This is a genomic window from Bacteroides sp. (genome assembly GCF_019417265.1).
GTDB lineage: Bacteria > Bacteroidota > Bacteroidia > Bacteroidales > Bacteroidaceae > Phocaeicola.
In genome coordinates this window covers 1-57671 of record NZ_DXVR01000001.1, presented here as the reverse complement: position 1 = coordinate 57671, position 57671 = coordinate 1, and the positions used below count along the sequence as shown (strand labels likewise).

Below are 57671 nucleotides of genomic sequence, written 5' to 3'. Positions count from 1 at the left end.
AGAAGAGCAGCGAAACAGGTGCTATATCTACAGAACCGGAAAACCATCATCTGATGACAAAACTCCGTGCAGAGAAGGTAGCCAAGATAGCCGATACACTGCCATTGCTCGAAGTGGAAGGAGAAGAGGATGCAGACCTTCTGATAGTAGGTTTCGGCGGTACATACGGACATCTTCATTCAGCCATGGATATACTCAATGCCAATGGCAAGAAAGCTGCCCTTGCACACTTCCGTTTCATCAATCCGCTTCCTAAGAACACTGAGGCAGTGCTTCGCAAGTACAAGAAGATTGTCGTTGCGGAACAGAACATGGGACAGTTTGCAGGCTATCTGCGCATGAAGATAGAAGGATTGCATTTACATCAGTTTAATCAGGTAAAGGGTCAGCCTTTCGTAGTACAGGAACTGGTTGACGCTTTCACTAAAATAATGGAGGAATAATCTATGAGCGAAACAAAATATACAGCAGCCGATTATAAAGCAGGACAGCCTCGCTGGTGTCCGGGATGTGGCGACCATGCTTTCTTGAATTCATTCCATAAAGCATTGGCAGAAATAGGAACAGTTCCTAAGGATATAGCCGTAATATCAGGTATCGGATGTTCGTCACGTCTGCCTTATTATATGAACACATACGGTATGCACACCATTCACGGACGTGCTGCAGCAATAGCGACAGGTGTGAAAGTAGCCAACCCTCAGCTGACAGTATGGCAAATCTCCGGTGATGGCGACGGTCTTGCCATCGGTGGTAACCACTTCATCCATGCCATCCGCCGTAATGTGGATATCAATATCATACTTCTGAACAACCGTATCTACGGATTGACTAAAGGACAATACTCACCTACATCGGAAAGAGGATTTGTCAGCAAGTCATCTCCATACGGAACAGTGGAAGACCCGTTCCGTCCGGCAGAACTTTGTTTCGGGGCACGTGGACGCTTCTTTGCACGTTGTGCTGCAGTAGACGGCAATCCGTCTGTGGAAGTGCTTAAAGCGGCCGAAAAGCATAAAGGAACGTCTGTAGTAGAGGTGCTGCAGAACTGTGTAATCTTCAATGACGGAACTCACAACTCTATAGCCAAGAAAGAGGACCGTGAACGCAACGCTATCTATCTGGAACATGGCAAACCAATGCTGTTCGGTCTTGACAAAGAGTTCGGACTTATGCAGGAAGGCTTTGGCCTGAAGGTAGTGAAACTTGGTGAGAACGGTATTACTGAAAAAGATATCCTTGTTCACGATGCACACTGTATGGACAATACATTGCAACTCAAACTTGCTCTTATGGAAGGCCCTGACTTCCCTATAGCTTTAGGAGTAATTCGTGATGTTGAGGCCCCTACATATGAACAGGCAGTTGAAGACCAGATAAAGGAAGTGTCAGAAAAGAAGAAATATCATAATTTTGCCGAACTTCTCGACACTAACGATACTTGGGAAATTTAATAATCAGAATCATCCGGATAGTATCTCCGGTATGAACGAAAACGGAATGCACCACAGCGGATGCATTCCGTTTTTTTATAGTTTTTCATAGACCTTTACCCAGTCTATCATCATCTTGACGGGCAGTTCCTCTATATTTGCCTTGCCCACCCATGCACCTTCTATCTGCATGTCTATCAGAATGTAGTATGGCGTTCCGAAAGGGAATTGTCCCTCCTTGTCGGTCTCAATTTTCGGATAAGTGTGTGTTACTTTTCCGTTCACCGAGAATACTATCTTGTCCTGCAAAATCTCCACACCATAAACATTGTATCCGTCCGGATTGATTTCCGCTTTTCCCGAATGCTGCGGATTGCTTTTCTCTTTCAGAATGTGAGTGTAATAGGTGTGTACAGTCTGATACACGAAATCATCGTGGTTAAGCCTTTCCAGTATATCTATTTCTCCCGCATTCGGCCATTTACCTTTTTCCGGCAACATCCATATGGCAGGCCATGCTCCCTGTGCGGCTTCCAGTTTGGCTCTGACTTCCACTTTTCCATGTCGCATAGTGAACTTACCTTTGGTAAATACTCCTCCTGTAAGGAATCTTGCAGTGTCGCTCGGTTCTATACCGTCGTTCAGAACTCCGTGTAATACCAGTTTTCCATTTTTAATCTCGTATAGTGATTCATGCGATGACATGTATCTGTTCCAGTCCGATTTTCCTCTTGGTATTTTGGACCATTTATCATTATCAATAGATTTTCCCTTGAAATCCTCTTTCCATATCATCCTGTAACTGTCCTTTTCCTTCCATGCGTTAGCATTGTGGATGGGAAGTAGGCAAACAAATATAAGCAATAATGCGTTTATTCTGTTCATAATAATTTGTTCTTTATTTGAAAACGAATAGGAAAAGAAACCGTAACACGTTCGTGTTCCGCCCGCGTCACGTTCGTGTTTCGCGCGTTACACGTTCGTGTTTCACGCGTTACACGTACGTGTTACGGTTTCTGCGTCGAAGAATTTTTATAAAAGTTTATTTTCGTTCTTTTAAATGTTTTCGCAAATGTAAAATTAATATTCGATGTGTCCGTATGAAACATTCTTTATTTCACCTTTGAAGCCCATATACTTGTCGCCAATAGTTTCCAATGGGAATATTAAAGTTTCAAGATACCAGAAACGGTCTTTCCTGTTATGTCTGAAGTTATAGACTTCGCGTGTGCGGCCTTCAAGTCTTTCCGCTTTCTTTCCGTTTACGAATAGGGTAGTACCTTTCACATCGCCCTCTATGCGTATCTTTGTCCATTCTCCGGCAGGCATACGGTAGTCGTGGAACACGAACTCATATCCGTCGCGGCGGAAAGCAAACTTACCGGTGTTATGCCAGTTGGCTATAAATTCAGAATGTGGACCTTTGAACAGGATGGCATCTATGGCAGGAACACTGTCTGTACGGAGTTCAAATTCCACTGCATACGGATAGCCTATTTCCTTGACACTGTTTGTTACAGTTTCGTTACCGTTCAGCGACAGGACTTTTCCGTCATTGACAAGTTTGCCCGGTTTCTCGACTTTTGCCATCAGATTTACTCCCGGAGCTTCCGGAGTAGTGCTGCATAGAGCTTCGAAATCCTTGAAAGGTACAGCCTTCTGTTTTTCGCCTTTCCAAAGTTTGTCAGACAATAACTGTATTGCAGGGAAGCAGCGTATGTGTACATCCTGCTGGCTCACTCCGTTGCTTACACGGTCGTTCCATACGGCAAGCATAGCACCGAGGAAGTTTGGATTTCCTGTTTCTATTTTCTCCTCTTTTCTCATCATTTCCGGTTTCCAGTTGTTGTACAGCCATTCATATTCCAGGAAATCGTGGTAATAGTTCACGTGAGGTACTATGTAGAGGAACCAGTCGCAGAGATTCACCACCTTGGCTCCTGTAGCGAGCGATGTTTTAACATCCATCCAGTTTGCGTTCCATGCGCTGACAACGCAGCCGTCAAGATTAACCTCTGTTTCGCCTTTCATCTTGCTAAGGCTACCCCAAAGACGCGGAGTCTTGCCGTATTTCTTTATCAGACTGATGTAGTGGTTTGTGAAACGGCGGAACTGCTCTGCCTCTTTCAGGTTATATTCGTCTGTACCGATATGTACTTCAGGGCCTATGAAAACCGGGTTCTCTCCTGAAATATATTCGTCAAAGAGGGAGTCGGCAAAGTCATAAACCTCCTTTTTGTAGAGATCCAGATGGTCTGCACCGTATTCCTTGTTGTCGGCAGCCAGTTTCGGATTATAGTGAGTGAACGCCAAAGAATGTGCCGGAACGTCTATTTCCGGAATGATGTTTATTCCGTACTGTTGAGCCATAATCTGCAGTTCGCGGAACTCCTCTTTGGTGTACGAGCCGTCTTTTGCAGTCAGTCCAGGAAATTTGTCGCTCTCCAGACGGAAAGCCGAATACGCTTTGTTCCAGTCATTGTCTGCAAATTCAAGAAATCCGTTGTCGTTCAGATGGATTTGCAGCTCGTTCATCTTGTAGAACGAAAGAATCTTCACATAGTCTTTCAGAAAGTCTAAGGTAAAGAACTTTCTTGCCACGTCTATCATGAATCCGCGGTTAGGATATTTCGGAAAGTCTGTGGCTTTTCCCTTTTGAAGACCGTCGGGCTGGTTATATATCATCTGCAGCAGAGTTCTGGTACCCCAAAAAACACCTTTAGTGGTTTCAGCCTCTATTTCTATTTTCGTACCTATTGAACATTCATAACCTTCACTGCCCAACTGGTCTTTTTTCTTGTTCAATGATAAAGAAATATCACCTTTCTTAGCTTTTCCGGTTATGGATACAGTGTATTCGTATCCGAACATTTCTTTCATGTCGTCGGCTAAGATTGCAGCCGTTTGCATGAGCAGACTGGAATCTTTCTTGCTTATAACAATAGTTCCGGTCTTCTCAGGCACAAACTTTCCGCTCTGTCCTTTCCAGCTTTGTAGAGCGGGGATAACTTTTGGTACATTGTTTCTGGCGAAAGATGAAATGCCGAAAATGCATGTGATAATTAGTGTGAGTGTTTTCTTTATCATGATGATTTTTTTATTGGGTTTAGGCCTAATGAGTTATAGTCTTGTTTGTGAAAGATATGAAAGTGAAATAGAGTATGTTTTTATCGTTTTTATATTAACTTCCTAAGCAGTACTTTTGCTTAGGAAGTTTTTCTTGAGTTTATTTTATTATCAGAAATTGGTTATTGTTTTTTCTGGATAATCAGAGGTTCGTCATTGTTTGCTCCGATTGCAAATTCGTAGTTATCCCAGTTTAGGTTGTTGAATATACCTAGTTTGCCTTTTAGATCATTAGCAGTAGCAGATTCAACATTTGTTATAGGTGTGGATTGAGAACCTTTAATAAAATAACAATTTGTGGCTTTTACAGCGTTGCTTGATGAACTGAATGCATGGTCTGTTTTTGGATTAAATTCTATTGATGTATAGCAGTTTGTTAAAGTCTTTGTTCCTCCTCCGCCTAAACTTCCTGTAAAACCACCATAAGTTTGTTTTTCCCTAAATGTAAGGCTTCCTGTAGTATAGCATCCTTCGATAGTCGTTGTTCCCCCATAGAAAGCATCACCAATAAATCCTGCTATTTTTAATGTTACATCAGGTTCATTTGTGATAATATTAATATTTGTACTGCATCCTTTAATTGTTCCTCCTTTATTACGTCCGATTAGTCCGCCTATGTTAGCTTCAGCTTCTGTTGATGTGTATGTGATATTAGTTGCTGATTTTACAAAAGAAAACTCAATATTTCCAGTGAAATTGTAGCCAACAAGTCCACCAGCATAGCACTTCTTTGAACCACTTATGGATAGATCAGATGCGTTAACAGTACATTCTGATATTGTTTTTCCTGTGTTGTTTGTTCCGACTAATAACCCTATACCAATGTCAGTCCCAATTGACGTAAGGCTTGCACTTAATTCTGAACTGTTTATAATACAGTTAGAGATTTTATTATTGTTGACACCTACAAGAATACCTGTTCCCCCATTATTATCTAAACTACCATTTTTTGTTACTGTAGCATCAGTTATATTCAAGTTCTTAATAGTACCATTGTTTACAGTAAAAATACCTCCGTTGCCATCTCCTACAGTGAAAGTCAAGTTTGAAATAGTTTTTCCATTACCGTCTAAAGTACCGTTAAATGTAGGAATTGGAGTAAATGCTATATTTGTAAAATCAAGATCTCTTGATAACTGATAGTATATGCCTGAAGCATTGTTTAATCCTTTAAGCTTTTCTACATTGTCAATAATGTATGGTGATACTTCAGTTCCTTCTCCTGCTGAAGTATTATCAATGGCAAGATTTAGTTCTGGTGTATAATAGAATTTGTTTTCTATTATAGGAGAACTTACTTTAAGATTATATGAATAAGTATAATCTCCGGAAGCTTTACTTTCTATCGCTTTTATGTTGAACTTACTTGCAGCGGAAATCTCAGTAGTGCGCAGCAGACAATATGCGCTGAACTCTGCTCCTGAACCTTTACCATCACCAAGTTTCACTTTAAGGCTGTTTACCGGAGAACCGAAAGTTTTTGTTCCGTCTGTATTAAAAGTAACATTGCTGTAGAAACCCAGTTCTTGATTGCCTGGAAAGCTTATTGTAAGTTCGTCAAACTTTTCTACGTTGCTTACTGCTCCAACATTTAGTTTGAAAACTGCATTCTCATGATTGAATGCAAGGGATATCTTTTGTGTTTCATCAGTTGATAATTCGGCTGAAGCAGTCATCAACTCATATTTTTCGATGTCGTTCAGTGTATTGATACTCTGACTCTGAGTTTCAAAGTTAAGTTTTACTCCTTCCTTGTTGACTTTTATATAGTTTGCATCTCCATAGAACGCAAGAATTTTTGTTGTATTCTGTGCTACAGCTACTGTCCCCTCGAAAGAAGCAGTCTTCTTGTCTTCACTTAAGGATTTAATGGTAAACTTAGTAAACCCGGAGTTCTCAGCATCAATATCTACTTCTTCAGTCAATCCGGTATTAGGTGAACCTACATATATAAAATCGTCTTCAGACCAGAAAGCCTTTATGGTATTTCCTGTTTCTTCGTACGAAGTGCGTGTAGCCGTACCGTTGGCAGATGCAGTTATAACGAGAGTTTTATATACAATCTCTGTTTTGTCTTTGTCTGTATTCTCAGTTTCCTGTTCTGTATCTTCAGGAGTATTTACTATTTCCATTTCATCGTTGCATGATGAGAATAATATAGAACCAAAGGCTAATAGTAAAAGGAATTTGTTGTACTTAGTAATCATAGTTTAAATCTTTTTTAAGTAATAATCATTAATCTACCCAAGGTTCACCCCATGGACCGTTACTGTCTCCGTAGTCGCTTGTAGTTCCTCCTGTTTGACTACCGGTCATGATGCAGCCTTCTATTTCAATATCGATTACTGTAGTTTGTGGAGCCTCATACATAGGCTTCTGTTCTTTGATTGTTTTCTTCATTTTTTTAGGTATTTAGGTCTATAATTAGTTTAAAGTCAATTCTATAATGCAGTCTGTAGACGGTTTAAGTTCTGAAGTATGCAGTACTACACCGCCTTTTATTCTCTCCATATTCACTTTGTCTTGTGAATCAAAAAGTATGGCCTTCTTTACTTTCTGTTTCAGTGGTAGAGTGACGAACTGTGGCATTTTATCAGCTATAATGTGTACATACAGTTTGTCACCTTTTCGTGTTGTCGTACCCCATTCTTCTGTCATAATATCGCCGGCAGTTGTACCATATATTGTTTCTCCATATTTCCTAAGCCATTCGCCCATGCCTTTCAGCCTGTCGAGTGCCAATTCCGGTATTTCTCCGTTTGGTTGTGGGCCGATGTTTATAAGCAAGTTTGCACCTTTACCTGCAGTCTTCACTAATAGTCGGATAAGCTCTTTTGAGGATTTATAGTTCTGGTCTTTTATCTTATATCCCCACATTCCGTTCATGGTCTGGCATGTTTCCAATGGCAGGTTGCCTATTTTTGAGTCTGCGGAAAATCCGGCTGTATTTTCTCCTGGAAGGTCACGCTCGAACATCTGGAAATCTTCTCCCGGCTTAGGAGCCTTATGGTGATTGTTACCGATAAGACAAGCCGGTTGGAGCTTGTGAATCAGAGCATATTGCTCTTCCAAACGCCAGTCGAAATTCTCTGGTTGGTCCCACATTCCGTCGAACCATATTGCGCCAATAGGACCATAGTTTGTAAGTAGTTCTGTCAGCTGATTGTTCATGAAAGAATAGTAAGTGTCCCATTTCCCGTGCGACTTTCTACCTGTCTTATGTCCTGTTTTACCAAGAGGGTAATAGTCTTCCCTTGTCCAGTCTAAGTGAGAGTAGTAGAGGTGTAGCTTCATATCCTGTCGTGCGCATTCGTCTGCAAGCTCTTTTACTATATCTCTCTTGAAAGGAGTTGCATCAATGATGTCATAATCAGAATATTGAGTGTCAAACATTGAGAATCCGTCGTGATGTCTGGTCGTGAAGCAGATGTATTTTGCACCTGCATCTTTGAATGCTGATATCCATTTTTCAGCATCGAACCTTGAAGGATAGAATCCTGAAGCTGCCTTTGCGTATTCATGGCAGTCCAATCCTCCTGTCTGTAAGTACCATTCGCCTTGTCCGAACATACTGTATATACCCCAATGGAGGAATATGCCGAACTTGCTGTCGCTGAATTCCTGCCTTGCTTTCAGGTTCTCCTGAGTGGGGACATAGCTTTCAGGTTGTGAAGCTTGTACGTGTGTGGTTGATAATAGTGCAAGGCTGATAATGGAGTAGAAAAGCTTCTTCATGCGTGTATAAATTATTAAGGTTTAAAGCATAAAGGTAGTGTAAGCTAATATAATATATAAGTTTACACTACCCGTATTTTGTATTAAAGTTTATGAATTATTTTTTTGTTATTATTAATGGTTCTGCATCTGTACCGGCTACGAATTGGTAGTCTGACCAGTCAAGAGTTGAATTGAATGAGGCTGCCATACCTTTAAGGTCTGCTGCTGACTTTTGTACAATAGATAGATTTTCTTCTTTTCCCGAAGGTATGGTTTGTGTACCATTAACATAATAACATTCTGTAGTTGTAACTTTATGGATTGTCTTTATAAATGCTGAGCCATTAAATTTAGTATCTGCATCTGTCAAAATTACACTGGTATAGCAATTACTTATAACTTGGGTTCCGTTACCACTTCCATTATTTGAAGTCGTACAGTTTCCAATAAATCCAGCATTTGTACTTGCTACCAACTTAGAAGTTACTGTTCCCGAAGCATAGCAACCTTTGATTGTAACTGTACCACGTCCTATCCATGTTGTTCCAATAAAACCAGCAATAGTAATGGCTTTGCCAGTACCTATTGTTTGGGCGTCAGAAATTTGAGCATTACTACTGCATCCTTCAATAGTTCCGTTACCATAGCCTAAGAAACCGCCTATATTGCTACCTTGGTTTGTTAAATCACAATTATGTTCTATTAATATATTATCGGCAGAAGAGAATTTAACTGATCCTAAACTTTTTCCTGCAAAACCTCCAACATTTGTTCTTTTTGTAGTTGTTTCAGAAATGGTTATAGAACTATCGCTAACTTTACATTCTTTGATAGCTCCAACACCTTTGTTGAATCCCACTAATAATCCTACATTTCCTTGACTGTCGCTTGTTCCTGCGGTTACTGTAGCAGTTATAGATGAATTATTTATTACAGAACAGTTATATATGTTTTTAGTATTAGTTCCAACTAATACACCTATTCCTTTATCGTTTGCTACTGAACCTTCTTGTTTTATTATCACTTTGCTTGCAGTTAGATTCTTGATAGTACCGCTATTCTCAGCGAATATACCTCCGTTATCATTTGTAGTACTAAATGTAATATTTGAAATAGTCATTCCATTACCATCAAATGTTCCGGCAAATGTAGCAATTGGAGTAAATGTTATATCTGTAAAGTCCAAGTCTCTTGATAACTGATAGAATTTATCTGTAGTTTCAGTCATCCCCATGAACTTATCCACATTATCAATGATATAAGGACTTGCTTCTGTCCCTTCACCTGATAAATTATTATCAGCGTTTTCAGCTTTTATTTCTACATCATAATTGCTCGATGAAGAAATCTCTTTTGTTGCTTTATAAGTATAATCACCTGACTCTTTAGTTGCCTTAAGAGAAATATTCATTGTTGCAGGAGTTTCTGATACTGTAGGAATAAAACTGATTGTATATTCATCGTCTTCTCCAGCAGTTAGAGCCGCGGTTATGCTTTTCTGCATAGTATATGTGCCAACTCCCTCAGCGGTAAATTCTTTCGAACTGGTGAATCCCATTGTAGAACTTTCATCAAAACTCAATGTGGCTTCTGTCAGACCTGAAACGTCTGTTGTCTGTATTTTAAGTTCAGCACTTGCATTCTCTACACTGAAAGTTGCATTAATGCTTTCTTCTCCTGTATAGTCAGCTGTTGCACTCATCAATGTGCCGTTTTGTGAGGCGAGGTCTAAAGTGACCTTCGAAGTTGCTACTTTCATGTCTGCTGCATTGCCATAGAATACTAAAAGTTTCTTTCCTGAAAGATTTGCCGGTATTTTACCCTCGAATGAAGCAGATGTCGCACCTTCACCTATTTTGCTTACGGTGAATTTGGTAAAACCAGAACTCTGATTGTCAATTGTTACTTCGTTTTCTGCAGCTGAAGGACTTCCTACATAAATAACATCTTCCACTACCCATTTCTTTCCTGTGGCAGTTGCATTGATGATAAGATTTTTTGTTTCAGTGGTAGTTGTACTTCCGTCCCCCTGTTCTGTTCCGTCAGGTTTAACGGTAAAGTCTTTTATCTCGTCAGAGCATGATGAAAAAATTGTTAGGCCGACAAAGGCAGCATAAACTGTGCTTTTAAAAAAAGTATTCATGATTTCTTGTTTTATGGAATTAAAAAAATGTATTCGGAATTATAGTTGCATACCATGTACAATGTCTATGGAACTGGCGGTAAAAAATAGGAAGGATATATTAATCCCTAATTACTTTTCTCAAAATACAGTTGGATTTAAAATACTTTATAGACGGGCATAAAGAACTGCCCTATAGATTATAAGGTTTATTGAGGCGGTTACATCCTTATTTGGGGGGATTGATGTAACTTTCGTCCGCAAATATAACAATATTTGTTATTAATAACGAACAGATGAATAGTTTTCTCTCTTTCTTTTAATGTTTTTTATTATTTAGGAATTCCAATATATGTTCGTTCCGTGTTCACCGGGTGTTCAGCGAACGTTCTGTGAATACGGAATGAACATGAAATGAACTGTCAGTGAACAGCGGTTTGTCGCTGTTCTATTCCTTGTCTTCGTTGTTTTGACTTTTGAACTGTGTAGGTGTAAGTCCGGTATATTGCTTGAATGCAGTACTGAAATATCTCGGAGTATTGAAACCTACCATTGCTGCTATTTCATTTACGCTGTATTGTCCTGAAGATATTAGTGTGATGGCTTTTTCCATTCTGAGTTTGTTTATGTATTCATTTCCACCCATATCTGTAAGGACTTTCAGTTTCGTATATAGTGATGTCCTGCTCATGGCCATTTCGCTACATATCAGGTTGATGTCAAGAGCCGGATTGTCAATATTGTCGAATATTACTTTATTAAGTTTCTTCAGGAAGTTTTCGTCAGCCAAACTGAATGTTTCGTTGGTCGGTTCCGGCATTATCCCAAAATTTTGATAATGCTCCTTGGCTTTCTTCCTGTTGTATATTATACTGTTTATAACCGATTTAAGCTCTTCTGTGCGGAAAGGTTTTGACATGTATGCGTCTGCGCCTACCTTATATCCATAGCTTTTGCTTTGCTCGTCTTCCATAGCAGTAAGCAGGATTACCGGTATATGGCTGATGGTTATATCTTGTTTTACAGCCTTACATAGCTCAAATCCGTTCATGTCCGGCATCATGACATCACTTATTATAATGTCAGGATTAATGGACTGGATTTTATCAAGAATCTCTTTACCGCTGTTGGCTGTGATTATTTCCTTGTAATAATGTTTCATTTCTTCAGCCATAAATTCTGTAAGTTGCCTGTTGTCGTCAATAAACAGAATTTTTTTGTCTTCAATTTCTTCGTTGCCGTTATCGAATACTATGTTGTCTGTATTGTCATTGCCTAAGATTTCGTTTATGTATTCTTTAGGTTTACATGCGAGTGTTTCTTCATTACCCCTAAGTATTGGTATTTCAAAAAAGAATGATGCACCTTTATCACTGTTCTGATAGGCTCCAATTGTTCCTCCGTGTTGTTCAACTATTGCCTTGACGTAGGATAAACCGATTCCGCTACCGCCGCTTTCGTTCTTGCCTTGGTAGAATCTTTCAAATAGTCTGTTTATCTCTTCGTCTTTAATTCCTGTTCCTTGGTCTGAAACGGTTACTTTAACTGTGTTTCTTTCCTTGTTCAGTTGGGAAGTTACAGTGATTGATGTGTTTTCCGGACTATGCTTTAAAGCATTTGATAACAGATTGGTTATTACAATAGTGCATTTGTTTTTGTCAAAAGACAACTTTCCTATTTCGTTATCTGTATTTACAGTCAGAGTTATATTTTTTATAGAACATTCATCATTAAAATCAGTGCATACATCCTGCAACCATGAATTGAAGTCTTGTTCTTTTAGAACAAGTGCATTATAGCCTGTTTCCATTCTTCTCATGTCAAGGACCATATTTATTATTTCCTTCATCCTGTTTGTCTGTTTGTATATTTTCAGGAGTGATTCGTATATCGGGGAATCCTTTTCAAGGCTTTTTAATATTCTGTTTAATGGCGCATGTATAAGAGTCAGCGGTGTTCGCAACTCGTGACTTATGTTGATAAGAAATCTTACTTTATCTTCATATATCTTTTGCTCGTGTTCTTTCATTATCCATTTCATTCTGTTCTCTTTCTTACGGATGAAATACATGAAAGAACCTACTATGACAGCTAACGAAAATATTATACATAATGACAGGAACCACCAGGTTTTGTACCATGGTGGTAATACAATTAAAGTCAGAAGCGGATAGTCCTTGATATAATTCCCGTCTTTAAAATCGCAAGTAAGTTTGATATGGTATGTTCCCGGGTTAAGTACCGGAACATACATTTCAGGGTTGAAACTTTCTCTTATAATACCGTTTATATTATATGTATATAGTTTGTTGCTTAATATGTCTCCGTCACTAACGGTTACTCTAAGACGTATATTCTTACTGTTCCATGGGATACTGATTTTACCGTTTTTTATATTATATTTTTTATTCTCTCCATTGATAATGAAGTCTGTTATATATATATTGTGATTGGATTCATGTATTTGTGTTTTGTTTATAACATCAGTGTTTAAATAAAGAAGTCCGTTTGTACCTCCTATAAACATCTTGTGTCCTGAAATATGAGCACATGCTATCCTTGAATATTCGTTTGGCAGTACACCGTCAGACTCGTCAAACATTATAATTTTATCTCTTATAGGTTGATATACGAATAGTCTCTTTTCTGCACCTACCCACACATTTCCCAAAGTGTCACATATTACAGTATTGACTTTTGTGAACAATGGTGTGTTTTTGTGTGACATTTCTTTTTGTCCTTCTATCCATGAATGAAGTCCGTTATTCGTTCCAATCCAGAATGTTCCGTTTTTGTCTCTGTCAACGGACTGGAATTTTATTTTGAACGGGACAGATAAGATTCTGTATAATTTGTCATCATCTTTTTTAAGCTTGTATATCGAGTGTTGGTCATTAATATATAGGTTTCTGTCATCTTCCGAGAAACAGTAAAGGCTTTCATTGTTACGTGTGCCTCCTTCGTATTGTATAGTGTCGATTTTTTGTGTATCAATATTATATTTGTATAAGTCTTTACTTAACAGGAGAATGCTGTTTTTGTATTTACGAAGCAATACTGATTTTCCGCTATTGAATAATGAATTATTCAGTTTCTCATCTTCTATAATTAATGGCGTTTTTTTACCGCTTGATTTATCTAAGTAGTATATACCTTTTGAGAATACCGATGCAAGTATTTTATCGTCTGAAATATCACATATAGATGATACTTGATCTCCCCAAGTAGTTTCGTAGTGCCTGAATGTTTCATCGGAAATATTGAACGAGTTTATTCCTCCACCGTCTGTTCCTATCCATAAGAGTCTTCCATTATTATATGATAATGTCAATACGGATTTGTGGCTAAGTGCTTTGTCGTGACCTAATACAGTTTCACCATAATGTACCATTTTTACTTTTTTTATGTATATCAGTCCTCCTCTGGTACTTCCAGCCCATATATTGCCATATCCGTTTCCGGATAAGCATGTTATAGTGTTTACCGGTGATGAATGGACATCGCCTGAGATATGTTGCATTACTTTTATTTCTCCGGTTTCTGGATTAAGTATATTTATGCCTCCTCCATCTGTACCTAACCATATATTGTTGTTAATTTCTTTTATATCAAGAATTATATTATTGCTTAATTCTGAATTATTTACGGTATAGTGATGTATTAATTTGCCTTTGGTGTCGAAGCATTTCAGACCTTGATTGAAGTCAGATAACCATAGCCTTTCTTTTGAGTCTTTAATGAAAGCCATCGGGTGTGTGGAAAAGTTGTCGAAGTCTGATTTGACTTGTAACCCTGTATTTAGATCAATCATAATGAGTCCATACCATTTGCTGGCACACAGAATCTTACCATTGCCGAGATTGATAATGGAATTGAACATTAGATTACTTTTAGTCTCTAATTTGCATACTTCTTCAAAGTTTCTTGTATCGTAACTGTATTTGTAAATCCGATTGTTCCCCCCGAACAATATGCCGTTTTCTATCAAACATGCAGAATAAGCTGTTATATTTTTATTGTCTATTTGGGGAATTGTGAAATTATCGTATTCTGCTGAGTATTTGGCAATACCTCCAGATGTAAGAACCCACATAGTATTATTTTTGTCCTCTATTATTTTTGTGACGTTTTCTCCGGGTATTGAACTTTGATTGTTGTTGACGTGTGAGTATCTTTTTCTTAGTTTCCCATCGAATCTAACTAAACCTTCTGGTGTGGCAATCCATAATATCCCATTTTCTGTATTTATGTGAATCTGGTTGATGAATGAAGTCATGTCATCAAACAATTGTATTTGTTTGAAGTAATAGTGCTCTTCATTATTATCCGCTAAAACTATATTATGAGTTAATAGTATAAAAGCTATTATCAGTAGTTTCAGAAGTCTCATATTATATTTATGGTACATATTAAAATATTCGATTAACAAAAACAAAGATAATATTAAATCTCAAAAAATACGTTTTAAAACTCCAGAAATCTTCAATTGTTTAATTTTGGACTATAGTTTGACTGTTTTTGAACCATATATTTAACACGAAAATCTAACTTTGTGATGTCAAAAAATAGTTTAATTTAATATTAATGTTATGCAAAAACACAAAACGTACAGTTTTCTATGCATGCTATTAATAATGTGCATGCTGCTCCCTGCAAAAGTGTTTGCCCAGTCCGGAACTATTACCGGAACGGTGGTCGATGAAACCGGTATGACCGTAATTGGTGCTACTGTCATGGTTAAAGGAACTAATGATGGTACCATTACAGATATGGACGGTAACTTCTCTTTACAAGGAAAGGTTGGAACCACCTTGGTAGTTAGTTATGTGGGCTATGGTACTCTTGAAGTAAAAATCAGTAAACTTACTGGTAATAATCTCGTCTTGAAAGAAGATAGCGAGGTTTTGGAAGAAGTTGTTGTGGTAGGTATGGGTACACAGAAGCGTAATACTATTACAGCAGCTGTGGCTACGGTCAATCAGGATGCCATCGTGAACCGTCCTGTAACAGACCTTACAAGTGCGCTTCAAGGTAATGTTGCCGGTTTGAACTTTGCGTCAGATGCTGCGGCAGACGGAGTCGGTGGTGAAATGGGTGCTGAGATTAAGTTCAACATCCGTGGTATCGGTTCTATCAACGGTGGTGAACCATACGTGCTTGTTGATGGTGTGGAACAGAGTATGCAGAATGTTAATCCGGCAGATATCGAAAGTATCTCTGTCTTGAAAGATGCTTCTGCAGCGGCTGTGTATGGCGCTCGTGCTGCTTATGGTGTGGTATTGGTTACAACTAAAAGCGGTAAGAGTGGTAAGGCTCGTGTCACTTATCGTGGAACGGTTGGTTATAGTTCTCCGATAAATGTTCCAGCAAGTATGAATTCTTTGGAGTTTGCAAATTATGTAAATGAGATGAGAACCAATACAGGTCAGACAGCCTTATTCTCTGCTCAAGCAATAGAACGTCTTAAAGGGTTTATGAACAATCCATATTCAGCAGAGTTTCCAGGTATAGATGCTAATCAGGCTGGTGACGGATGGGCATCAACATATTATAGTCAATATGCTAATACTGATTGGTTTGATTATTATTTTAAAGATAAAGCTCTTCGCCATTCTCATAATTTGAATATATCAGGTGGCTCTGATAAGATTACTTATTATATAGGACTTGGATATACTTACCAGGACGGTTTGATGGATCACGTGGAAGATAATATCAGTAAGTATAGCGTAAATACCAAATTGCAGTTTAATGCAAACGATTGGTTAAAGTTTAATTTCAATAATAACCTGTCGCTTAATATGATTAAGCGTCCTATGGCAAATCAAACAATCTTCTATGGAACAATTGCTGACAGATACCCAACCCAGGTGACAAAACTTCCTGTTGAAAATTATAATACGCCTGAGTGGAATGAAATGCTGTATATGCAGAACACCAAGTATAATCAGAATAGAATCTCTGATGCTATGTCTATGTCGGCAACTATAACTCCTCTTAAAGGATGGGATATTATTGGTGAAATGAAAATCCGTATGGATGTTGAAAATAATGATTTTGTGATGGGATTCCCTAAAACTTCTTTGTATAATGGTACTGTAAAGACTATTACCGGAGGTAAGCAGGGATATCAGTATCCAGGTATGACATGGAAGAATTCTCAGTTTGGTTCATATACAAAAGGTAATCTGTTTAATTATTATTTATCTCCAAGTATATCTTCTTCTTATACAAATCAGTGGGGTGACCATTTCTTTAAAGCAATGGCCGGTTACCAGATGGAACTTCAGGAAAATTCAAATGGATTTACTTATAAGGACGGAATGTTGAGTGAAGATATTTTCTCATTTAATAATGCAAATGGAGTTCTTTATGCTGGTGATACACGTAATCACTGGTCTACAATGGGATTCTTTACACGTTTGAACTGGAATTACCAGAATGTTTATTTCCTTGAATTCAGTGGACGTTATGATGGCTCTTCAAGATTTGCACCCGGACATAGATGGGGATTCTTCCCTTCATTCTCAGGAGGTTACGATATCGCACGTACAGAATATTTCCAGAAACTTAATACTCCTATTTCGCAGTTGAAAGTACGTTTGTCATATGGTCGACTTGGTAATCAGAATGGTGCCGGTTTCTATGATTATCTTGGAACAATGATCCTTAACTCTGCACATCAGGATGCATGGCTTTTGCCTGGAACTTCAGATGGCTCAATCTCAAAAGGAACCGTTGCCCTTACTCCAAAAATGATTAGTCCATACATTACTTGGGAAAAGGTTGACAATGCCAATCTCGGAGTCGACTTGACGATGTTTGACAGTAGACTTACTATTACAGCTGATATTTATCAGCGTATGACACGTGATATGATTGGTCCGGCTGAGGCTATACCATCAATAAGTGGTATTATCCCTGAGGACCGTGCAAAGGTAAACAATGCAACTCTGCGTAACCGTGGATGGGAACTTTCTGTAAACTGGCAGGATGAATTGAAATGCGGATTCAGATATGGTATCGGTTTCAATTTGTTCGACTACAAGGCTGTAATTACAGAATATAATAATCCAGAAGGTATTATCTACAATAATCACACAGGTCTTGACCGTAATAAAGGTTATTATGAAGGAATGGATATAGGTGATATTTGGGGTTATGTAGCTGACGATTTGTTTATGTCAAATCAGGAGATAGATAACTATCTAAAAGATACTGACCTTTCATTCTTTAAACCTGCTTCACAGTGGCAGCCAGGTGATGTTAAGTATGTAGATGTCAATGGTGACGGTAAGGTTAACCCGGGAAATGGAACTTTGGCGGATCATGGAGACTTGAGAATTATTGGTAATACTACTCCAAGATACTCATTTGGTATCAATCTAAATGTAGGTTATAAAGGTTTTGAAGTATCAACTCTTTTACAAGGTGTAGCAAAACGTGATTTCCCAATGGCTGGAAGTACATACTTATATGGAGGTAGAAACTACTTCAAAGATCATTTGGATCATTTCACTTATACAACACCGAATGGTTATCTGCCACGATTGACAGATGCAACTACAGGTGGTGGAGATACAGACTGGTTGGTAAATACCGGATATAATACAACAAGATACTTGATGAATGCTGCTTACATGCGTATGAAGAATCTTATGGTATCATATACATTCCAGAAGAATGTTGCTAAGACATTAGGACTTGAGAATCTGAAAGTATATTTCACTTGTGATAACTTGTTCACAATAGACAATCTGCCAGATGCATTTGACCCTGAAACAATCAATCAGGTTAATACATGGGCAGGTGGTAGTAACGAATCTGCTCCAGGTCTGACTACTCCTCTTAAGCAGAACGGTAATGCTAAGGTATATCCTATGAACCGTAATTTTGTATTTGGTATTGATTTAACTTTCTAAATAACTGACAATATGAAAAAAACAATATTTATGATGTTGATGGTAGCCGGAACGCTTGCTACGTCATGTTCGGATTTTCTGGACCGTATGCCATTAACTGAACCAAATAACGAAACCTATCTTTCTACAGAGAATCAGGTTCGCAGCTATATCAATGGTATGTATATAGCTCTTCCTTCTTATACACAATATGGAATTGGAGTTAGAGGCGAAGATAAAAACAGTGATAATATTTTGTCTGAGAAATATGATACAAGACTTAATGGTGAATACACAGCATTTAGTGGTTCAACAGAATGGTCAACAGGTTATCAGAATTTGCGTGACATTAATTATTTCTTTAATTATTATGTAATAGATGAGGCTGATGAGAATGATAATATACGTTCTTTGAAAGGTGAGGCCCATTTTATTAGAGCATATTGGCACTTCTATTTGTTGAAGCGTTTCGGTAATATTCCTATTATGGATTCATTTTGGGATGGTAATGCAACTGTAGAAGGACTCCAGATAGAACAGAAACCACGTAATGAGGTAGCAAGATTTATACTTAAAGATTTGGAAGATGCAAAAAATCTTCTTCATTCACGCTCTGTTTACAGTGGCCTGAGAATAAATAAAGAGGCTGCTATGGTATTAGCAATGAATGTAGCTCTATATGAAGGTAGTTGGGAGAAGTATCATGCTAACGATGCTTTTGCTTCTGAAACTAATGAGTCAAAATACTTTTTTCAGCAGGTAATTGCATGGGGTGATGAACTGTTTAAAGCAGGGATTGAACTTAATACAAAAGATAATGATCCTTTTGGTGCTGAGTCTGGTGCTGATGCTTTTGCAAATCTTTTTAACAAGCAGGATTATTCAAAAGTTCCTGAAGTCCTTTTCTGGAGAAAATATTCTGTAGCAGAAGGTGTTTATCACAGTGTGACTACATTGTTGGCTTCAGGTGTGGTTGACAACAACGGTGCTGCCGGCTTGTCTCAGTCGCTTGTCGATAACTATTTGAATGCTAATGGAACTTTTATAAATCCGAACGATACTAAATATAAGGATTTCAATGAAACATTCAAGAATCGCGATCCTCGTCTTACAGAAACAGTGATGAGTACAGGTCATAAGTTCAGGTCGGCTACTATTACAAGACCAATGTGTGTAAAAGAATATCAGACAGGAGAGTCAGACGAGATAAAGAAGTCAAATTCAGAGATTCTTTCTCCATATCTGACAGGAGATGGTAATGCGAGAAATATTACAGGTTATCACACAACTTTGGGAGTTGATACTACTTATACAAATTCATCTTTCTGGGATACTGGATTACCGATTATAAGATATTCAGAGGCATTACTTGCTTATGCAGAAGCAGCAGAAGAACTTGAACAATGTAAAGATGATGTACTTAATAAAACTATAAAGGCATTAAGAGAAAGAGCAGGAGTGACTTACATTAAACCATCTGAAATGGGAAAAGATCCTAATTTCTCAGATTTTGGATATGAAATATCTGCAAACCTTCAGGAAATCAGACGTGAACGTCGTTCAGAGTTAGCTTTGCAGGGATTTAGATTTGATGACCTGATGCGTTGGGGAGCACATAAACTTATTGTTAATAAAAGAGGAAAAGGTGCTTATTTGGGTGAAGATGGCGTTTTGTATAAATCATTTAATACAAGTGTACAGGAAACAGCTGATGCCCTAAAGCGTGTGTTGGTAGACAATAACAAATGGATGGACCCATTACAAGCTCTTTTACCTAATGGTTATCAGTTTAATCCGGGAAGAGATTATCTGTTGCCAATTTCACCGGATGAATTGGCTTTGAATAAGAAACTAAAACAAAATCCAGGTTGGGAATAATAAATAAAAGATTATAAGTTTTATTGAGGTGATTATTTGAAGAGACATGCTGGGGGGCTTAAGTCTCTTCAATATAAAACAAACTTAAAAAGATTGAACGATGAAAACATGTATTAAACAAATATGGAGTTTCTCTGCTATTGTTATGGCTGGTCTTATGGTTGGCTGTAAAGATGATGCTACAGTAGGAGCATTACCAGAACCTGTTGACTTGACCATGACTATTGCCAATAGTAATCTGGTAATGGGAGATAACTTGGATATTACTTTTTCTGTAACAGATGAAAAAAGTGAGATATCAAATGAGGATTTCAATATAGAACTTAGCTTGCAGAGTTCAGATATTGAAAAACCTGCTGTTCTATTTGAGAATTTTCCTTCTAATGTGACCTTTAGTAAAGGTGAAAAAACAAAAACAGTGTCTGTACCTGTTATAAAGGAAGGTATCTCTTCTCAACATTTTGTTACATTGAGTGCTTTTGTTCGCAGTTATAAATTGAATAATCCGTCACAAACATTTACAGTTTCTGATTATCATTATATAACATTGGCAATTAAGAATAGTTCTGATAATACAGTGCGTGAAGGAAGAACTTTTGTTCTAACTGCCACCATAGACACACCTTCAGCTGAAGATTTGACTATTAGTATATCTCCAAAAGATGGAGAAAGAGATAGATATAATAATCTGCCAGAGGAAATGATTATTCCAGCAGGAGAAACTTCTGTGGAAAGTGAGGTAATAACAATGGTAAGTGATAAAAATACTACTGAAGATGAGGTTTTGACATTGATACTTAATTGTGCATCAGAGAAATATCCGTTAGCTACTTCTCAGTTTAAGATTAATAGACCGGATGCGCATAAAGGTCTTGATTCTTATGAAGTTCGTGATGAACGTTATCTGTATGAAGATCCTGATCAAATGTTCGTTTCTGAGAAAAATGAAAAGGCAGTACAGACATGGGGACAAACTTATTACAAGATAATGAAGGAAGGTGACCCTCATCCAAACAGCGGAAATGTGTTGCCGGAAGGTAAATGGAAATTTTATAGAGCTTATGAGTTTCATTGTATCCCTTCATGTATAACAAAAAAGACAGGACAAATGGGTTATACAAGTGATAGGTATCCAATGTGTTTCGCAGATCAAACAACAGAAGCCATACAGACTGCCGGTGGCTGTGATAATTCAAAATATGGATGGGTAACTGATGAAGGATATTTAAGGATGATAACTCTTAAAGAGCAGACAAAGATTCAAGGAACCAGTAATCATGGAAAAGTAAAAAACTTTGGAACTTCTGCTTTTTATGCCAATAAGCATAAAGAAGGTAATCCAACAGCATCACAATGGGCACCGCAAAATGTAAGAATATATCCTGGTATGCGTATTGAAACGAGAGCAAGAATTAGAGGATGTAAAAATACAGGAATGCTTCCTGGTATTTGGTTACAAGGTAATAAACAGGTATCTAATGATGCTACTTGGAACCAGTGGCCTGATTTTGGAGAGATTGATGTTATGGAGAATAACTCAAGGAAATTACCTAATAATGTAGAGATGACATATCATGTTGGACATCAAAGTCCAGGACAGGGTGATGCATATAATCCTACTACGCCAAATGGAGTCCCGAATTTTGAAAATAAATTAGAGGAATTCAATATTTATTGGATGGAATGGATTGATAATTCTACAGTTACAATGGGTATTAATGGAAAAGAAGTTCTTAGATTAACAGAAGAGGAGTGTAGCCAGAAAGGAACAAGATGGCCATTCTCAGATCAGGTTAATACTGAAGGACTATATTATATTTTGTCAATGATGTTCTTGAATAAGGTAGAACCTGACGCATCAACTTTCCAACATCTGACTACAGATCTTGTACGTGCTGATAATTATAATTGGTCTAACTCACCTGTTCCTCGTATGGAAATTGACTGGATACGTTTCTATATAGATAATACATATAGCGATCATGGAATGCCATATAATAAATCAATATTCTATTAATCAATAACAGTTTGGCGGAGGCCGTGATATCCATATATCAGGTGCCCCGCCTTTCTTTATAAATTGTATAATACGTTTAGTTTAAACGCTATTTAAAGACTGTTTAAATACCATTTAAACGGTAGTTAAATCAGATAAAACGAAATATTCATATACGCTTCATTTAGCGTTCACGGAGTGTTCATTTGCCGTTCACTGAAACCGACGTATATACAAACTTTCGGAATAGGAATAAAGAAAGTAAGATATTAAAATTTAACTATAAATGAAACTGAATAATATACTATACTCATTGGCTATATCATCGCTGATTCTTCCATTTTCATCGTGTGCGACTCAGGAAGAATACTACACAAAGCATCTAAAGTTCCCGGAAGGTATAACTTTTGATCAGAAAATTGATATGGCCTCTCGCCTGGTGCCGACTCCACAGCAGTTTGAATGGCAGAAGATGGAGCTTACAGCTTTTCTGCATTTCGGTATTAATACATTTACCGGACGCGAATGGGGTGATGGTAAGGAAGATCCGGCTCTGTTCAATCCTACAGAACTGGATGCAGAACAGTGGGTGCGCACTCTTAAGGATGCGGGCTTCAAGATGGTTATTATAACAGCCAAACATCATGATGGATTCTGCCTTTGGCCAACAAAGACTACTAAACATTCCGTGGAGTCTTCTCCTTGGAAAGACGGTAAGGGGGATGTGGTGAAGGAATTGCGTCAGGCCTGCGATAAATACGGCATGAAGTTTGGAGTATATCTTTCACCATGGGACAGAAATGCTGAATGCTATGGCGACTCACCTGCATATAATAAATTCTTCATAGAACAGCTTACAGAACTTCTTACCAACTATGGTGAAGTGCATGAGGTATGGTTCGATGGTGCAAATGGTGAAGGACCAAACGGTAAGAAACAGGTTTATGACTGGGATGCTTTCTATTCTACTATCCGTACTCTCCAGCCTAAGGCTGTTACTGCAATTATGGGGGATGATGTGCGTTGGGTAGGTAATGAAAAAGGTATTGGTCGTGAAACAGAATGGAGTGCTACGGTTCTAACACCTGGAGTGTATGCACGTGCAGCCGAGAATAACAAGGCTCTTGGTGTATATGGTAAGGCTGAAGACCTTGGGGGTAGAGATATTCTTGCTAAAGCAAAGGAATTGTTCTGGTATCCTTCGGAAGTGGATGTGTCTATCCGTCCGGGATGGTTCTATCATAAGAATCAGGACAGTAAAGTGAAATCCCTGAAGCATCTTACTGATATTTATTTCCAGTCTGTAGGTTATAACTCTGTGTTGCTTCTGAATATTCCTCCTGACACAAGAGGACTTATAAATGAAGCAGATGTGAGCAGGCTAAAAGATTTCAGGGCTTATCTTGATGAGGCCTTTGCTGATAATAAGGTGATTGATGGTAATAAGCTTTGGAAAGCAGCTCAGGGACAGCAGAAAGAATATGTGATAAAAGATAATTCCGAAATTAATGTGGTAATGCTCCAGGAGGATATCTCTAAGGGACAGAGAGTAGAGGAGGTTGATGTGGAAGTATTCACTGACGGAGCATGGAAGACTGTTGCACAGGGAACTACTATAGGTTATAAGAGAATGTTCAGATTCCCGGCTGTTAAGGCTGAGAAAATGCGTGTCACTATTAAGGCTTCAAGAAATATTGCCAATATATGCAATGTAGCAGCTTATTATGCAAATCCGCTTTCAGATGATGCAGCAAATCAGGAATGGAACAATTTGCCGCGTGAAAGTTGGAAGGTAGTTTCTAATTCACCGCTTGTAATCGACCTCGGAAAGAAGGTTTCACTTTCTGCATTTACTTATGCCCCGGCCAAGGCGGAAGCAAAACCTGATATGGCTTTCAAATATTCTTTCTCTGTAAGTTCTGATGGCAAAAACTGGAAGACATTGAAGAAAGACAGTGAATTCAGTAATATAATGAATAATCCTATTCCTCAGACTGTATCTATAGAAGGAGCGGACGGTATTAAATTTATACGCTTGGATGCCGTTTCTGTAAATGGAACTCCTTCTGTAGTAAATATAAATGAGATAGGTGTAAGCGTTAAAAAATAAACATACGAAAACTATCACCCAATAATGATTGTGATGAAAAAAATAGGTTATGCTATAGCTCTCGCCATAGTTTCCTCTTTAGGGGGAGCTATGGCGCAGAACGTTAATATATTGCCTGCGCCTGAACAGTTGGTGACAGATAATGGTTCATATACCCTGAATAGTGGAGCCGGAATCTATGTAGATAATAAGTTACAGAGGAATGTAGCTGAAACTTTTATATCCGATTATAGAGGCTTCAGTGGTGTCAATTTGGAAATGACCGGAAAGAAAGGTGCGTCAATACGCCTTGTTACAGACAAGACAATGGAGCCTGAAGCATATAGGCTGAAGGTTGATTCCGATGGTATAACTATTGTTGCAGGTGCGGAAAACGGATTCTTTTATGCCTTACAGTCTTTACGTTTGGCTGCAGGTGTGGAGCATAAGGACGAAATACCTTTTATGGAAATATCTGACAGTCCTCGTTTTGAATATCGTGGACTGATGCTTGATGTTTCAAGGTTTTTTATGCCTAAAGAGGACGTGATGAAGGTGATAGACTGTATGTCTATGCTGAAACTCAATAAGTTGCATCTACATCTTACGGATGACAACGGATGGAGACTTGAGATAAAGAAATATCCTAAACTGACTGAAGTTGGTGCATGGAGGGTTAATAGAAAGCAGGAATTGTTTTGTGACAGAAGGAATCCTTTGCCAGGCGAGCCTACTCCAATAGGAGGATTTTACACCCAGGAAGATATGAAAGAGATAATTGCTCATGCGCAAAAGAGATGTGTTGAAATAATTCCGGAGATAGATATGCCTGCTCATTCAAATGCCGCATTGGCTGCTTATCCTCATTTGGCCTGTCCTACTGTTGATAAGTTTATAGGTGTATTGCCGGGGCTCGGCGGGGCTAATGCAGACATTATTTATTGTGCCGGAAATGAAGAAGTGTTTTCTTTCCTTCAGGGTATTGTTGACGAGGTAGCAGAACTGTTCCCGTCAAAGTATATTCATCTTGGTGGTGATGAGGCTTGGAAAACACATTGGGAAAAGTGTCCTAAGTGTCAGGCAAGAATGAAGGAAGAAGGAATAACCCATGTAGAAGAACTGCAAGGCTATTTTATGGCAAGAATGAGTAAGTACGTGCAGAGTAAAGGTAAGACGGTAATGGGATGGGACGAACTTACTAATAGTACTATTCCTGAAGGGGCTATTATTTATGGATGGCAGGGAATGGGAAATGCCGCCCTTAAAGCTGCAAAACTGGGACATAAGTTTATAATGACACCGGCACGCTTGCTTTATCTGATACGTTATCAGGGACCACAGTGGTTTGAACCTACTACATATTTCGGTAACAATACATTGAAAGATATTTATATGTATGAGCCGGTTCAGAGTTCTTGGGAGGAAGGTTATGAAAATCTCCTTATGGGAATTCAAGGCTCTATGTGGACAGAATTCTGTAATTCTACTCAGGATGTTACATATCAGATATTCCCACGTCTTGCGGCCGTAGCTGATGTGGCCTGGACAACCAAAGGTAAGAAGGATTGGGTCGGTTTTGTGAAATCGCTTGATAAATATCTTTATCATCTTGATGCCAAGGGTGTAATATATTCAGAAGCAATGTATAATATACAGCATAAGTGTTCAGCTGAGAATGGTGTACTTAATCTGCAACTTGAATGTGAACGCCCGGATGTTGTTGTCAGATATACTATTGATGGAACAGAACCTGACTCAAATTCAGAAATCTATAGTGATTTTCTTACTGTGAAGAATGAATGTACGGTGAAAAGTGCTACATTTGTCAATAACAGAAAAATGGGTAAAACTCTTACGCTCGATTTGGGATGGAATAAAGCTACTGCCAAGAAAGTTATATCAAAGAATATAACAGACAAATTGCTTACAAATGGTGTCAGAGGTAGTCTTAAACAGTCTGATTTTGAGTGGACAGAATGGTACACAAAGGATGAATCATCATTTGTTGTAGACTTGGAAGAGGCCAATACTATTGATAAGGTTGTTATCGGATGCCTTACAAACTATGGAATGGGAGTACATAAACCTTCATCAATAAGTATTGATTTGTCAGAAGATGGAAAAAATTACACTTGTGTGGCTGAACGTAAATTCTCTAAAGATGAAATCTTCAAGGAGGGTAATTATATTGAGAATATAACATTCGACTTTGAGAAATGTGATAAAGTGAGATATATCCGTGTTAGAGCTACAGATGCAGGAATGAATCCGGAGAATCATCTCAGACCAGGACAGCAGTCAAGATATAGATTTGATGAGATAATGGTTTTCTGATTAATCACTTAAATAATTATACAATGGAAAAAATCTTCCTTACCGCTGTTTCGTGTGGTATTCTTACTTCGGTCTCGTGTATGGCTAATAACCGTCAGCCAAACATAATAATGTTCCTTGTAGACGACATGGGATGGCAGGATACGTCCGTTCCGTTTCATAACAATGAACAAACTCCGCTGAACAAACGTTTCCATACACCTAATATGGAAAGAATGGCTGAAATGGGAGTGAAATTCACTCAGGCCTATGCCTGTGCCATATCTTCTCCTACAAGATGTAGTCTGATGTCGGGAATGAACGCTTCAAGACATCGTGTTACGAACTGGACATTGGAACTGAACCAGAAGACTGACAGTAAAAGCAATGTGATAGAGTTGCCGGAATGGAATTTCAACGGTATACAGCCGGCTGAGGAGGATGGAAAGATAAATAATGCAACAGCCATTACGCCGCTGCCACAGATTCTTAAAGATAATGGCTACAGAACAATACATTGCGGAAAGGCACACTTCGGGGCAAGAACTACTCCGGGTGCTGACCCTTCTACAATGGGATTTGATGTGAATATTGCAGGAGGACCTAATGGGGCACTCAAAGGAAGAGAAGCTCAACGTCTTTCAATGAGAGCTACCGGTGAGGTGATACTATTCCCCGATGAAATATTATAATTGAAGACCAGTCTTTAATCCATAATTATTAATTTTAAATTCTTATCATGAATATGTTTTATAACAGATTACCATTGTATCTGGCAGGTACAGCCGCAATTTTAGCTTCCTGCTCAAACGAGAAAAAAGAAAAGGAGCAACAATATAACATTGTTTATATTATGACAGATGATCATACGGCTCAAATGATGAGTTGCTATGACAATCGTTTTGTGGAAACTCCAAATCTTGACAGAATAGCAAATGAGGGAGTCAAGTTTACCAACAGTTTTGTAGCCAATTCATTAAGTGGACCGAGCCGTGCATGTATGTTTACGGGAAAGCACAGTCACGCGAACGGTTTCTATGACAATACTACCTGTATATTCGACGGTTCGCAACAGACTATGCCTAAGCTGTTGCAGAAAGCCGGATATCAGACTGCAATTATAGGAAAATGGCATCTTGAAAGTCTGCCGACAGGTTTTGACTATTGGGAGATATTGCCGGGACAGGGTGATTACTATAACCCTCGCTTTATAGAGATGAATAACGATACTATTGTAGAGAAGGGATATCTGACTAATATCATTACCGAAAAGAGTATCAACTGGCTGGAGAACCAGAGGGATAAGGATAAACCTTTCTGTCTGTTTGTACATCATAAGGCTTGCCACCGTAACTGGTTGCCGGAGTTGAAATATCTGTCGCTTTACGAAGACAAGACTTTCGAAATGCCGGATAATTTCTATGATGATTATGAAGGAAGGGAGGCTGCCAAGACTCAGGAAATGAGTATCTTTAAGGATATGGATATAATGTATGATACCAAGATGTACAGGGCTGACAAGGACAGCCGCCTGAAATCAACATATGAAGAGTATGTAGGCCGTCTTGATCCGGAAGACAGGAAAACCTATGATGCATTCTATAAACCTATAATAGATGAGTTCTATAAGAAGAATCCTAAGGGAAAGGAACTTGCAGAGTGGAAATACCAGCGTTATATGCGTGATTATGCAAAGGTGTTGAAATCGTTTGATGATAATGTAGGACAGCTGCTTGATTATCTGGAAGAGAAAGGCCTGTTGAAGAATACATTGGTAGTATATACTTCAGACCAGGGGTTCTATATGGGTGAACACGGTTGGTTCGACAAGCGTTTCATGTATGAGGAATCAATGCACACACCATTGGTAATGCGTATTCCTGATGATTTCAAGACAAAGGCTAAAGGTGACATACCTCAGATGGTACAGAATATAGACTATGCGCCTACTTTCCTTGATTTGGCAGGAGCAGAGATACCTGAAGATATTCATGGGGTTTCATTGCTGCCACTTCTGAAAGGTGAGAAACCGGCAGACTGGCGTAAATCTCTTTATTATCATTTCTATGAGTATCCTGCCGAACATATGGTGAAACGTCATTATGGTGTACGTACAGAGAGATATAAACTTATTCATTTCTATAATGATATAGATGTATGGGAACTTTATGACCTTCAGGAAGATCCTAAGGAAATGAATAACTTGTACGGTAAAGAGGGATATGAGCAGATTACTGAAGATTTGATGAAAGAATTAAGAAAATTGCAGGCTCAGTATAAAGACCCAATTGAAGAGAAACTGTTATCAATTAAAAAGTAATAATTAAAAAATTAAGAACTCATAACCTCATATACCATGAGAAATCGTTTGTTATTTATTTTTGCTACGTTTATGCTTGCATTTACCTTTGTGGGACTGAATGCGCAGAAACGTTTTGATAGCAAGAAACTGTATACGGTTAGTTCCGTAAAGTATAAGGGAAAGGCATTGACTTATTCGGGAGTAGCTCCAAAAATGAAGCTTTCTCCTCTGAATGAGGCTGATAAAACACAACTGTGGGGAATTGCAGACCTGTCCGGTAGTTACAGATTTGTAAATCCGTTTGATAATCTTGCCATTCAGGCTGGTGAGAACGGACTGATGCAGGCTGTTGAGACAAACGGATCAGACGAGATGCAGCTTTGGCTGGTAAAACCGGAAGGGAAGTATGTACGTCTGATTCCGTCTAACAAAGCAAACTGGATGGCTGTGTGTAAGGAAGACAGAAGTATAGTTCTTGTAGATGCCGCAAAGGCCGGTAAGGATAAAGCTGCTTTGTTTATGATTAATGAAACTAAAGTGGCGGCACCGGCATCTGCTCAGACTGCAGTACGTGAAAAGGTTTACTGGGAAGACGAAACCATGTTTGCCGAAAACAAAGAAACGGGTCACGCTACTTATACTCCATATGGAAGCGAGGCGGAAATGACGGCAGATAAGGAATTCTATACTACACCATGGGTCTATACAAAGAGTAAATCTGTCGAGTTCCTGAACGGTGACTGGTATTTTAATTTTGTGTCACAGCCTTCCGAACGTCCTATCGATTTTTATAAAGAAGATTACGATGTAAGAAGTTGGACTACTATTCCTGTACCGTCAAACTGGGAAATGCACGGATATGACAGACCTATATATTCTAATGTAGAGTATCCGCATTCAAATACTCCGCCTTATATTGATGCACGTAAGAAGTTCAATGATGACGGAAAGAATTACGGTATCAATCCGGTAGGCTCGTATGTAAGATATTTCGACCTGCCTGAGAACTGGGATGGGAAACGTACATTTATTCAGTTCGGAGGTATCTATAGTGCGGCATTCGTTTATCTCAACGGTGAGTATGTGGGATATACTCAGGGAGCGAACAATGTAGCCGAGTTTGACATTACAAAGTTTGTAAGAGAGAAGGATAATAAACTTGCTGTACAGGTGTTCCGTTGGAGCGACGGTTCTTATCTTGAATGTCAGGATATGTTCCGCATGAGCGGTATTTTCAGAGATGTTTTCATTTATTCCACTCCTTTGGTAAGTGTAAGAGATCATTATATTACTTCAGAACTTACTCCAGAATCTGGTTATAAGGATGGAAATATGAAAGTAGAACTTACTCTTGACAATCGTGACGGTATGACCGGTGATAAGGATATAGTGGTAAGACTGTCGGACCCGGATGGAAAGACTGTAGCAGAAGAAACACTTTCTGTAAGTTTTACCGACAAGAAACGTACTGATAAGTTGAATGTAAGTTTCAATCTGAAGGATCTGTTGCCTTGGACAGCTGAGACACCGAACCTTTACACTGTGTCTGTCATACAGCGTAACGGCAGCAAGGATGAGATGGCATTCTCTACCAAATATGGATTCCGTGATATAGAAATACGCGGCTCTTTGGTTTATATCAACGGAAAACGTGTTTTCTTCAAGGGAGTGAACAGACATGATACTCATCCGCTGTACGGACGTGCTGTTACTACAGAGTCAATGCTTGAGGATGTGTTGCTGATGAAGAGAAACAATATCAACACAATCCGTACATCGCATTATCCTAATGCTGCCAAGATGTATGCCATGTTCGACTATTACGGTCTTTATAGCATGGATGAGGCTGACCTTGAAGACCATGCAAATCAGTCGATTAGCGGTATGCCTTCATGGATTCCTGCATTTGTTGACCGTATAGACCGTATGGTCCTGCGCGACCGCAATCATCCGAGTGTAATTTTCTGGAGTCTTGGTAATGAATGTGGAGGCGGTAATAACTTTGAGGCTTGCTATGACGCTGCAAAACGTCTTGACGCACGTCCTGTACATCACGAAAGTACACGTGATGGTAAGGAATATGGCGGTAACAGGTTCAGTGACTTATATTCAAAGATGTATCCGGGTATGGACTGGATGGAAAAGTATGTAAATTCGTTTGACAAACCGATGTTCATCTGCGAATATGCTCATGCTATGGGTAATGCCATCGGTAACTTGAAGGAATACTGGGAAAGTATTGAAAGCAGCAATTCCACTATCGGTGGAGCTATCTGGGACTGGGTGGATCAGGCTATATATGAGCCGAGAGAAATACTTGATGGAACATATGAAGGCCGCCTGCATACTGGATATGATTTCCCCGGCCCTCATCAGGGTAACTTCTGTTCAAACGGTATAATTCCTGCAACGAGAGAGGAATCACCTAAATTGAAAGAAGTGAAAGCTGTTTATCAGTATATTAAATTTGCTCTGTTGGAAAAGAATGTAAAGAAGAACACGGTTCCTGTAAATATAAACAATACATATGATTTCATTACGCTGAATGGTTATGAACTGTTGTGGGAAACTGTTGAGAATGGAAATACAGTTGGAAGAGACAGTATGCTTCTGCCTGCCATCGCTCCTGATATGTCGCAGGATTTTGCTCTGAAACTTTCTGGTACAAATCTTGCCAAAGCTGCAAAGAACGGCAATGAGGTTATGGTAAATCTCTATGTCCGTAATTCGAAACCGACTGAATGGTCGTCTGCCGGACATGTAGTGGCTCAGAAACAGTTTGAACTTTCATCAAGAGGAAAGCTTCCTGCACTTAAAGCCAATGGCAGGGTAGCCGGGCTGAAAGTAGAAAAGGGTGAGAAGGAATTGACGGTGGGTAATGCCTTTATCTTTGCTGCTTTTGACACTGCTACCGGACGTATGACAGAGTTGCGTATAAACGGTCTGGATGTGATATACGGAAAGCAGGGATTCCTGTACGACAATCACCGTTTCATAGAAAATGACCGCCGTCCTACCGATACTTCAAACGGCCTTGAACCTGACGGTACATGTAATGTGACGGAAGAAAAGGACGGAAAGGTAGTGGTTACTACTTTGCGTAGTGGTTCTCTCTGTGATTCTGAAATCATATATACATTCCTGCCCAATGGGGTGCTTGATATGGATGTCAAGCTTACTCCAAAGACCAAGGAACTCTATCGTGCCGGACTGGTATGTGCCGTAAATGCAGGGCTTGAAAATGTGGATTACTATGCATACGGTCCTTGGGAAAACTATATCGACCGTAAAGAAGGTTGTATGATAGGACGCTATTCTACTACTGTTGATGATATGGTGGAACGATATGTAAAGCCACAGAGCATGGGCAACCGTGAGTCGCTCCGTGAGTTGAAACTTACAGGAAAGGATGGTTGCGGAATCCGAATCGAAACGGAGGGGGCTGTTGCATTCTCGGCTTTGAGATATACTGATGCCGATTTGATGAATACCCAACATATGTGGGAACTGCAGAAACGTCCGTATATAGTGCTTCATCTTGATGCACAGATGCGAGGTCTTGGAAACGGAAGTTGCGGTCCTATGACGTTGGAAAGTTATAAGATTGCTCCTATGCCTTTCAATTATAAATTGAGAATATCATATACAGACTGATAGAATCAGAAAATGCCACAAACTGACAATCCGGTTTGTGGCATTTTTTGTACCTTTGCGGTATGAAAAAGTACGTCGATGTCATAGTGCCGCTTCCCATTGCGAATACGTTTACATACTCTTTGCCTGAGGCTCTGGAAGACCAGGTGGAGACAGGGTGTCGTGTGGTAGTTCCTTTCGGAGTAAAGAAATATTACACAGCCATCGTTGTGAAAATACACTTTTCGGCACCTGAGGAATACGAAACGAAAGATATATCTGAGGTACTTGACAGAACTCCTGTGATGTTGGAACGCCAGTTGGCTTTCTGGAAGTGGGTGGTAGAGTATTATCTGTGTACGCTTGGTGATGTCTATAAGGCTGCACTTCCTTCGGGAATGAAGTTGGAAAGTGAATCGGTGGTGGAATATAATCCTGATTTCGTTGCTGATGGGTCTCTTTCGCCTAAGGAGCAACGAATTCTTGACATCCTGAGTGTCGATACAGAGCAGTGTATTACTCAGATTGAGCGTGCCGGAAATATAAAGAACATTCTTCCGGCAATAAAATCGCTGATGGAGAAAGATGCTATCCGTGTAAAGGAAGAACTGAAACGTAACTATAAGCCTAAGACAGAAGTCCGCGTACGATTGCAGGAAGGTATGCGCGATGAGGCTGTACTTCAGAAACAGTTTGACCTTTTAGCGCGTGCTCCCAAACAGCTTGCTATGCTGATGAAATATATAGAACTGTCCGGATGGATGCAGGAAGGAAAGTTCCTGACAGAAGTCTCAAAGAAGACACTATTGGAGGCTTCCGGTGCATCGGCTTCAATTCTGAACGGACTTATCGACAAACATATTTTTGAGACTTATAACTACGAAATAGGACGTCTTACTGCCGGAAAAACAGAGACAGTCCCATTAAATCCGCTGAATGAAATACAGCAAAGGGCTTTTCATTCCATAATGTCGTCATTCCATCAGAAAAATATCTGTCTTCTTCATGGGGTTACTGCCAGTGGGAAGACAGAGGTATATATACATCTGATAGAAGAAGTAATCAAGGCAGGAAAGCAGGTGCTTTATCTTCTTCCGGAGATAGCTCTTACCACGCAGATAACCGAACGATTGAAGAGAATATTCGGTTCACGTCTTGGAGTATATCATTCAAAGTTTCCCGATGCGGAACGTGTGGAGATATGGCAGAAACAGCTTACTGAAGATGATTATGACGTGATACTCGGTGTACGCTCGTCAGTCTTTCTTCCTTTCCGCAGACTCGGACTGGTGATAGTGGACGAAGAACATGAAACATCGTATAAACAGCAGGACCCGGCTCCGCGATATCATGCCCGAAGCGCTGCTATAATGCTTGCATCACTCTATGGTGCGAAAACTCTTCTCGGTACAGCTACTCCGAGTATGGAGTCATATTATAATGCCACTCACGGAAAATACTCTTTGGTAGAGATGAAGGAAAGATACCGGCAGATACAGTTGCCGGAAATAGAGGTGGTTGATATAAAGGAACTGGCGCGTAAAAGACGTATGTCAGGGCATTTTTCTCCTTTTCTTTTGCAGAAGATGAGAGAAGCGCTTGAGAATAAGGAACAGATTATACTTTTCCAGAACCGCCGCGGTTTTGCACCTATGATAGAATGCCGCACGTGCGGATGGGTGCCTAAATGCAAGAACTGTGATGTGAGTCTTACATATCATAAAGGACTTAATCAGCTGACGTGTCATTACTGCGGATATACATACAGTGTACCAAAGTCATGTCCGGCTTGTGGAGGTGTGGAGCTTGTTAACCGCGGCTTCGGTACAGAAAAGGTTGAGGACGATATTAAACAGATATTCCCCGATGCCACAGTGGCACGTATGGATATGGATACCACCCGTACCCGCACTGCATACGAAAGGATTATCAACGATTTTCAGGATGGAAAGACAGATATTCTTATCGGTACACAGATGGTTTCCAAGGGACTGGATTTCGACAGGGTGAGTGTAGTAGGTATTCTGAATGCCGATTCCATGCTTAACTATCCCGACTTCCGTTCGTACGAGAGAGCATTCCAGCTTATGGCACAGGTTTCGGGTAGGGCAGGACGCAAGAATAAGCGCGGTCTGGTGGTGCTTCAGACCAAATCGCCGGATATTCCGCTTATTCATCAGGTGGTGACTAATGATTACAATGCACTGTATGATGAACAGTGTGCAGAAAGAAGCATGTTCCGATATCCTCCGTTCCACAGGTTGATATATGTATATCTCAAGCATCGTAAGGAAGATGTATTGGAACAGGCCGCCGACTGTATGGCATCCTATCTGAGAAACGGACTTGGTGACAGAATCCTTGGTCCTGACCGTCCTCCGGTGGGAAGAATACAGACACTGTTTATCAAAAAGATAGTTATAAAAGTTGAACAGCAGGCATCAATGTCGAAGATACGCACATACCTCCGGCAGGTACAGAGAGCTATAATGGAAGATGAGCGTTTCAAGTCGTTGATGGTATATTATGATGTAGACCCGTATTAAGTGTTAGTTTTTAAGTTCTTAGGTTTTTTAGTAGGTTGATGTTTACATAAAAACTTAAGAACTCACAAACTCATAAACTTACAAACTTATAAACTCAAAAACTCACAATGAATATAGAATTAGACGTACACACCCATACCATAGCCAGCGGACATGCTTTCAGTACGTTGCAGGAAATGGCACAGGCGGCAGCAGCCAAGGGACTGAAGCTGTTGGGAATAACAGAACACTCGTCAGGTATTCCAGGAACGTGTGACCCTATTTATTTCCGCAATCTTCATGTCGTGCCAAGACAGATGTACGGCATAGAGCTTCTTCTTGGAGCGGAAATAAACATAACCGATTTCAATGGTAATATCGACATGGACGAGTTTTATCTCCGTATGTTGGATCTCCGTATTGCAGGTATACATTCGCTGTGCTATACTCACGGAACTAAGGAGCAGAACACCCGGGGAATGGTGAAAGTGATTTCAAATCCATACATAAATATCATCAGTCATCCCGGTGACGGAACTGCAAGTCTTGATTTTGAGCCTATAGTATTGGCATCGAAAGAGCATCACACACTTTTAGAGATAAACAACAGTTCGCTGAAACCATGCCGTAACAAGCCGGAAGCAAGAGGCAATAATTTGGAAATACTGAGATTGTGCAAGAAATATGAAGTTCCGGTCATTCTTGGGAGTGATGCACATATTTCTTTCGATATAGCTGAGTATGGCTATGCACTGCAATTGTTGGCTGAAACTGAGTTCCCTGAAGAACTGATAATGAACACTGATGTAGAACGATTTAAACAGTATATAGGAAAATGAAAATACTTTTTGTGTGCCTTGGCAATATATGCCGTTCTGCTACAGCAGACGAAGTTATGCGTACACTTTTGAAAAAAGAAGGCCTTGATAAAGAAGTGGAAATAGATTCTGCCGGAACAAGCTCATACCACCGTGGCGAGTTGCCCGACGAACGTATGCGCATGCACGCTGCACGCAGAGGTTACCGTCTTACACATCTGTCGCGCCCTGTATGCACAGATGATTTTTATAATTTCGACCTCATTCTTGGTATGGATGACCGCAATATATCAAATCTTCGTGATATGGCTCCGGATATAGAATCTGAAAAGAAGATTGGCCGCATGACCGACTATTGCCGCACAAAGGTGGTCGATTATGTTCCTGACCCTTACTATGGTGGGGCGCAAGGCTTCGAGAATGTATTGAATATACTGGAAGATGCTTGTCAGGGGTTGTTGGAAGAGATAAAGAAGGACTTATCGAAATAATCTTTTATCATTGTTTATTTGTATATATACTCATATTTACTTTCCTTTGTATCTGAAAGATAAAAACTATATTAATACACCATGAAACAAACTTTTGCACCTTTTGCCAAACCGCTGTATGTGATGACAAAACCTGTTGGGGCGGTATGTAATTTGGCTTGCGATTATTGCTATTACCTTGAAAAATCAAATTTGTACAAGGATACTTCAAAACATGTGATGAGCGATGAACTCCTGGAGCGATTCATAAAAGAGTATATCGGCTCGCAGACTATGCCACAGGTACTTTTCACATGGCATGGCGGAGAAACACTTATGCGTCCGTTAAGCTTTTATAAGAAGGCAATGGAACTTCAGAAACAGTACGCCGGCGGAAGAACTATTGACAACTGTATTCAGACAAACGGTACGCTACTTACTGACGAGTGGTGTCAGTTCTTCAAGGAAAACAACTGGCTTGTGGGAGTATCAATAGATGGTCCTCAGGAGTTCCACGATGAATATCGCCGCAACAAGCAGGGATTGCCGTCGTTCGTAAAAGTCATGAGGGGAATTGAACTTCTGAACAAACACGGTGTGGAATGGAACGCCATGGCTGTGGTGAACGACTATAATGCCGATTATCCTGTGGAGTTCTATAACTTCTTCAAGTCCATAGGCTGCCATTATATCCAGTTCGCACCAATCGTAGAGAGAATATTCAAACATAACGACGGCCGTCATCTGGCATCGCCAATGCAGGAGGGAGATAAATTGGCAGATTTCTCCGTATCGCCGGAACAGTGGGGAAACTTCCTTTGCAAGCTTTTCGACGAATGGGTGAAGAATGATGTCGGTGAGTATTTCATTCAGATTTTCGATTCTACACTTGCCAACTGGGTAGGAGAACAGCCGGGAGTATGCTCGATGGCCAAGACTTGTGGCCACGCCGGAGTTATGGAGTTTAATGGCGATGTTTATTCGTGCGACCATTATGTGTTCCCTGAATATAAGTTAGGTAATATCTATCAGAAAACTCTGGTAGAGATGATGTATAGCGAAAGACAACAGGAGTTCGGACTTATGAAACAGAAATCGTTGCCTACACAGTGTAAGGAGTGTGAGTTTCTGTTCGCATGTAATGGCGACTGCCCTAAGAACCGCTTTGCGAAGACTGCAACCGGAGAGCCGGGACTGAACTATTTATGTAAGGGGTATTATCAGTTCTTTAAGCATGTAGCTCCATACATGGACTATATGAAGAAGGAATTACTTGCACAGCGTCCGCCTGCTAATGTGATGGAGGCTATACGAAATGGCGAGATTATACTTGAGTGATTTAGGATATATATAGAATGAGAACGGGTTGACCTCAATAGTATTGAATGTGGTCAACCCGTTATTCTTTTTTTGTATGTTGTTTTGATGAATAATCATCTTTACAGACAAAACCGTCCGGATTATATGAAATATCTATATTTATAAACCGTGACACGTTCGTGTTCCGCCCGCGTCACGTTCGTGTTCCGCGCGTGACACGTTCGTGTTCCACCCGTTACACGTACGTGTTCCGCTTTCCGCGTCGAGGAATTTATCTTTTATTTCTTAAGCTCAGGGTAGCTTATTCTCGTATGGTACATTGTTTTCAGTTTTTCCTTGAATACGCTTTTCACGACTGCAATATCCTTGAATGTAATAGGACATTCCTTAAAATAGCCTTCCTGAACCTGTGAGTCTATTATTTTTTCCACTAAGGCAGATATGCTTTCTTCCGTATATTCAGGAAGGCTTCGTGATGCGGCTTCCACTGAATCGGCCATCATAAGTATGGCCTGTTCCTTCGTGAACGGATTCGGTCCCGGATATTGGAATGCTGTCTTGTCAACTTCTTCGTCCGGGTGTTCGTTCTGATATGATATGTAGAAATATTTTGTCAGACCGTTGCCGTGGTGTGTACTGATAAATTCTTTTATAACAGTCGGAAGATTATGTTTATCGGCCAGTTTAAGACCGTCAGTTATATGGCTTATTACAATCTGCGCACTCTGCTTATAGTTGAGCTGGTCGTGTGGATTTACGCCGGATTGGTTTTCTGTGAAGAATGCCGGGTTCAGCATCTTGCCTATATCGTGATACATGGCTCCGGTACGCACCAACTGACTGTTTGCGCCGATACGGTTGGCCGCTGCGGCTGTAAGGTTGGCTAATTGTAGTGAATGCTGGAAAGTACCAGGTGCCGTTTCCGACATCTCTCTCATCAGTTTGGTATTGATGTTCGACAGTTCCACAAGAGTTACATTTGATGTGAAACCGAAAGTTTTCTCCAGGATAAACAGCAGAGGGTATGTGAACAGCAGAAGCAGTCCGTTTATTACGAAATTCATATATACATAAGTACTCAGCTGTGCAATTTCGCTTACGTGTACGAGGTCAAGTGCCAGATAAAGCAGTGAGTATGTGACAGTTACTATAAAAGCACTGTTCAGCAATTGCGAACGTTGTGACAACTCTCTCAGACTATATATTGCTGCCATGCCTGCCACAGCCTGCAGAAGAATGAACTCATGAGGGGTTCTTAAGGCGATGGATGTGATAAGTATCGTAATTATATGGGCCATAAAAGCAGTGCGCGAGTCGAGGAATATCTTTATGAGCATAGGAATCATGGCAAACGGTACGATATAGACACTTAGGAATGCATGTTCTACCATCAGAAATGCTATGACAGGGAATACTGTTATGATGCTGAACAGTAGATATACCTTACCCTTGACCTGATAGAAATCGCGGCGGAATATCTCAAGATACACCATAAACAGGGCTACCATGATGGAGACAAAAAGAATCTGGCCGAACAGTGTAAGGCGTTTTTCGGCTACGGTCTCGCTACGGCTGTTCCATTCTTTCTGCATGGAACGTAGTATGTCGAACTTCTTCCGGTCGATGATCTCTCCACGGTCGATAATCTTCTGGCCGTTCATCACATATCCTGTTGCCCATGGTATATTGGTGAGAAGTTCCTGCTTGGCAGTCATGGACTTTTCAGAATCGTATGTCAGATTAGGAATGATATAGTCGTTGAGATTACATTGCTGTAAGAGGGCTTTGTTGAACTGCACAGTATCGGCGTTTATAAGTTTCTCGTAAGCTTCCTTTATGGTGTATATCTCGCTGACACTCCTTTGGACGGCTGTATTTTGCGTTATGGCCTGTATTGTGGACACACCGTCGTCGTTTATCTGCTCCAGGTCGGTTTGCGATATTACTCCTGTTTCATAAATCTTCCTGAGATTTCTTTCGATGTGTGTTCTGTAATTGCTATAGTCCTTAATAATCAGGGACTTGTCGTTGTAATCCTTCTTCAGTTTCTCTATCATCTTCTGCCCTGTCTCAATATTAAGGTGATAGTATGGAGCATAGAATTTCAGAATACTGTCCTGTTCGGTTTTTACCTGCTCGTCATCTTTGTAGATAGGAAAATCGAATGACGCCTGCAGCAGTCCGTATTTCCATGGTTTGTCCAATTCGAACTGATAGTTGAACTTACCCTCTTTGGGCATGAAATAGACTATGATTGATACAGTAACTACAAAAATAGCGCATCTGTAAAGAAACTGTTTGTATGAAAATGTATTGTCTTTAGGGAAAGTTTTCATAATCAATGTATATTTTGGGTGCAAAATAAGCAAAAAACGGGAAAGTTCATAAATCCGTGGATTTTATATTATGATGCTTTCAAATGGAATATTGTTGACTTTGGCCGCATAAACGGGAAATTCGCTTTCATACATATAAGATGTTCCTATTCTGTAAATCTTTGTCGCATCGCATAACATGTAGAAATCCAAAAATGATTTCAGATATATTTCAAACGATACTTTTCTCATGTTATCCCCCCCCCCCCATCCATATGGGCCAATGAGCCGGGTATAATGTGTACTCCTTCTATCCCTGAAACTCGTTTAAGGAATGTTATGCTGTCCGATGTTATTAATAATGGCTGGTTACCATGCTTCTTTTTTAAACTCAATATCGATTTTATGCACTTGTCTATTAACTCTTCGGCCTTATCGCTGTCTCCTATTGGTTTGTATTTGTACTCCTTGAAGTCTCCCAAAAGGTTCTGGAAGCGGAAAACTGCGGCATAATATCCGTCTCCTATTTCCTTTTTTATCGATTTCAGGCGTTCTTCCAATATCGTTGCAGGTTTAAACAACTCTTTGAATAACTCTCCCCATGTTTTTGTGTCCGTATAATCCTTGAACGCTTCGTTTATATGTGGAAGGCAATCCAAGTTGCTGTAGAAATGAATTTGTTTTTTGCTTTTTAGCCTTATAAGCCTTCTGCCAAGATGCTCTCTTCTCATGTATAACGTCCTACAGTATAAAGGGCAGTCTGTATATTCGTTTTCTTTGAGAGTCCAATCGTATGCGGTTGGAGACAGATAATCTTCCAGCCGGAATGGATATGTATATTTTATCCTGAATGGCAAGTTCTTATATTTGCAATATGCGTACAGGGTTATTATTCCTTTAAATCTGTCGCACATTCCACCATGATAAGTCTCTCCGTCAATCATGGCGATATGAATGTTTTTAGCTTTGGACTTATTGGTATTTCTTGATTTTATGAATATTCTTAATCCAAGAAAAAGTTCTCTAAACAGATTCTTTGTTTCCAAATGTTTGTATTCCTTACCGTATAATTTGCGCATTTCTTTAGATTTTTGTTAAAACTAAAATCTTTACATGTATTTTCTCCATATATAAAGAATTTTGGGTGCAAAATAAGCAAAAAACGGGAAATTTAGATTACTTTTGCGTAATATTTTAGTTGAAAATCAATATGTCAGAAAGAAAAGTAAGAGTTCGTTTCGCACCAAGCCCTACAGGTGCGTTGCATATCGGCGGTGTGCGTACTGCCTTGTACAATTATCTCTTTGCCCGTCAGCATGGCGGAGACCTTATTTTCCGTATAGAGGATACTGACTCAAACCGTTTCGTTCCTGGTGCGGAAGAGTATATCATCGAATCATTCAAATGGTTGGGTATCAATTTCGATGAAGGCGTTAGTTTTGGTGGAAACTACGGCCCTTACCGTCAGTCGGAACGTCGTGATATATATAAGAAATATGTTCAGGTCCTGCTGGATAACGGTAAAGCATATATAGCTTTCGATACTCCTGAGGAACTTGACGCCAAAAGAAAGGAAATCCCTAACTTCCAGTATGATGCTTCTACACGTCTTTCAATGCGTAACTCATTGTCAATGAGTAAGGAAGAAGTAGATGCTCTTGTCGCTGAAGGTAAACAGTATGTGGTACGTTTCAAGATAGAGCCGAACGAGGATGTACATGTAAATGATATTATCCGTGGAGATGTGGTTATCAACTCGTCTATCCTTGATGATAAAGTATTGTACAAATCGGCAGATGAACTTCCTACATACCATCTTGCAAATATCGTTGACGACCACCTGATGGAAGTTACTCACGTAATCCGTGGTGAAGAGTGGTTGCCTTCTGCTCCGCTTCACGTGCTTCTTTACAGAGCATTCGGATGGGCAGACACTATGCCTGAGTTCGCTCATCTGCCTTTGCTGCTTAAACCGGACGGAAACGGTAAATTGAGCAAGCGTGACGGCGACCGTCTTGGTTTCCCTGTATTCCCGTTGGAATGGCATGACCCTAAGACCGGTGAGGTTTCTTCAGGCTACCGTGAATCAGGTTATCTTCCTGAAGCGGTTATCAACTTCCTTGCTCTATTGGGCTGGAATCCGGGTAATGACCAGGAAATCATGTCGCTTGACGAACTGGTTAAGCTTTTCGACCTGCACCGTTGCAGCAAGGCCGGGGCGAAATTTGACTACGAAAAGGCTCGCTGGTTCAACCATGAGTATATCCTGAAGAAAGACGATGCAGAGATAGCAGAACTGTTCAAGCCTGTATTGGCGGCTAATGGAGTAGATGCTTCTGCTTATAGCGACGCTTATCTCACTTCGGCTGTTTCATTGGTTAAGAGCCGTGTGAACTTTGTTAAGGAATTGTGGGAACAGGCTCGTTTCTTCTTTGTCGCTCCTGAAACTTATGCAGAAAAGGACGTCAAGAAACGTTGGAAAGAAGATACTCCTCGCATCATGAACGAATTGATAGAAGTATTGCGTGGCATTGAAGATTTCAGTTCAAAACCATCGGAAGACATCGTTATCGGCTGGATTACTGAGAAGGAATATCACATGGGTAATGTGATGAATGCTTTCCGTCTGGCTGTGGTAGGCGAGTGCAAGGGACCGCACATGTTCGATATTACAGAACTTCTCGGTAAGGAGGAAACTATCAGACGTATAGAAAAAGCAATTGAAGTCCTGAAGTAAGCTGTTTATTATTTGCTATGAATAGTAAAAGAAAGAAATCAATACAATGGGGTGTGATATTCACTCTGTTTATGATTTGCCGCAGGTTTATCCCTGATAAGCTTTATATAAAGGTGGTGTACAGATATAAAATGGGTAGATGGATAAACTGGGATAATCCTGAAACATTTAATGATAAACTTCAATGGATGAAACTGTACAATCGCAGGCCGGAGTATACTATGATGGTCGATAAATATGCAGTTAAGGAATATGTAAAAAACAAGATTGGGGAACAGTATGTTGTTCCCAATCTTTTCGTATGGGACAGACCCGAAGATATTGATTTTGATATGCTTCCCGATAAGTTTGTAATAAAAACTACTCACGATGGAGGAAGCAGAGGATGTGTGATTTGTAAAGATAAGCAGAAACTCAACAGGAAAGAAACTTTGAGTCGTCTTAAAAAATCAATGAAGAATAATCTTTTCTATAAGTATAGAGAATGGCCATATAAGAATGTAAAAAAGAGGATTATTGCTGAGAAATTCCTGGAAAATGAAGATTCTTCTACTTTAAATGATTACAAATTATATTGTTTTAATGGACTTGTAAAGTGCGTGTGTATCTCTAATAATAGATTTTTAGGTGATACAGAGTTTGATTATTTTGATGATAATTTTAATAGATTGCCATTCTCACAAGGAGGACCAAATTCAAAGAAAGAAATTAAAAAGCCGCAAACATTTGATGAAATGAAGGCTATTGCCGAAAAATTATCAAGCGGTATTCCACACGTAAGAGTTGATTTGTATGAAGTTAAAGGGCATATTTATTTTGGTGAGCTAACTTTTTTCGATTCAAGTGGATTTAAAGAATTTACTCCTGAAGAGTGGGATTATAAATTGGGAAGTTGGATTGAACTGCCTGAGCCTACTGTTTAATTTGTAACATACAATATATTATTCCTATTTATAACTACTAAATAAATGAGAAAATGACATATCATTTGCTTTCTTTTTTTCTGAGACTTTTCTCTTATGTCCCTTTTTGTTTATTGTATATAATATCAGATGGCTTGTATTTTTTTGTATATTATATATTCCGTTATAGAAGACGTATAGTGCGTAAAAATCTTACTGAATCTTTTCCTGAAAAGAGTGAAGATGATATAAAGAAAATAGAGAAGAATTTTTATTCTTTCTTTACAGACAATATTCTTGAAAGTTTAAAGATGTTTACCATCTCTCGTAAGGAAATGATTCAACGTGTGAAATTTATGAATGTTGAAGAGGTTAATGCTTTAATGAGGAGTGGAAAGTCAGTCTCACTTTTTTTAGGACATTATAGTAATTGGGAGTGGATGTCGTCTATTCCATTGCATATTGATAAAAATGTAATAGGAGCACAAATATATCACAAACTTAGTAACAAAAATATGGATAGGCTGATGCTGTATATCCGTGAACGTATGGGGGCGGTTTGTGTTGAAATGCGTAAGACGGCACGTTATGTCAATGAATTGGCTACAGAAAACAAGGTTTGTATTATAGGTTTTATTGCCGACCAGTCTCCAAGAAAGAAAGATTCGCGTCATTTCCTACATTTTCTTAATCATAATACTCCTGTACTGACAGGAACGGAAAAGATAACAAAACATTATGACTTTGGAGCTTTCTTCCTTGATGTTAAGAGAGTAAAAAGAGGATATTACGAGGCAAGGTTTGTAAAGGTGCATGATAATCCAAAATCGTTGCCCGATTTTGAATTGACGGCAATTTACTATCAAATGCTGGAAAAATGTATCAGGACTCAACCTGAATTGTATTTGTGGAGTCACAACCGATTCAGAAATGCTGAGAAATTGTGAAAGTGAACAGGTTTGTATAAGTTTAAATTCTAATAGTATGGATATTGATTTTGTAATCACATGGGTTGACATGAACGACCCTAAATGGCAAGCAGAGTTTAGAAAGTATTCAGGTAATGGAAATAATATAAAAAATGGAGTATCCGAAGCGCGTTTTCGTGATTACGGTTTTTTGAAATATTGGTTCCGTGGAGTGGAAAAGTTTGCTCCATGGGTACGAAAGATACATTTCGTAACAAGCGGACAGTGTCCTGAATGGCTTGATGTGAGCAATCCGAAGATTAATCTTGTAAGCCATAAAGATTATATTCCGGAGCAGTTTCTGCCTACTTTCAATTCAGTAGTGATAGAGTATTATTTACATAAGATACCCGGACTGTCAGAGCATTTTGTTTATTTTAATGATGACTTCTATATTATAGACAAAATAGGTGCAGAACGATTTTTCAAGAATGGATTGCCATGTGATATTGCTGCTTTTAAGTATAATCCTTCTTGGTCGCAGTGGTATAAGACACTTCAAAATAGCATAGGTATTATAAACCGTTATTTTGATAAGAAAGAGATAATGGTTAGAGATCATGATAAATGGTTCGATAGAAGTTACGGTTCAAAAGCACGCTGGAACTATATACTTAAACCATATAACAAATTCATTCCTCTGCGTACTCCTCATAATGCTCAGCCGTATTTGAAGAGCACTTTTGAAGAGGTATGGTCTGTTGTTGAGAAAGAACTGACTGAGGCTTCAAGAAACAAATTCAGGTCATTTACTGATTATACTCCGGAATTATTCCGTACATGGCAAATCTGTAAGGGAAACTTTGAACCTTACAATACTTATAGTGACACAAAGATGTTTCCGCTTATGATAAAACCAAAACAGGCGGTAAAAGCTATATATAATCAATCGTATAAACTGATATGCCTGAATGATAATGTACATATACGTAATTATTCGCAGGTTATGGAAAACTTACAGAAAGCTTTTGATACTATACTTCCGGAAAAATCAACTTTTGAATTGTAATCTTTATTTGGCTATATTGATATGAATAAAGTGCTTGCAGAAATTATAGCTGGTGTGATACCCCATAAAATGACACGTAACAGATGGCGTGGTATTTTGCGTTTTGGATTGTTTAATGCCGTTAAACTCATGTACGAATTGAAGCATAACAATACTCAACCGAAATACTATCTGGCAGTTTGTGCAATAGCTAGGAATGAAGGACCGTATTTTAAAGAATGGATTGAGTGGCATCATAAAATGGGTGTAGATAAGTTCTATGTCTATGATAATGATAGTACGGATTGCATAAAAGAAGTTCTTGCGCCATATATAGAATCAGGATTGGTGGAATATACTTTTTCCCCTGGCTTTAAAAAACAGCTGGCTGCTTATGATGATTGTCTTGAAAAGCATCGTTTTGATACTCGTTGGATTGCATTTATTGATTTGGATGAATTTATTGTTCCTATAAAAGATAAAACAATACCTGAGTTCCTGAATAGATTTGAAAGCTTTCCTGCCGTAGAAGTCAACTGGTTGATTTATGGAAGTGGTGGAGCAAAAACAAAACAACCGGGAACTATGATGGAGAGGTTCAAATATCATTCATTGCCCGGACATTTTTTGAATAGACACGTTAAGAGTATTGTAAATCCTCGTAGAGTATTCTCTATGATAGGTTGCCATGAGGTAGCCAGAATATCTGGTTATGCAGCTGATTCTCATGGCAATCTTATCAAACAAAACTTCTGGGAACGTGAACCGCAGCAGGACGTGATACGCATAAACCATTATGCTGTAAGATCGTATGAAGAGTTTGTTGAAAAACAATCTCGTGGAAGAGCTGCAGGAAAAACCAGATTTATAACAATGCAATATTTTAACCGTTATGATTTGAATGATATCAAAGATGACTAAGGGTTATTTTTCAAATTGCGACTTTTCAGGGAAGCGTTTTTCTAAAAACGCTTTTGCCCTTAGTCTGTCATTGTCTGTTGCATATTCTGAATCATTCATGCAGAAGAAAGTAGGGTTACATTTTTTCATCTTCTCATAATGGTTTTCTTTATGGATATGGAGTCTGAATGAAGTCTTTTGTGTGACATAATTCAAGTGCGCTTTTTTTTCTGCCAGCGCTACATATGAATAAATATTTCTTTGTATATTGCTTGCGCAGCGCATGTGGTTAGGATATGTAGCTTCTATTTCATCCTTAAAAACTTGAACTACGTGTTCGCATTGACTTTTCAGGTAGGCATCTATATTGTGATGACTTTTACCGTTATAGTATATGCCATATTTCTTTTTGACAAGTTCTGCTGCATTTTTTATATTTATGACATAATTGCTAAGTCGCCTTTTTAATACTTTTTCTTTTAGAAGCAATGTCAGTTTTCTGAATAGCCTGCGGTTGAAACGAATTATAGGAAGTCCGTCCTTGGCAAAGAATGTTTCTTCGGTAACAGGCTTGTTGATATACATATCATCATTTGCATAAATGAAGTGTTCTGAAAGCCCGGGTATTTTGTATATAAAGTGTTCTATGACAGTAGAACAGAAACAAGGTAAACTTATTTCCGGCATTATTTCTTTATGGTCTACTATTCTTATTTTAGAATTAGATGTATCCAGCCAATCTGGTATCTGATTATCCGTTACAATATATATTTTATGTATCCATGGAGCATATAAATCTATTGAGCGGAGGCTGTATTTTAATTCATCATTGTTTGCGTATCTACCTTTACAGTTTACAGACGAACTTTCTTCCGTTTTGCCAATAATAGCGTTCCGTTTTGCTTGCCACACAGGGTCGTTACCATCAACCCATAGATATACTAAATCTATTTCCATTAATGTGTTATTTTATAGGTTATATGTATTTTATTTCTCAAATTGTGATTTTTGAGGAAAACGTTTATTCAGAAACTCTTTCACCCTTTTTCTGTCTTCATCATTTGCATATTCAGAGTCATTCATGCAGAAAAATGTAGGATTATATTTCTTTAATTTATTATAGTGCTTTATTTTTTGTATATGAAATCTGAAAGAAGTTTTCTGTGTAATTGAAATTTGATGACATCGTTTTTCTGCCAAAGCTACAAAAGTGTATAGGCTGCGTTGATAATCCATTGAATTACGCATGTGATTTGAGAACGTTTTCCACAATTCGTCTTTAAACATTTCTTCAACACGTAGGCAATCACTTTTTAGATATGCGTCGATGTTGTGATGTGGTTTTACATTATAATATGTTCCATATCTCTTTTTAACCAATAAAGCCGAATTACGTATCTTTTGGACATAGTTTTTTAAGGGTACACCAAAAAATCTCTTTTTGAATAATAGAAACCAGTCTCTTAATCTGCTGTATGTTGTACGGATGATTGGTAATCCGTCTTCTGCGTAAAATGTAGTTGGAAGAACAGGCTTGTTTATAAACATATCATCGTTTGCATATAAGAAATGTTCTGATAAGCTTGGTATTTTGCATATGAAATGTTCCAGTACACTTGAATTAAAGCATGGCAGACTCTCTGGAGGAAGTATTTCTGTATGGTCTACAATTCTGACTTTAGGGTTTGATGTATCCAGCCAGTCTGGGATTTGATTATCGGTAACTATAAATATTTTATTTATCCATGGGGCGTATGCTTCTATTGAACGTAAACTGTATTTCAGCTCGTCATTATTGGCATAGCGTCCTTTGCAATTTATTCCGGACTTTTCTATTGGTTTCCCTATATATGTATCACGTTTAATTTGCCATTTAGGGTCGTTACCGTCAACCCACAGATATACCAGATCAATATCCATCTTTATTTAATTTTTTGATAAGTTTTCAGTATGATTGTTTTTTATTCTTTTAAAGGGTTACGGTCTGACTTATACCATTCGATAAATCTCGTGATACCTTCGTGCAGGCTTATTTGCGGTTTATATCCTGTTTCTTGCTCAAGTTTTGTGGTATCAGCATATGTCTGGAATACATCTCCCTTCTGCATAGGGAGATATTCCTTTATTGCTTCTTTTCCTAATGCCTGTTCCATTTCTTTTATGAAATCCATCAGTTTGACAGGTTCCGAACAGCCTATGTTGTATATCTTGTATGCCACACCGTTTTCGCATTCTTCTGCTTTTGGCATTGAATCTATTACTCGTATTGTACCTTCAACGATGTCGTCGATATATGTAAAATCCCTGCTCAGGTTTCCGTTGTTGAATATTTTGATAGGCTCGTTTTGGCTGATAGCCTTGGCAAATAGCATAGGAGCCATGTCCGGTCGTCCCCAAGGACCATAAACAGTGAAATATCTTAATCCGGTTACTGCAAAACCATAAAGCTTACTATAGGCATGTGCCATAAGTTCGTTCGATTTCTTGCTTGCCGCATATAGACTTACCGGGTTGTCCACTTTGTCGTCTTCCGAGTATGGAGTTTTTGAATTTAAACCGTAAACAGAACTTGATGAAGCGAAAATAAGATGTTTCACATCATAATTTCTGCATGCCTCAAGTATATTCAGAAATCCTGTTATATTGCTGTTAAGATATGCATATGGGTTGGTAATTGAATATCTCACTCCGGCTTGTGCTGCAAGATTCATTACCTTGTCGAATTTCTCTGTTTCAAACAATTTGTCTATTGAAGCTTTGTCGTCTATCGACATTTTTATAAATGAGCAATTATTGAATAAGGAACTTTGCACTTTTTCATTATAAACGTAAAAGTCATTGGGTACAGATATTCCACATTCCTTTAATCTGGCAAACTTCATACGTACATCATAATAATTGTTTATTTCATCAATACCTATTACTGTTTCACCTCTTTCTGCTAATTGGTACATTAATTTCGAACCAATGAAGCCTGCAGCTCCTGTAATCAATATTTTCATAATTGCTTTATATTTGTAGTCCTTAATTATGGACAGAGATATGATTGTTTTCTATATATGAATTCTAAGGGTATTTAATAAACAATTCCATTGAACCACATGATAGTCCAATGGAATATGTTTATATTTATTGTTTATCAGTTTTTGTTAGCACGCTTGCGCTCAGTCTCATCAAGAATTATCTTACGCATACGCATACTCTTAGGGGTAACTTCCACGTATTCGTCTTCCTTGATATACTCCAAAGCTTCTTCAAGTGAGAATATCACCGGAGGAATGATTCGTGCCTTGTCGTCCGAACCTGATGCACGCATGTTGGTAAGTTTCTTTGATTTTGTTACGTTGATTACCAGGTCATTTTCGTGTACGTGTTCACCTACCACCTGTCCTGCGTAAACTTCGTCCTGAGGATAGATAAAGAACTTACCTCTGTCCTGAAGCTTGTCGATAGCGTAGGCAAATGTTGTACCTGATTCCATGGCAATCATAGAACCGTTTGTGCGGCGGTCTATTTCACCCTTGTATGGCTGATATTCCTTGAAGCGGTGTGCCATGATAGCTTCTCCCTGCGATGCTGTAAGCACATTTGTACGCAGACCGATTATACCGCGTGATGGCATGTTGAATTCAATGTTTACACGGTCGCCCTGAGTTTCCATTGATGTAAGTTCACCCTTGCGGCGAGTTACCATATCAATCATCTTGCTTGAAAACTCTTCCGGCACGCTGATTGTAAGTTCCTCGATAGGTTCGCATTTCACTCCGTCTATCTCCTTGAAGATAACCTGTGGCTGGCCTACCTGAAGCTCGTAACCTTCGCGGCGCATTGTTTCGATAAGTACTGACAGGTGCAATACACCACGTCCTGAAACAATCCATTTACCATCTTCGTTTTCGGTTTTTCTCACACGGAGAGCAAGGTTCTTGTCAAGCTCCTTCATCAGACGGTCGTGAATGTGGCGTGATGTAACGAACTTACCTTCCTTTCCGAAGAAAGGAGAGTCGTTGATAGTGAAGAGCATACTCATTGTCGGCTCGTCGATTGCGATAGGAGCAAGTGGTTCCGGATTTTCGAAATCGCATATAGTATCACCGATTTCGAAACCTTCTACACCTACTATGGCGCAGATGTCACCGGATGAAACTGATTCAACTTTCTTGCGTCCAAGACCTTCGAAAGTATGTACTTCCTTTATCTTTGATTTTACCAATGAACCATCGCGTTTTGCAAGAGTGATGTTCATACCTTCTTTCAGTGTACCTCTGTGTACGCGTCCCACTGCGATACGTCCGGTGTATGAAGAATAGTCCAATGATGTGATAAGCATCTGAGGAGTACCTTCAAGGAATTCCGGTGCAGGGATGTATTTGATGATGGCATCCAGCAGTGGAGTGATACTGTCTGTCGGAGTTTTCCAGTCTTCACCCATCCAGTTGTTCTTTGCAGAACCGTAAATTACAGGGAAATCGAGCTGGTCTTCAGTCGCATTAAGACTGAACATCAAGTCGAATACCATTTCGTGTACTTCCTCAGGACGGCAGTTTGGCTTATCCACCTTGTTTACTACAACTATTGGTTTCAGTCCTATCTGTAGGGCTTTCTGCAGTACGAAACGTGTCTGTGGCATAGGGCCTTCGAATGCGTCCACAAGCAGGATACAACCGTCTGCCATGTTCAATACACGTTCTACTTCACCTCCGAAATCGGCGTGTCCCGGAGTGTCTATGATGTTGATTTTAGTACCCTTGTAATTGATTGATACGTTTTTCGAGAGGATAGTTATACCTCTTTCACGTTCCAAATCGTTGTTATCCAATACCAACTCACCGTTTGTCTGGTCTCCGCGGAACAGGTGTCCCGCCAGCATCATCTTGTCCACCAGTGTTGTCTTACCATGGTCAACGTGGGCAATGATGGCAATGTTTCTAATGTCTTGCATACTATATACCTATATATTTGACTGCAAATTTACTATTTTTCAGTGAAATACGGTTATAAAGAGTGGCGGTTTTTATTTTTTTTAGAAGTGTAGTTCATTTCGTATGATATATTGTTTCATTGGAGAAATTTGTAGGAGGATTGCGTTGATTATGTATATAATGCGGATATAAACGTACATTTTTGTTTGAAAATCAGAAAAAAAAGTACCTTTTGTTTTGTCTAATATAAAGATTCTTAGTATCTTTGCGCCCACAAATCAAATTTATACATTTTAAAAACAGTCAAAATTATGTATTTAGACGCAGCTAAAAAACAAGAAATCTTTGAAAAGTACGGAAAGTCTAACACTGATACTGGATCAGCTGAATCGCAGATAGCATTGTTTTCATACCGTATTTCTCGCCTGACTGAGCACATGAAGCTCAACAGAAAAGATTATAGTACTGAAAGAGCTCTTACAACTTTGGTAGGTAAGCGTCGTGCTTTACTTAACTACCTTAAGGATCGCGACATCACAAGATATCGTGCTATCGTTAAAGAGCTTGGCTTGCGTAAGTAATTATTACTTGCTGCACGGAAATTCAAGCAAAACGGGCCGTATTCACAATGTGGGTACGGCCCGTTTTCTATATCCGAAAAAAACGCTTCGTCGTTTAAGTCAAAACGACGAAGCGTTTTGAATCAAATGACGAAGCGTTTTAAAATTGGTTATTTCGGGTTTGTCAGAAGTAGAATTCAGGATTTTTTCTTTCGCTGAAATTTTCATACAGAAATTTTGTAAATGGAGTATCGAATATTCTTGCTCCATTAGGACATATTTTTACGCAGGCACAGCACAGTGTACAGGTATCGGTATCTGTAATTATATTGTTTTCATCGTCCATATATATTGCATGAGTAGGACATGCCGGAATACATAGCCCGCATGAGCAGCATGCGTCTGTGCTTTGTGGCGCAACTGGCTGTTTAGGTTTTATCTCTTTGTATGGAAAATTTCCTTGAACATACAGCTCTCCCGGATTGGCAACAGTGTTTATTTTGTCTATAACCTCTTTCCCGAAATGTTCGGCCATACCAATGTCATAATGGTCAGGTCTTCCTGCGGCAACAGGCATATTTTTTCTGCTGAAACTGTGTTCGCCTATGAACGTAGCTGCCGCTATAGGCCGGAACCCTCTTTTTAAGACTTCGTTCTTAAGTTCAAGCAGGGCATCATCGTAGTGTCTGTTTCCATATACCACAACTACTACGCACATAGCACTATTCCCATTTATTTCTCCCAGACGTTCGAAGAACTGAGGTGGAATGCGTCCGCCATAGACAGGAGCAACGAATACTGTCAGTGAGTTTTCTTGAAAAACGTTGATTTCGTTGTTCTTGAAAGTTATGTCCGATTCGGTAAGGTCATTTACCTTTAATCCGTCACCAATGGCACGTGCAATTTTTCTTGATGTGCCTGTAGGTGAATAATAAATCAGATTTACCGACTTTATTATATTGTTCATAAATGTGTTTTTGGGAGTTTATTACACAAATGTAAGCAAATATGTGTCAATAGATACAAAATCGCACATTTTTTTAATGTGTTTATACAAAAAAGAATAACGAACTTAATAATGATAATATGATACGGGGATTTATATCAATTGCTGAAATATAGAAAACTTAATGGTAGATACTGAGTGTGGGTTATACAAAGTGAGGTAACAATATGGTACGCTAATATTGGGGAATTCTAAAGTTGGGCACGAATATGCTTAGATACGGAGTAAAATAACAACAACTGAAGCAATGAAAGACAGAGGATTCAAATTATAAATATTATCTTTGCATATCAATCTTATTCAATGAGTTATGGACATAATTTATAACCCCGATATTATATTGGAACTATTGTTGACTGTAGTTATACTAACTGTTCCTTTTGTGTTTGTATTCATTCAAAAATAATTTGCTTGTACAGGACAGAACTTCAAATCCCATTTTTATAGTTTTAAGTATGGTAAATGAACAGCCGTCATACAATATGCTTTTTAATATAAGAAAAGCCGAATTCTTATCCATTCCAACTAAAACAGTGTTATTGGAAGAAGGTAAGATTGCTAATAGAATATACCTTATCCGTAAAGGATGTATGAGATTGTTTTTTAATGATGAAGGAAAGGATATAACCTTCCAGTTTTTCTTCGAAGGTGATTTTGTTGCTTCATTTGACAGTCTTTACAATGGCAAACCTAGTAGTCTGTAAAGTCTAAAAGTTTAGTAAAGGATACAAGTGTTTCAACTTACCCCTTGCATCTTCAGACGTAAACTGCCAATCTACTCCTTTTTGCTTTTTATTTCTATCCGTATGCCACTGTTTCAACTCTGAATTGAGTTCTTCGAGATTGTCAATTCTGCGTTTACCAAGGCATTGCTTAGACAAAGCTGACAGCTCTATTTCTGCAATATTAAGCCAACTTCCATGCTTTGGTGTATAATGAAATTCAAATCGCTTTGCCAACCTTAAGGCTTCAGCTGGTTGAAATGCCTCATAGAAGGAACTTTTGGTATGTGTGTTCAGATTGTCGCATACCATGATTATCTTCTTAGCATGTGGGTACACTTCATCTGCAAGCCATTTCATTAGCTTTGCCCAATCCAGTTTTGTTCGACGTTCCAATGCAATGGCATGACGATAGCCTGCAAGTGGTTCGGTGAACAAAAATATACTACAAGTTCCATTACGAACATATTCGCTGTCTTGTATCAACGTACCATTGCTTTTGCGTCGTCCCTTGCGAACTTCTCCTAATAATTGAAGTGGTTTTTCATCCATGCATACAACTGGATAATGCTCGTCATAAGGACGACTATATACGTCCAGTACATCTTCCATGCACGCTACAAAATCTGCACTTTGATTTTTAGGAATGCACCACTCCTCAACCAAATGTGGTTTAAGAGAGTTTTGTTTAAGAATTTTTCCAATCGTTGTGTGACTGATGCTATCAATATAATTCATTTGTACCATTCTTTCTGATAATAATCTCAATGTCCATTTACTATAACCAGCAGGAGGATTGTGACAAGCGAGAGCTATTAGATGTGCCTCAACCTCACCTGTTACTTTGCTTTCAACAGGTGGAGTTTTGCGATTCTTACGAAATATGCAATCTATGCCTTTTTTCAGATATGCCTTTTTTATTCTATTTATGGTAGTTTCTGATAGACTAAACAAATTAGCCAACTCTGTTGTCTTGCACTCGTTTACAGCAGTGTTGTTTAATTTTAGCAATATCTGAGCACGTTTTATTGTCCGCACAGGATATACTCCTTTTGAAATTATAGACTTGAGTGTTTTCTCTTCACTTTCAGAGAGTATTATCGTGTATTTTTGTTTTGGCATAGTCGAATATAACTCTTTGATTTTCAACTATAAAGATACTAAAAATATACGATATATACAAGCTAAACGCTTGATAATCAGCAGATTGAGTTATAAATATCTATTAAATCATTACAAAGCAATTTTGGTGGGAAAACATTGCCTTTTTACTAAACTTTTAGACTTTACAGACTACTAGTCTGTTTTCACTGGAAAGTATTGAGCCTTCAGAAATACTGTCTATAAAGAAAGAAGATTTTTTCCAGGAAATAGAAAGTAATACTTCTTTGAGAATACTATATGAAAAGAAAATCATAGAGCGATTCAGTTTCTATCAATACCTATTCCTGTCCCGTATCAAGAATACGCCACAACAGAGATACGAGGAACTGTTGAAAGAGTTCCCTAATATAATCCAACGGGTGCCTCAACATTATATAGCTTCCTATCTTGGTATTACTCCCGTTTCTCTATCCCGTATCAGAAATCGCCGTTAAGCTTCGTTTCTTTACAATTGTTATCGTCCGTCTCCAATAAAGTAGTGAACTTTGCAACATAATAAAATTAGAAATGTATGAAAAGAATTTTTGTAATTGACTGGATTTTAATTGTTGTATCCATTGTGTCTGCCATTTCAGGATTTGCTCTGCATATAGCCGGACATGGGAGCAGTCACGAAGTTTGGCATAATTGGGCAGTGTTTCATGTCTTTGGGAGCTTATTATTCCTTGTTGCTATAATATTCCACGTGGCAGTACACAGCGGATGGTATAAAGTAATCATAAAAAATGGAATAGGTAGAAGAAGTAAGGTTACAGTTGTTCTGTCCTTCGTGTTTTTGATGCTGTCTGTTACAGGTATTATGTTATTTAGTGTAAGCGGAGCAAACTCTCCACTCGGGCTATGGCATTAGAAAATAGGTATAACGACGACTGTCATAGCTGTTGGACACATTCTAAAGAGGTTGCCAGCTCTTTGTAAGTCCTTAAATAAAAAATAGTAAACTTCAAGTATTAGTGTCTTAAAACATAAAATTAGACCCTTTCTTCCGCGAATTATTGAATCGTTCAATTTCTAATGAGAGTGATTTCTTCAACTGAGCAGCCATAAAATCCAAAAAAGGCTGATTAGTTTCTTCTTCTTCTTGTGATTGTCGTAATGCAGAAATATATTCTTCTCTGTCTTCATTAAATATCTTTGTTGGAAGAAGGTTATAAGAAAACTGAATATAATTCATTAACAAGCGTGCAGTTCTTCCATTTCCGTCTACCCATGGATGTATAGTGACTAAGTTAAGGTGGGCATTGAAACTTAATTCGTATTGTTCACGAAATGTTTTCACACCCTTTTGTTTTTCCTGCAAAACTGTGCAGAGCTCTTCTACTTTGCCGGGAACTTTCTGATAACCCATATAAGAACAACCACCGACACCGGCTGTAACACTACACAAACGAAATTCTCCTTTGGAAGAATCAAATGTTCCGCCCATGACATTATAGGTGCTGTCTGTTGTACGCATCAGCATATCATTTAACTTTTGTAAAAATGACGATGTGATTGGCTCTTTGCTTTTAGCTTCCTTTTGGGCAAGCTCATATGCCTTTCTTAAATCTTCATTCATCAAATGATATATCAAAGGTTTTCCTTTAGCCGTCAAACCTTCATCAAAAAGCATTGCGGCTTCTGCCTCTGTGAGTGTTGAACCCTCAATTGCTGTAGAATGCGTAATAAGAGAGTAGAGGTAGTACTTCTCATAGTCCACTGCTTCACTTATATTAAGTTGCTGAAACTTTTGATATAATCGTTCAATTTCCTGCCAAACACCTTGTTCCATTGATTCTTATTTAAATAGACATATATATTTTCAAAGTTACTGCATTTGTCTTTTGTAGCCAAAGAAAAAAAGATAAGAATCGCAGACTATCTGCGCAGTCTGGGGTATTCCCCAGTAAAGCAGCAGAGGGTAAACCTCTGGTACAAATCCCCGTTCAGGAAAGAGAACGAGCCTTCGTTCAAGGTAAACACCGAACGTGAACAATGGTTCGACTTCGGTCTGGGAAAGGGCGGCAACATCATCGCACTGGCGGCACACCTCTACGCAACGGAGAGTGTTCCGTATATCCTGAAACGCATAGAGGAACAGACACCGCATGTCCGTCCCGTATCTTTCTCTTTTCACAGGCAGTCTGCCACCGAGCCGAGTTTCCAGCAGCTTGACATCGTACAGCTGTCTTCTCCTGCCCTGCTCTCTTACCTGCAGGAAAGGGGAATAAATACGGCACTGGCGAAAAGAGAATGCCGTGAGGCACACTTCACCAACAACGGTAAACGGTATTTCGCCATTGCCTTTCCGAACATATCGGGCGGATATGAAATCCGCAACCGATATTTCAAGGGCTGCATCGCACCTAAGGAAATATCACATATCAGACAATCGGGAGAGCCGAGAAAAGCATGTTACGTTTTTGAGGGGTTCATGGACTACCTTTCCTTTCTGACACTAAGGCTTGAAAGCTGTCCGCAATCCCCCGATTTCGACAGACAGGACTACATGGTCCTGAACTCTGTAGCCAATGTTTCCAAGGCTCTCTATCCGCTGGGCAGCTATGAACGCATCCACTGTTTCCTTGACAATGACCGTGCAGGAATGGAAGCCCTGCAGCAAATCAGAAAGGAGTATGACAATACCAGACATATACGTGACGCTTCACACATATACAGCGGATGCAAGGATTTGAACGAATACCTGCAAAAACGGGCAGAGACAAAGAAACAGGCCCAATCCATCAGAATGAAGACACCGCCCAATAAACCGGGAGGCTTTCGGTTATAGCCCACTATAACTACACGCTTCGCTTACGTAGTTGTGGGCTCTCCCGAGGGGATTAGGGTTTTACCCTAATGACC

General features: G+C 39.1%; 38 protein-coding genes and 1 pseudogene (1 of these 39 running past the window's edge). 23 read left to right on the top strand and 16 right to left on the bottom strand.

What is annotated here, in order from left to right:
* Positions 1 to 443: the 3' end of a 2-oxoacid:acceptor oxidoreductase subunit alpha gene (locus QZ379_RS00200; protein ID WP_291556728.1), read on the top strand. The gene continues 1411 nt to the left of window position 1, outside the view; 443 of the gene's 1854 nt are visible here — the last part of the coding sequence; the start codon falls outside the window, past its left edge; it ends in the stop codon at positions 441 to 443.
* A 3-nt stretch (positions 444 to 446) separates the two neighbouring features.
* Positions 447 to 1454, top strand: coding sequence for a 2-oxoacid:ferredoxin oxidoreductase subunit beta (locus QZ379_RS00195; protein WP_291556726.1), 1008 nt, complete (start codon positions 447 to 449; stop codon positions 1452 to 1454).
* Between the two features lie 75 nt (positions 1455 to 1529).
* On the opposite strand, the gene QZ379_RS00190 is transcribed toward QZ379_RS00195, so the two are convergent.
* The 7 genes from QZ379_RS00190 to QZ379_RS00160 all read right to left on the bottom strand — a co-directional run bounded on the left by QZ379_RS00190 (position 1530) and on the right by QZ379_RS00160 (position 14788).
* Entirely contained in the window at positions 1530 to 2318 is a 789-nt protein-coding gene (locus tag QZ379_RS00190) for a glycoside hydrolase family 16 protein (protein ID WP_291556724.1), read from the bottom strand.
* 195 nt (positions 2319 to 2513) lie between these two features.
* Complete coding sequence (locus QZ379_RS00185; RefSeq protein WP_291556720.1) at positions 2514 to 4520, bottom strand: family 20 glycosylhydrolase; 2007 nt, start codon at positions 4518 to 4520, stop codon at positions 2514 to 2516.
* Positions 4521 to 4681: 161 nt separating this feature from the next.
* Positions 4682 to 6766, bottom strand: a complete 2085-nt coding sequence (locus QZ379_RS00180) for a hypothetical protein (RefSeq protein WP_291556717.1) — start codon at positions 6764 to 6766, stop codon at positions 4682 to 4684.
* 28 nt (positions 6767 to 6794) lie between these two features.
* Entirely contained in the window at positions 6795 to 6959 is a 165-nt protein-coding gene (locus QZ379_RS00175; RefSeq protein WP_291556714.1) for a hypothetical protein, read from the bottom strand.
* Between the two features lie 24 nt (positions 6960 to 6983).
* Complete coding sequence (locus QZ379_RS00170) at positions 6984 to 8294, bottom strand: alpha-L-fucosidase (protein ID WP_291556712.1); 1311 nt, start codon at positions 8292 to 8294, stop codon at positions 6984 to 6986.
* A 97-nt stretch (positions 8295 to 8391) separates the two neighbouring features.
* Positions 8392 to 10419 carry a hypothetical protein gene (locus QZ379_RS00165; RefSeq protein ID WP_291556708.1) on the bottom strand — a complete coding sequence of 676 codons (2028 nt, stop codon included), beginning with the start codon at positions 10417 to 10419 and terminating at the stop codon, positions 8392 to 8394.
* A gap of 427 nt (positions 10420 to 10846) precedes the next feature.
* Positions 10847 to 14788 carry an ATP-binding protein gene (locus QZ379_RS00160; protein WP_291556705.1) on the bottom strand — a complete coding sequence of 1314 codons (3942 nt, stop codon included), beginning with the start codon at positions 14786 to 14788 and terminating at the stop codon, positions 10847 to 10849.
* A 244-nt stretch (positions 14789 to 15032) separates the two neighbouring features.
* Between QZ379_RS00160 and QZ379_RS00155 the strand changes: the two genes are divergently transcribed.
* From QZ379_RS00155 to QZ379_RS00100, 12 genes and pseudogenes are all read left to right on the top strand, one after another.
* Positions 15033 to 18320 carry a TonB-dependent receptor gene (locus QZ379_RS00155; protein WP_291556957.1) on the top strand — a complete coding sequence of 1096 codons (3288 nt, stop codon included), beginning with the start codon at positions 15033 to 15035 and terminating at the stop codon, positions 18318 to 18320.
* Between the two features lie 12 nt (positions 18321 to 18332).
* Positions 18333 to 20177 (top strand): RagB/SusD family nutrient uptake outer membrane protein, encoded by a 1845-nt coding sequence (locus tag QZ379_RS00150; RefSeq protein ID WP_291556702.1) that lies wholly within the window; start codon positions 18333 to 18335, stop codon positions 20175 to 20177.
* A gap of 100 nt (positions 20178 to 20277) precedes the next feature.
* A complete protein-coding gene (locus QZ379_RS00145) occupies positions 20278 to 22194 on the top strand; it encodes a DUF5006 domain-containing protein (RefSeq protein ID WP_291556700.1) in 1917 nt (638 codons plus the stop codon).
* 271 nt (positions 22195 to 22465) lie between these two features.
* Positions 22466 to 24283, top strand: coding sequence for an alpha-L-fucosidase (locus QZ379_RS00140; RefSeq protein WP_291556954.1), 1818 nt, complete (start codon positions 22466 to 22468; stop codon positions 24281 to 24283).
* A gap of 33 nt (positions 24284 to 24316) precedes the next feature.
* The gene (locus QZ379_RS00135) at positions 24317 to 26596 is read left to right on the top strand and encodes a glycoside hydrolase family 20 protein (RefSeq protein WP_291556697.1); all 2280 of its coding nucleotides are present in this window, start codon (positions 24317 to 24319) and stop codon (positions 26594 to 26596) included.
* An 80-nt stretch (positions 26597 to 26676) separates the two neighbouring features.
* Positions 26677 to 27174, top strand: a pseudogene (locus tag QZ379_RS00130) (sulfatase-like hydrolase/transferase); the annotation flags it as partial.
* Between the two features lie 140 nt (positions 27175 to 27314).
* Positions 27315 to 28895 carry a sulfatase gene (locus QZ379_RS00125; protein ID WP_291556694.1) on the top strand — a complete coding sequence of 527 codons (1581 nt, stop codon included), beginning with the start codon at positions 27315 to 27317 and terminating at the stop codon, positions 28893 to 28895.
* A gap of 36 nt (positions 28896 to 28931) precedes the next feature.
* Complete coding sequence (locus tag QZ379_RS00120) at positions 28932 to 32531, top strand: glycoside hydrolase family 2 TIM barrel-domain containing protein (RefSeq protein WP_291556691.1); 3600 nt, start codon at positions 28932 to 28934, stop codon at positions 32529 to 32531.
* Between the two features lie 62 nt (positions 32532 to 32593).
* Positions 32594 to 35056 (top strand): primosomal protein N', encoded by a 2463-nt coding sequence (gene priA / locus QZ379_RS00115; RefSeq protein WP_291556688.1) that lies wholly within the window; start codon positions 32594 to 32596, stop codon positions 35054 to 35056.
* Between the two features lie 107 nt (positions 35057 to 35163).
* Positions 35164 to 35874, top strand: a complete 711-nt coding sequence (locus QZ379_RS00110) for a phosphatase (RefSeq protein WP_291556685.1) — start codon at positions 35164 to 35166, stop codon at positions 35872 to 35874.
* Positions 35871 to 36344 (top strand): low molecular weight protein-tyrosine-phosphatase, encoded by a 474-nt coding sequence (locus QZ379_RS00105; RefSeq protein ID WP_291556681.1) that lies wholly within the window; start codon positions 35871 to 35873, stop codon positions 36342 to 36344. Before QZ379_RS00110 ends, QZ379_RS00105 begins: the two co-directional genes overlap by 4 nt.
* 81 nt (positions 36345 to 36425) lie before the next feature.
* Entirely contained in the window at positions 36426 to 37661 is a 1236-nt protein-coding gene (locus QZ379_RS00100; protein WP_291556678.1) for an anaerobic sulfatase-maturation protein, read from the top strand.
* A 260-nt stretch (positions 37662 to 37921) separates the two neighbouring features.
* On the opposite strand, the gene QZ379_RS00095 is transcribed toward QZ379_RS00100, so the two are convergent.
* Both QZ379_RS00095 and QZ379_RS00090 read right to left on the bottom strand, forming a co-directional pair.
* Positions 37922 to 39979 carry an HDIG domain-containing metalloprotein gene (locus QZ379_RS00095; RefSeq protein ID WP_291556674.1) on the bottom strand — a complete coding sequence of 686 codons (2058 nt, stop codon included), beginning with the start codon at positions 39977 to 39979 and terminating at the stop codon, positions 37922 to 37924.
* Positions 39980 to 40206: 227 nt separating this feature from the next.
* The gene (locus QZ379_RS00090; RefSeq protein ID WP_291556672.1) at positions 40207 to 41037 is read right to left on the bottom strand and encodes a hypothetical protein; all 831 of its coding nucleotides are present in this window, start codon (positions 41035 to 41037) and stop codon (positions 40207 to 40209) included.
* 131 nt (positions 41038 to 41168) lie between these two features.
* Here QZ379_RS00090 and gltX point away from each other — a divergent pair, with 131 nt between their 5' ends.
* The 5 genes from gltX (at position 41169) to QZ379_RS00065 (ending at position 46474) form a co-directional block, all read left to right on the top strand.
* On the top strand, positions 41169 to 42695 hold the full coding sequence (gltX, locus tag QZ379_RS00085) for a glutamate--tRNA ligase (RefSeq protein ID WP_291556669.1): 1527 nt from the start codon (positions 41169 to 41171) through the stop codon (positions 42693 to 42695).
* A gap of 17 nt (positions 42696 to 42712) precedes the next feature.
* Positions 42713 to 43618 carry an ATP-grasp fold amidoligase family protein gene (locus tag QZ379_RS00080; protein WP_291556665.1) on the top strand — a complete coding sequence of 302 codons (906 nt, stop codon included), beginning with the start codon at positions 42713 to 42715 and terminating at the stop codon, positions 43616 to 43618.
* 53 nt (positions 43619 to 43671) lie between these two features.
* Positions 43672 to 44544, top strand: a complete 873-nt coding sequence (locus tag QZ379_RS00075; RefSeq protein ID WP_291556662.1) for a lysophospholipid acyltransferase family protein — start codon at positions 43672 to 43674, stop codon at positions 44542 to 44544.
* Positions 44545 to 44581: 37 nt separating this feature from the next.
* On the top strand, positions 44582 to 45574 hold the full coding sequence (locus QZ379_RS00070) for a stealth family protein (RefSeq protein ID WP_291556659.1): 993 nt from the start codon (positions 44582 to 44584) through the stop codon (positions 45572 to 45574).
* Positions 45575 to 45643: 69 nt separating this feature from the next.
* Positions 45644 to 46474 carry a glycosyltransferase family 92 protein gene (locus tag QZ379_RS00065; protein WP_291556655.1) on the top strand — a complete coding sequence of 277 codons (831 nt, stop codon included), beginning with the start codon at positions 45644 to 45646 and terminating at the stop codon, positions 46472 to 46474.
* A gap of 3 nt (positions 46475 to 46477) precedes the next feature.
* Here QZ379_RS00065 and QZ379_RS00060 read toward each other — a convergent pair whose 3' ends face one another.
* From QZ379_RS00060 to typA, 4 genes are all read right to left on the bottom strand, one after another.
* The gene (locus QZ379_RS00060; RefSeq protein WP_291556652.1) at positions 46478 to 47410 is read right to left on the bottom strand and encodes a Stealth CR1 domain-containing protein; all 933 of its coding nucleotides are present in this window, start codon (positions 47408 to 47410) and stop codon (positions 46478 to 46480) included.
* A 30-nt stretch (positions 47411 to 47440) separates the two neighbouring features.
* Complete coding sequence (locus tag QZ379_RS00055) at positions 47441 to 48373, bottom strand: Stealth CR1 domain-containing protein (protein WP_291556649.1); 933 nt, start codon at positions 48371 to 48373, stop codon at positions 47441 to 47443.
* Between the two features lie 41 nt (positions 48374 to 48414).
* On the bottom strand, positions 48415 to 49455 hold the full coding sequence (locus QZ379_RS00050) for an NAD-dependent epimerase/dehydratase family protein (RefSeq protein ID WP_291556647.1): 1041 nt from the start codon (positions 49453 to 49455) through the stop codon (positions 48415 to 48417).
* Between the two features lie 137 nt (positions 49456 to 49592).
* Entirely contained in the window at positions 49593 to 51395 is a 1803-nt protein-coding gene (typA, locus tag QZ379_RS00045; protein ID WP_291556644.1) for a translational GTPase TypA, read from the bottom strand.
* Positions 51396 to 51686: 291 nt separating this feature from the next.
* Between typA and rpsO the strand changes: the two genes are divergently transcribed.
* Complete coding sequence (gene rpsO, locus QZ379_RS00040) at positions 51687 to 51956, top strand: 30S ribosomal protein S15 (protein WP_291556641.1); 270 nt, start codon at positions 51687 to 51689, stop codon at positions 51954 to 51956.
* Positions 51957 to 52119: 163 nt separating this feature from the next.
* Here rpsO and QZ379_RS00035 read toward each other — a convergent pair whose 3' ends face one another.
* Positions 52120 to 52902: a 4Fe-4S binding protein gene (locus QZ379_RS00035; protein ID WP_291556639.1), complete on the bottom strand. Its 783-nt coding sequence runs from the start codon at positions 52900 to 52902 to the stop codon at positions 52120 to 52122.
* A 494-nt stretch (positions 52903 to 53396) separates the two neighbouring features.
* On the opposite strand from QZ379_RS00035, the gene QZ379_RS00030 reads away from it, so the two are divergent.
* A complete protein-coding gene (locus tag QZ379_RS00030; protein ID WP_291556635.1) occupies positions 53397 to 53645 on the top strand; it encodes a cyclic nucleotide-binding domain-containing protein in 249 nt (82 codons plus the stop codon).
* Between the two features lie 3 nt (positions 53646 to 53648).
* On the opposite strand, the gene QZ379_RS00025 is transcribed toward QZ379_RS00030, so the two are convergent.
* Positions 53649 to 54785 carry an IS630 family transposase gene (locus QZ379_RS00025; RefSeq protein ID WP_291556632.1) on the bottom strand — a complete coding sequence of 379 codons (1137 nt, stop codon included), beginning with the start codon at positions 54783 to 54785 and terminating at the stop codon, positions 53649 to 53651.
* Between the two features lie 553 nt (positions 54786 to 55338).
* On the opposite strand from QZ379_RS00025, the gene QZ379_RS00015 reads away from it, so the two are divergent.
* Positions 55339 to 55677 (top strand): DUF4405 domain-containing protein, encoded by a 339-nt coding sequence (locus QZ379_RS00015; protein WP_291556629.1) that lies wholly within the window; start codon positions 55339 to 55341, stop codon positions 55675 to 55677.
* Between the two features lie 108 nt (positions 55678 to 55785).
* Here the strand turns inward: QZ379_RS00015 and QZ379_RS00010 are convergent, their stop codons facing one another.
* Positions 55786 to 56598 (bottom strand): Fic family protein, encoded by an 813-nt coding sequence (locus QZ379_RS00010; protein ID WP_291556626.1) that lies wholly within the window; start codon positions 56596 to 56598, stop codon positions 55786 to 55788.
* A 45-nt stretch (positions 56599 to 56643) separates the two neighbouring features.
* On the opposite strand from QZ379_RS00010, the gene QZ379_RS00005 reads away from it, so the two are divergent.
* Positions 56644 to 57597 (top strand): toprim domain-containing protein, encoded by a 954-nt coding sequence (locus tag QZ379_RS00005; RefSeq protein WP_291556623.1) that lies wholly within the window; start codon positions 56644 to 56646, stop codon positions 57595 to 57597.
* Positions 57598 to 57671 lie beyond the last annotated feature (74 nt).

What these genes read in the sequence shown, in the direction of transcription:
- QZ379_RS00195 (WP_291556726.1), top strand. Translation starts at nt 447, where the DNA reads ATGAGCGAAACAAAATATACAGCAGCCGATTATAAAGCAGGACAGCCT.
- QZ379_RS00190 (WP_291556724.1), bottom strand. Translation starts at nt 2,318, where the DNA reads ATGAACAGAATAAACGCATTATTGCTTATATTTGTTTGCCTACTTCCC.
- QZ379_RS00185 (WP_291556720.1), bottom strand. Translation starts at nt 4,520, where the DNA reads ATGATAAAGAAAACACTCACACTAATTATCACATGCATTTTCGGCATT.
- QZ379_RS00180 (WP_291556717.1), bottom strand. Translation starts at nt 6,766, where the DNA reads ATGATTACTAAGTACAACAAATTCCTTTTACTATTAGCCTTTGGTTCT.
- QZ379_RS00175 (WP_291556714.1), bottom strand. Translation starts at nt 6,959, where the DNA reads ATGAAGAAAACAATCAAAGAACAGAAGCCTATGTATGAGGCTCCACAA.
- QZ379_RS00170 (WP_291556712.1), bottom strand. Translation starts at nt 8,294, where the DNA reads ATGAAGAAGCTTTTCTACTCCATTATCAGCCTTGCACTATTATCAACC.
- QZ379_RS00165 (WP_291556708.1), bottom strand. Translation starts at nt 10,419, where the DNA reads ATGAATACTTTTTTTAAAAGCACAGTTTATGCTGCCTTTGTCGGCCTA.
- QZ379_RS00160 (WP_291556705.1), bottom strand. Translation starts at nt 14,788, where the DNA reads ATGAGACTTCTGAAACTACTGATAATAGCTTTTATACTATTAACTCAT.
- QZ379_RS00155 (WP_291556957.1), top strand. Translation starts at nt 15,033, where the DNA reads ATGTGCATGCTGCTCCCTGCAAAAGTGTTTGCCCAGTCCGGAACTATT.
- QZ379_RS00150 (WP_291556702.1), top strand. Translation starts at nt 18,333, where the DNA reads ATGAAAAAAACAATATTTATGATGTTGATGGTAGCCGGAACGCTTGCT.
- QZ379_RS00145 (WP_291556700.1), top strand. Translation starts at nt 20,278, where the DNA reads ATGAAAACATGTATTAAACAAATATGGAGTTTCTCTGCTATTGTTATG.
- QZ379_RS00135 (WP_291556697.1), top strand. Translation starts at nt 24,317, where the DNA reads ATGAAAAAAATAGGTTATGCTATAGCTCTCGCCATAGTTTCCTCTTTA.
- QZ379_RS00125 (WP_291556694.1), top strand. Translation starts at nt 27,315, where the DNA reads ATGAATATGTTTTATAACAGATTACCATTGTATCTGGCAGGTACAGCC.
- QZ379_RS00120 (WP_291556691.1), top strand. Translation starts at nt 28,932, where the DNA reads ATGAGAAATCGTTTGTTATTTATTTTTGCTACGTTTATGCTTGCATTT.
- priA (WP_291556688.1), top strand. Translation starts at nt 32,594, where the DNA reads ATGAAAAAGTACGTCGATGTCATAGTGCCGCTTCCCATTGCGAATACG.
- QZ379_RS00110 (WP_291556685.1), top strand. Translation starts at nt 35,164, where the DNA reads ATGAATATAGAATTAGACGTACACACCCATACCATAGCCAGCGGACAT.
- QZ379_RS00105 (WP_291556681.1), top strand. Translation starts at nt 35,871, where the DNA reads ATGAAAATACTTTTTGTGTGCCTTGGCAATATATGCCGTTCTGCTACA.
- QZ379_RS00100 (WP_291556678.1), top strand. Translation starts at nt 36,426, where the DNA reads ATGAAACAAACTTTTGCACCTTTTGCCAAACCGCTGTATGTGATGACA.
- QZ379_RS00095 (WP_291556674.1), bottom strand. Translation starts at nt 39,979, where the DNA reads ATGAAAACTTTCCCTAAAGACAATACATTTTCATACAAACAGTTTCTT.
- QZ379_RS00090 (WP_291556672.1), bottom strand. Translation starts at nt 41,037, where the DNA reads ATGCGCAAATTATACGGTAAGGAATACAAACATTTGGAAACAAAGAAT.
- gltX (WP_291556669.1), top strand. Translation starts at nt 41,169, where the DNA reads ATGTCAGAAAGAAAAGTAAGAGTTCGTTTCGCACCAAGCCCTACAGGT.
- QZ379_RS00080 (WP_291556665.1), top strand. Translation starts at nt 42,713, where the DNA reads ATGAATAGTAAAAGAAAGAAATCAATACAATGGGGTGTGATATTCACT.
- QZ379_RS00075 (WP_291556662.1), top strand. Translation starts at nt 43,672, where the DNA reads ATGACATATCATTTGCTTTCTTTTTTTCTGAGACTTTTCTCTTATGTC.
- QZ379_RS00070 (WP_291556659.1), top strand. Translation starts at nt 44,582, where the DNA reads ATGGATATTGATTTTGTAATCACATGGGTTGACATGAACGACCCTAAA.
- QZ379_RS00065 (WP_291556655.1), top strand. Translation starts at nt 45,644, where the DNA reads ATGACACGTAACAGATGGCGTGGTATTTTGCGTTTTGGATTGTTTAAT.
- QZ379_RS00060 (WP_291556652.1), bottom strand. Translation starts at nt 47,410, where the DNA reads ATGGAAATAGATTTAGTATATCTATGGGTTGATGGTAACGACCCTGTG.
- QZ379_RS00055 (WP_291556649.1), bottom strand. Translation starts at nt 48,373, where the DNA reads ATGGATATTGATCTGGTATATCTGTGGGTTGACGGTAACGACCCTAAA.
- QZ379_RS00050 (WP_291556647.1), bottom strand. Translation starts at nt 49,455, where the DNA reads ATGAAAATATTGATTACAGGAGCTGCAGGCTTCATTGGTTCGAAATTA.
- typA (WP_291556644.1), bottom strand. Translation starts at nt 51,395, where the DNA reads ATGCAAGACATTAGAAACATTGCCATCATTGCCCACGTTGACCATGGT.
- rpsO (WP_291556641.1), top strand. Translation starts at nt 51,687, where the DNA reads ATGTATTTAGACGCAGCTAAAAAACAAGAAATCTTTGAAAAGTACGGA.
- QZ379_RS00035 (WP_291556639.1), bottom strand. Translation starts at nt 52,902, where the DNA reads ATGAACAATATAATAAAGTCGGTAAATCTGATTTATTATTCACCTACA.
- QZ379_RS00030 (WP_291556635.1), top strand. Translation starts at nt 53,397, where the DNA reads ATGGTAAATGAACAGCCGTCATACAATATGCTTTTTAATATAAGAAAA.
- QZ379_RS00025 (WP_291556632.1), bottom strand. Translation starts at nt 54,785, where the DNA reads ATGCCAAAACAAAAATACACGATAATACTCTCTGAAAGTGAAGAGAAA.
- QZ379_RS00015 (WP_291556629.1), top strand. Translation starts at nt 55,339, where the DNA reads ATGAAAAGAATTTTTGTAATTGACTGGATTTTAATTGTTGTATCCATT.
- QZ379_RS00010 (WP_291556626.1), bottom strand. Translation starts at nt 56,598, where the DNA reads ATGGAACAAGGTGTTTGGCAGGAAATTGAACGATTATATCAAAAGTTT.